The sequence below is a fragment of the Bacillus sp. FSL K6-0994 genome (assembly GCF_038630815.1).
In the GTDB taxonomy this organism is placed as follows: Bacteria; Bacillota; Bacilli; order Bacillales; family Bacillaceae; genus Bacillus; species Bacillus safensis.
In genome coordinates, this window is the sequence record NZ_CP152043.1 from 2,236,594 (window position 1) to 2,294,264 (window position 57,671).

General features: G+C 41.8%; 63 protein-coding genes (2 of these 63 only partly in view). 9 read left to right on the forward strand and 54 right to left on the reverse strand.

Annotation, left to right across the window (positions count from 1 at the left end; translation table 11 throughout):
- Positions 1–175, reverse strand: partial view of a DEAD/DEAH box helicase gene (locus MHB69_RS11520; protein WP_034280145.1) — the beginning only. It extends 1,145 nt beyond the left edge of the window; the window shows 175 of its 1,320 coding nt (coding positions 1–175); the start codon lies at positions 173–175; its stop codon lies beyond the left edge, outside the window.
- A gap of 155 nt (positions 176–330) precedes the next feature.
- On the opposite strand from MHB69_RS11520, the gene vrrA reads away from it, so the two are divergent.
- Together vrrA and MHB69_RS11530 are read left to right on the forward strand one after the other, a co-directional pair.
- Positions 331–1,035 carry a VrrA/YqfQ family protein gene (gene vrrA / locus MHB69_RS11525; protein ID WP_041117998.1) on the forward strand — a complete coding sequence of 235 codons (705 nt, stop codon included), beginning with the start codon at positions 331–333 and terminating at the stop codon, positions 1,033–1,035.
- Between the two features lie 157 nt (positions 1,036–1,192).
- On the forward strand, positions 1,193–2,137 hold the full coding sequence (locus MHB69_RS11530) for a 4-hydroxy-3-methylbut-2-enyl diphosphate reductase (protein WP_034280141.1): 945 nt from the start codon (positions 1,193–1,195) through the stop codon (positions 2,135–2,137).
- 37 nt (positions 2,138–2,174) lie between these two features.
- Here the strand turns inward: MHB69_RS11530 and MHB69_RS11535 are convergent, their stop codons facing one another.
- The 25 genes from MHB69_RS11535 to rpsU all read right to left on the reverse strand — a co-directional run bounded on the left by MHB69_RS11535 (position 2,175) and on the right by rpsU (position 25,523).
- Positions 2,175–3,296 (reverse strand): Nif3-like dinuclear metal center hexameric protein, encoded by a 1,122-nt coding sequence (locus MHB69_RS11535; protein ID WP_342495576.1) that lies wholly within the window; start codon positions 3,294–3,296, stop codon positions 2,175–2,177.
- A complete protein-coding gene (locus MHB69_RS11540) occupies positions 3,289–4,005 on the reverse strand; it encodes a tRNA (adenine(22)-N(1))-methyltransferase TrmK (RefSeq protein WP_342495577.1) in 717 nt (238 codons plus the stop codon). The genes MHB69_RS11535 and MHB69_RS11540 overlap by 8 nt, the downstream gene beginning before the upstream one ends.
- Positions 4,006–4,125: 120 nt before the next feature.
- On the reverse strand, positions 4,126–4,485 hold the full coding sequence (gene cccA / locus MHB69_RS11545) for a cytochrome c550 (protein ID WP_034280134.1): 360 nt from the start codon (positions 4,483–4,485) through the stop codon (positions 4,126–4,128).
- Positions 4,486–4,786: 301 nt separating this feature from the next.
- Entirely contained in the window at positions 4,787–5,908 is a 1,122-nt protein-coding gene (gene rpoD, locus MHB69_RS11550; RefSeq protein ID WP_008342392.1) for an RNA polymerase sigma factor RpoD, read from the reverse strand.
- A gap of 206 nt (positions 5,909–6,114) precedes the next feature.
- Positions 6,115–7,944: a DNA primase gene (dnaG, locus tag MHB69_RS11555; protein WP_268480859.1), complete on the reverse strand. Its 1,830-nt coding sequence runs from the start codon at positions 7,942–7,944 to the stop codon at positions 6,115–6,117.
- A gap of 33 nt (positions 7,945–7,977) precedes the next feature.
- Positions 7,978–8,478, reverse strand: coding sequence for a YaiI/YqxD family protein (locus MHB69_RS11560; protein WP_024423016.1), 501 nt, complete (start codon positions 8,476–8,478; stop codon positions 7,978–7,980).
- 260 nt (positions 8,479–8,738) lie between these two features.
- Positions 8,739–9,560: a pyruvate, water dikinase regulatory protein gene (locus MHB69_RS11565; RefSeq protein WP_008342399.1), complete on the reverse strand. Its 822-nt coding sequence runs from the start codon at positions 9,558–9,560 to the stop codon at positions 8,739–8,741.
- Between the two features lie 25 nt (positions 9,561–9,585).
- Entirely contained in the window at positions 9,586–10,224 is a 639-nt protein-coding gene (locus MHB69_RS11570) for a helix-turn-helix transcriptional regulator (RefSeq protein ID WP_024423017.1), read from the reverse strand.
- Positions 10,225–10,391: 167 nt separating this feature from the next.
- Positions 10,392–12,437, reverse strand: coding sequence for a glycine--tRNA ligase subunit beta (gene glyS / locus MHB69_RS11575; protein WP_120208221.1), 2,046 nt, complete (start codon positions 12,435–12,437; stop codon positions 10,392–10,394).
- Complete coding sequence (glyQ, locus tag MHB69_RS11580) at positions 12,430–13,317, reverse strand: glycine--tRNA ligase subunit alpha (protein ID WP_268480860.1); 888 nt, start codon at positions 13,315–13,317, stop codon at positions 12,430–12,432. The genes glyS and glyQ overlap by 8 nt, the downstream gene beginning before the upstream one ends.
- Positions 13,318–13,645: 328 nt before the next feature.
- A complete protein-coding gene (recO, locus tag MHB69_RS11585; RefSeq protein ID WP_034280128.1) occupies positions 13,646–14,416 on the reverse strand; it encodes a DNA repair protein RecO in 771 nt (256 codons plus the stop codon).
- Positions 14,417–14,451: 35 nt separating this feature from the next.
- Positions 14,452–14,595, reverse strand: coding sequence for a YqzL family protein (locus MHB69_RS11590; RefSeq protein ID WP_003217288.1), 144 nt, complete (start codon positions 14,593–14,595; stop codon positions 14,452–14,454).
- A gap of 148 nt (positions 14,596–14,743) precedes the next feature.
- On the reverse strand, positions 14,744–15,649 hold the full coding sequence (era, locus tag MHB69_RS11595; RefSeq protein ID WP_007501305.1) for a GTPase Era: 906 nt from the start codon (positions 15,647–15,649) through the stop codon (positions 14,744–14,746).
- The gene (locus MHB69_RS11600; protein WP_008356263.1) at positions 15,642–16,040 is read right to left on the reverse strand and encodes a cytidine deaminase; all 399 of its coding nucleotides are present in this window, start codon (positions 16,038–16,040) and stop codon (positions 15,642–15,644) included. Before MHB69_RS11600 ends, era begins: the two co-directional genes overlap by 8 nt.
- 113 nt (positions 16,041–16,153) lie before the next feature.
- Positions 16,154–16,540: a diacylglycerol kinase family protein gene (locus MHB69_RS11605; protein ID WP_024423020.1), complete on the reverse strand. Its 387-nt coding sequence runs from the start codon at positions 16,538–16,540 to the stop codon at positions 16,154–16,156.
- Positions 16,518–16,997, reverse strand: coding sequence for an rRNA maturation RNase YbeY (gene ybeY / locus MHB69_RS11610; RefSeq protein ID WP_024423021.1), 480 nt, complete (start codon positions 16,995–16,997; stop codon positions 16,518–16,520). Before ybeY ends, MHB69_RS11605 begins: the two co-directional genes overlap by 23 nt.
- Positions 16,998–19,085: an HD family phosphohydrolase gene (locus tag MHB69_RS11615; protein WP_170825875.1), complete on the reverse strand. Its 2,088-nt coding sequence runs from the start codon at positions 19,083–19,085 to the stop codon at positions 16,998–17,000.
- A 138-nt stretch (positions 19,086–19,223) separates the two neighbouring features.
- A complete protein-coding gene (locus tag MHB69_RS11620) occupies positions 19,224–20,183 on the reverse strand; it encodes a PhoH family protein (protein WP_046311804.1) in 960 nt (319 codons plus the stop codon).
- A gap of 3 nt (positions 20,184–20,186) precedes the next feature.
- Positions 20,187–21,377 carry a sporulation protein YqfD gene (gene yqfD / locus MHB69_RS11625; protein ID WP_041118008.1) on the reverse strand — a complete coding sequence of 397 codons (1,191 nt, stop codon included), beginning with the start codon at positions 21,375–21,377 and terminating at the stop codon, positions 20,187–20,189.
- A gap of 18 nt (positions 21,378–21,395) precedes the next feature.
- Positions 21,396–21,677, reverse strand: coding sequence for a sporulation protein YqfC (gene yqfC / locus MHB69_RS11630; RefSeq protein WP_012010618.1), 282 nt, complete (start codon positions 21,675–21,677; stop codon positions 21,396–21,398).
- Positions 21,678–21,882: 205 nt separating this feature from the next.
- Positions 21,883–22,380, reverse strand: a complete 498-nt coding sequence (locus tag MHB69_RS11635; protein ID WP_024427958.1) for a hypothetical protein — start codon at positions 22,378–22,380, stop codon at positions 21,883–21,885.
- A gap of 31 nt (positions 22,381–22,411) precedes the next feature.
- Positions 22,412–23,404 carry a flotillin-like protein FloA gene (floA, locus tag MHB69_RS11640; RefSeq protein ID WP_024423026.1) on the reverse strand — a complete coding sequence of 331 codons (993 nt, stop codon included), beginning with the start codon at positions 23,402–23,404 and terminating at the stop codon, positions 22,412–22,414.
- A 27-nt stretch (positions 23,405–23,431) separates the two neighbouring features.
- Complete coding sequence (locus MHB69_RS11645) at positions 23,432–24,745, reverse strand: nodulation protein NfeD (protein ID WP_342495578.1); 1,314 nt, start codon at positions 24,743–24,745, stop codon at positions 23,432–23,434.
- A 140-nt stretch (positions 24,746–24,885) separates the two neighbouring features.
- Positions 24,886–25,335 (reverse strand): GatB/YqeY domain-containing protein, encoded by a 450-nt coding sequence (locus tag MHB69_RS11650; RefSeq protein WP_034280115.1) that lies wholly within the window; start codon positions 25,333–25,335, stop codon positions 24,886–24,888.
- A gap of 14 nt (positions 25,336–25,349) precedes the next feature.
- A complete protein-coding gene (gene rpsU / locus MHB69_RS11655; protein WP_003152957.1) occupies positions 25,350–25,523 on the reverse strand; it encodes a 30S ribosomal protein S21 in 174 nt (57 codons plus the stop codon).
- Positions 25,524–25,705: 182 nt separating this feature from the next.
- Here rpsU and MHB69_RS11660 point away from each other — a divergent pair, with 182 nt between their 5' ends.
- The gene (locus MHB69_RS11660) at positions 25,706–26,635 is read left to right on the forward strand and encodes a Na/Pi symporter (RefSeq protein WP_065214622.1); all 930 of its coding nucleotides are present in this window, start codon (positions 25,706–25,708) and stop codon (positions 26,633–26,635) included.
- Positions 26,636–26,677: 42 nt separating this feature from the next.
- On the opposite strand, the gene mtaB is transcribed toward MHB69_RS11660, so the two are convergent.
- The 12 genes from mtaB to gpr form a co-directional block, all read right to left on the reverse strand.
- A complete protein-coding gene (mtaB, locus tag MHB69_RS11665) occupies positions 26,678–28,036 on the reverse strand; it encodes a tRNA (N(6)-L-threonylcarbamoyladenosine(37)-C(2))-methylthiotransferase MtaB (protein ID WP_024423030.1) in 1,359 nt (452 codons plus the stop codon).
- Positions 28,036–28,806: a 16S rRNA (uracil(1498)-N(3))-methyltransferase gene (locus MHB69_RS11670; protein WP_061109370.1), complete on the reverse strand. Its 771-nt coding sequence runs from the start codon at positions 28,804–28,806 to the stop codon at positions 28,036–28,038. The genes mtaB and MHB69_RS11670 overlap by 1 nt, the downstream gene beginning before the upstream one ends.
- Positions 28,807–28,829: 23 nt before the next feature.
- Positions 28,830–29,765, reverse strand: coding sequence for a 50S ribosomal protein L11 methyltransferase (gene prmA, locus MHB69_RS11675; RefSeq protein WP_046311816.1), 936 nt, complete (start codon positions 29,763–29,765; stop codon positions 28,830–28,832).
- Positions 29,766–29,787: 22 nt separating this feature from the next.
- Positions 29,788–30,921 (reverse strand): molecular chaperone DnaJ, encoded by a 1,134-nt coding sequence (gene dnaJ / locus MHB69_RS11680; protein WP_024427952.1) that lies wholly within the window; start codon positions 30,919–30,921, stop codon positions 29,788–29,790.
- Between the two features lie 165 nt (positions 30,922–31,086).
- Entirely contained in the window at positions 31,087–32,925 is a 1,839-nt protein-coding gene (gene dnaK / locus MHB69_RS11685; RefSeq protein ID WP_041086261.1) for a molecular chaperone DnaK, read from the reverse strand.
- A 24-nt stretch (positions 32,926–32,949) separates the two neighbouring features.
- A complete protein-coding gene (gene grpE, locus MHB69_RS11690; RefSeq protein ID WP_024423035.1) occupies positions 32,950–33,507 on the reverse strand; it encodes a nucleotide exchange factor GrpE in 558 nt (185 codons plus the stop codon).
- Between the two features lie 63 nt (positions 33,508–33,570).
- The gene (gene hrcA / locus MHB69_RS11695; protein ID WP_003217350.1) at positions 33,571–34,602 is read right to left on the reverse strand and encodes a heat-inducible transcriptional repressor HrcA; all 1,032 of its coding nucleotides are present in this window, start codon (positions 34,600–34,602) and stop codon (positions 33,571–33,573) included.
- A gap of 81 nt (positions 34,603–34,683) precedes the next feature.
- A complete protein-coding gene (hemW, locus tag MHB69_RS11700; protein WP_081124591.1) occupies positions 34,684–35,823 on the reverse strand; it encodes a radical SAM family heme chaperone HemW in 1,140 nt (379 codons plus the stop codon).
- Between the two features lie 114 nt (positions 35,824–35,937).
- Positions 35,938–37,776 carry a translation elongation factor 4 gene (gene lepA / locus MHB69_RS11705; RefSeq protein WP_024423038.1) on the reverse strand — a complete coding sequence of 613 codons (1,839 nt, stop codon included), beginning with the start codon at positions 37,774–37,776 and terminating at the stop codon, positions 35,938–35,940.
- A gap of 141 nt (positions 37,777–37,917) precedes the next feature.
- A complete protein-coding gene (locus MHB69_RS11710) occupies positions 37,918–38,250 on the reverse strand; it encodes a YqxA family protein (protein WP_024423039.1) in 333 nt (110 codons plus the stop codon).
- A 13-nt stretch (positions 38,251–38,263) separates the two neighbouring features.
- Entirely contained in the window at positions 38,264–39,472 is a 1,209-nt protein-coding gene (locus MHB69_RS11715) for a stage II sporulation protein P (protein ID WP_046311822.1), read from the reverse strand.
- A 66-nt stretch (positions 39,473–39,538) separates the two neighbouring features.
- Positions 39,539–40,654, reverse strand: coding sequence for a GPR endopeptidase (gene gpr, locus MHB69_RS11720; RefSeq protein ID WP_081124592.1), 1,116 nt, complete (start codon positions 40,652–40,654; stop codon positions 39,539–39,541).
- Between the two features lie 198 nt (positions 40,655–40,852).
- On the opposite strand from gpr, the gene rpsT reads away from it, so the two are divergent.
- Positions 40,853–41,119: a 30S ribosomal protein S20 gene (gene rpsT, locus MHB69_RS11725; protein ID WP_024423042.1), complete on the forward strand. Its 267-nt coding sequence runs from the start codon at positions 40,853–40,855 to the stop codon at positions 41,117–41,119.
- Positions 41,120–41,253: 134 nt separating this feature from the next.
- On the opposite strand, the gene holA is transcribed toward rpsT, so the two are convergent.
- The gene (gene holA / locus MHB69_RS11730; protein ID WP_081124593.1) at positions 41,254–42,273 is read right to left on the reverse strand and encodes a DNA polymerase III subunit delta; all 1,020 of its coding nucleotides are present in this window, start codon (positions 42,271–42,273) and stop codon (positions 41,254–41,256) included.
- 236 nt (positions 42,274–42,509) lie between these two features.
- Between holA and MHB69_RS11735 the strand changes: the two genes are divergently transcribed.
- Positions 42,510–42,644 carry a YqzM family protein gene (locus MHB69_RS11735; RefSeq protein ID WP_012010638.1) on the forward strand — a complete coding sequence of 45 codons (135 nt, stop codon included), beginning with the start codon at positions 42,510–42,512 and terminating at the stop codon, positions 42,642–42,644.
- A 40-nt stretch (positions 42,645–42,684) separates the two neighbouring features.
- Here the strand turns inward: MHB69_RS11735 and MHB69_RS11740 are convergent, their stop codons facing one another.
- The 3 genes from MHB69_RS11740 to MHB69_RS11750 all read right to left on the reverse strand — a co-directional run bounded on the left by MHB69_RS11740 (position 42,685) and on the right by MHB69_RS11750 (position 46,269).
- Entirely contained in the window at positions 42,685–45,012 is a 2,328-nt protein-coding gene (locus tag MHB69_RS11740) for a DNA internalization-related competence protein ComEC/Rec2 (RefSeq protein WP_342496235.1), read from the reverse strand.
- Entirely contained in the window at positions 45,005–45,574 is a 570-nt protein-coding gene (locus MHB69_RS11745; protein ID WP_024423045.1) for a ComE operon protein 2, read from the reverse strand. The genes MHB69_RS11740 and MHB69_RS11745 overlap by 8 nt, the downstream gene beginning before the upstream one ends.
- 65 nt (positions 45,575–45,639) lie before the next feature.
- Positions 45,640–46,269, reverse strand: a complete 630-nt coding sequence (locus MHB69_RS11750; RefSeq protein ID WP_046311827.1) for a helix-hairpin-helix domain-containing protein — start codon at positions 46,267–46,269, stop codon at positions 45,640–45,642.
- Positions 46,270–46,359: 90 nt separating this feature from the next.
- Here MHB69_RS11750 and comER point away from each other — a divergent pair, with 90 nt between their 5' ends.
- A complete protein-coding gene (comER, locus tag MHB69_RS11755; protein WP_024423047.1) occupies positions 46,360–47,208 on the forward strand; it encodes a late competence protein ComER in 849 nt (282 codons plus the stop codon).
- A 48-nt stretch (positions 47,209–47,256) separates the two neighbouring features.
- Here comER and MHB69_RS11760 read toward each other — a convergent pair whose 3' ends face one another.
- Genes MHB69_RS11760 through MHB69_RS11795 form a run of 8 tightly spaced genes read right to left on the reverse strand, consistent with a single transcriptional unit; the run spans position 47,257 to position 52,274 of the window.
- Positions 47,257–48,000 (reverse strand): class I SAM-dependent methyltransferase, encoded by a 744-nt coding sequence (locus MHB69_RS11760; RefSeq protein WP_041106941.1) that lies wholly within the window; start codon positions 47,998–48,000, stop codon positions 47,257–47,259.
- A complete protein-coding gene (rsfS, locus tag MHB69_RS11765; RefSeq protein WP_046311830.1) occupies positions 47,997–48,353 on the reverse strand; it encodes a ribosome silencing factor in 357 nt (118 codons plus the stop codon). Before rsfS ends, MHB69_RS11760 begins: the two co-directional genes overlap by 4 nt.
- Positions 48,354–48,365: 12 nt before the next feature.
- Positions 48,366–48,929, reverse strand: coding sequence for a bis(5'-nucleosyl)-tetraphosphatase (symmetrical) YqeK (gene yqeK, locus MHB69_RS11770; protein WP_034280084.1), 564 nt, complete (start codon positions 48,927–48,929; stop codon positions 48,366–48,368).
- Complete coding sequence (locus MHB69_RS11775) at positions 48,919–49,488, reverse strand: nicotinate-nucleotide adenylyltransferase (RefSeq protein WP_034280081.1); 570 nt, start codon at positions 49,486–49,488, stop codon at positions 48,919–48,921. Before MHB69_RS11775 ends, yqeK begins: the two co-directional genes overlap by 11 nt.
- 13 nt (positions 49,489–49,501) lie before the next feature.
- Positions 49,502–49,792, reverse strand: a complete 291-nt coding sequence (yhbY, locus tag MHB69_RS11780; protein WP_008342507.1) for a ribosome assembly RNA-binding protein YhbY — start codon at positions 49,790–49,792, stop codon at positions 49,502–49,504.
- A complete protein-coding gene (aroE, locus tag MHB69_RS11785) occupies positions 49,786–50,628 on the reverse strand; it encodes a shikimate dehydrogenase (RefSeq protein WP_046311834.1) in 843 nt (280 codons plus the stop codon). Before aroE ends, yhbY begins: the two co-directional genes overlap by 7 nt.
- A 21-nt stretch (positions 50,629–50,649) precedes the next feature.
- Entirely contained in the window at positions 50,650–51,750 is a 1,101-nt protein-coding gene (yqeH, locus tag MHB69_RS11790) for a ribosome biogenesis GTPase YqeH (protein WP_025092936.1), read from the reverse strand.
- Between the two features lie 2 nt (positions 51,751–51,752).
- The gene (locus MHB69_RS11795; RefSeq protein WP_008356191.1) at positions 51,753–52,274 is read right to left on the reverse strand and encodes a YqeG family HAD IIIA-type phosphatase; all 522 of its coding nucleotides are present in this window, start codon (positions 52,272–52,274) and stop codon (positions 51,753–51,755) included.
- A 361-nt stretch (positions 52,275–52,635) separates the two neighbouring features.
- Between MHB69_RS11795 and MHB69_RS11800 the strand changes: the two genes are divergently transcribed.
- A complete protein-coding gene (locus tag MHB69_RS11800; RefSeq protein ID WP_003217327.1) occupies positions 52,636–52,776 on the forward strand; it encodes a sporulation histidine kinase inhibitor Sda in 141 nt (46 codons plus the stop codon).
- A gap of 135 nt (positions 52,777–52,911) precedes the next feature.
- Here the strand turns inward: MHB69_RS11800 and MHB69_RS11805 are convergent, their stop codons facing one another.
- The 4 genes from MHB69_RS11805 to MHB69_RS11820 form a co-directional block, all read right to left on the reverse strand.
- A complete protein-coding gene (locus MHB69_RS11805) occupies positions 52,912–53,061 on the reverse strand; it encodes a hypothetical protein (RefSeq protein ID WP_162842499.1) in 150 nt (49 codons plus the stop codon).
- 78 nt (positions 53,062–53,139) lie between these two features.
- Entirely contained in the window at positions 53,140–53,868 is a 729-nt protein-coding gene (locus tag MHB69_RS11810; RefSeq protein ID WP_259455941.1) for a GDSL-type esterase/lipase family protein, read from the reverse strand.
- Positions 53,869–53,952: 84 nt separating this feature from the next.
- On the reverse strand, positions 53,953–54,693 hold the full coding sequence (locus MHB69_RS11815; RefSeq protein ID WP_144496230.1) for a polysaccharide deacetylase family protein: 741 nt from the start codon (positions 54,691–54,693) through the stop codon (positions 53,953–53,955).
- Positions 54,694–54,850: 157 nt separating this feature from the next.
- A complete protein-coding gene (locus tag MHB69_RS11820) occupies positions 54,851–55,972 on the reverse strand; it encodes a tetratricopeptide repeat protein (protein ID WP_024427938.1) in 1,122 nt (373 codons plus the stop codon).
- 221 nt (positions 55,973–56,193) lie between these two features.
- Here MHB69_RS11820 and sigK point away from each other — a divergent pair, with 221 nt between their 5' ends.
- Positions 56,194–56,922 carry an RNA polymerase sporulation sigma factor SigK gene (sigK, locus tag MHB69_RS11825; RefSeq protein ID WP_034738387.1) on the forward strand — a complete coding sequence of 243 codons (729 nt, stop codon included), beginning with the start codon at positions 56,194–56,196 and terminating at the stop codon, positions 56,920–56,922.
- Between the two features lie 663 nt (positions 56,923–57,585).
- On the forward strand, positions 57,586–57,671 hold the beginning of the coding sequence (locus MHB69_RS11830) for a DinB family protein (RefSeq protein WP_144496231.1). 397 nt of this gene lie beyond the right edge of the window; 86 of the gene's 483 nt are visible here — the first part of the coding sequence; it begins with the start codon at positions 57,586–57,588; the stop codon falls past the right edge of the window.

Genomic DNA, 57,671 nt, shown 5'->3' on the forward strand with positions numbered 1-57,671 from the left:
AGTAGGCATGAGTTTTTCCTGTTCCGGTTTGTGACTGGCCAATCACGCTTTCTCCTTTTAAAACAGCAGGGATGATTCTTTTTTGAATATCAGTCGGCTCATAAAAGCCTAGTTCATGAATAGCATCTATAATAAAAGGCTTTAATTCATATGTCGTAAATTTCGTTTCTTTCATGTTTTCACTCCTTAAGGCAATGCCTTTTTGCTCATCTCCTCATTATAGCTGATTTTCAGTAAAAAAACCATGTCCGCTTTTCCTACAGGAAACCAATTGGTGCTTCCTTGCATAACCTATGAAGAGAAAGAGAATGCAGTAAGGGAGGTACAAGTATGTTAGGGCAAAGGCCTATGGGCGATTTTCAGCCGCGCCGTCCCTCACGCCGGCACCTTGGAAATGGCGGACAGCCCGGAATGTTTCAAAGAGGGCAGCAGCCTCCTATCCAGCAGCCTTTTCAAGGGCAGGGCAATCCATTTCAGCAAATGATGCCTCGCTCCCCGTCTGTACAGGGAGGCGGTTTACCCGGGATGGGCGGTATTCCAGGAGGTGAGAGCCGTGCACTAGGCGGCGGAGCAGGAATTAAAGGCATGCTCTCTAAATTTCTTCCTGGCGCAGGAGGAGCTGGAGTCTCTGGAGGTGGTGCGGGATTACAAGGAATCCAGAGCTTCACAAATCCTGCAACCCTCTCAAGCATGTTAGGAAATGTTCAAAAAGTGCTCGGGATGGCGCAGCAATTTACGCCAATGATTCAGCAATACGGTCCTTTAGTAAGAAATTTGCCTGCGATGATTAAACTGTACAGCCAGCTTGGCAGTGCGGATGATGATGAAGAAAGTGCAAATGATGCTGATGCAGAATCAGCGGAGACCAGCGCGGAAACAGAAGTGCCCGAGGAAGAAGCACAAACTGACGAAATAGAAAAAAATAAAGAACCAGAAGACATCCTCGTCAAAAAAACAGCACCACACACATCACCTGCTCCTCAAGCAAAACCGAAAAAAAGATCTGGCAGCTCTGTTCCAAAACTATATGTCTAGTGATCTTTTAACGGCGAAGTGTTCACTGCGTATAACAATCTTTGATATATACGCTTACTTTGGCTATAATGGAAGCAAGAGAATGATAAAAAGCCGTTTTTTACGGCTTTTTATATTGTTCTTCTCTAGCAGCACTTCCCTACAGGAGGACGAATAAATGAATGTAATTAAAATATCGCCGCGTGGCTATTGCTATGGCGTTGTGGATGCAATGGTCATTGCTAAAAATGCCGCACTTGATAAGAACTTGCCACGCCCAATTTATATATTAGGTATGATTGTGCACAACAAACATGTCACTGATGCCTTCGAGGAAGATGGAATTTACACACTGGACGGACCAAACCGCTTAGACATTTTAAAGCAGGTTGAAAGCGGAACAGTCATTTTCACGGCTCACGGCGTTTCTCCTGAGGTTCGTCAAATCGCAGAAGAAAAAGGCCTTGTCACCATTGATGCGACCTGTCCAGATGTAACGAAAACTCACGAACTCATTTCAGAGAAAACAGCCGATGGCTATGACATTATTTATATTGGGAAAAAGGGTCATCCTGAGCCAGAAGGAGCTGTCGGAGTAGCCCCTGACAAGGTACACCTTGTCGAAACAGAAGCTGACATTGAGGCACTCGATTTAACATCAGAAAAACTGCTTATCACGAACCAAACGACGATGTCGCAATGGGATGTCCACGACCTGATGGAGCTGATTAAAGAGAAATACCCTCACGTCGAGTATCATCAAGAAATTTGCCTTGCGACACAGGTGCGTCAGGAAGCAGTATCGCAGCAAGCTGGCCAAGCCGATTTAACCATTGTTGTCGGCGATCCAAAAAGTAATAACTCTAACCGTCTCGCACAAGTGTCAATGGAGATTGCCGGAACGCAGGCTTACCGTATTGGCGACTTAAGTGAACTTAAGCTGGAATGGCTGCAGGGCGTCAAAACCGTTGCCGTTACTGCTGGTGCTTCAACACCAACACCTATTACAAAGGAAGTCATTCGTTTCTTAGAAAACTATGAACCAGATGATGAAACAACTTGGAAGATTGAACGAACCGTTCCTCTTTCTAAAATTTTACCTCGCGTCAAAACAAAGAAATAAGAAAACGTCAGAGCATATCCGCTCTGACGTTTTTTGTTTACATAAATTGAAATGGGTTTGTGTTTGATTCAGAAACAAAGAGCTGTACGTTATATTTTTTATCCGCACATAGCGATTGAAGCTTCGCCTTTACGCCCTCTTTCATAATTTTTTCAGCATAATGCCCCGGGTCCACAACGTTCAGCCCTAGCATCATGGCATCGTGCGCAACATGGAAATAAAGGTCTCCTGTTACATACACATCTGCACCCATTCTTTTCGCTTGATGGATGTATTTATTTCCGTCTCCCCCAAGCACCGCCACTTTTTTCACAACAGCGTCTTGATCTCCTACAAAACGAGCACCATTCACATCTAGCTTCGTTTTCACAAATTGTGTGAAATCTCTCAGTGTCATTGGCTCATTTAGCTCTCCAATACGGCCAAGACCTTTTTGAATAGGAGGAAGATCTGTCCTGTGTACACTATAGGCGACTTCTTCATAAGGATGTGCTTTGATCATTTCGCGAATCACTTGTTTTTCTATACTTGCTGGGAAAATGGTTTCAATCCGCACTTCTTTCACAAATTCTAATTGACCCGACTCACCAATAAACGGCTCAGCTTCTTCTGATGGCAGAAAGCTGCCTGTCCCTTCATTTGAAAACGCACAATGGCTGTAGTTGCCGATATGGCCGGCGCCCGCATTTCCTAAAGCTGTCCGGATGGCCTCTTCAAATTCCTCTGGGACATACAGAGCAAGCTGTTTGATTGGATCTTCGTATGTCGGCACTAACACTCTTGTTTCTTCAAGCTCTAAGGCCTCAGCAAGCAGGTCATTGACTCCGCCATCAGCTACGTCTAAATTCGTATGTGCCACATATACCGCAATATCATGTTTGATGCATTTTTCAATGATACGTCCAGTCGGCTGATCCGTCGCTACATGTTTTAATGGACGGAAAATCGGCGGATGGTGGGCAATAATAAGATCCACTTTTCGCTCGATCGCCTCATCTACTACATTCTCTAATACATCTAGGGTGATCATCACATTGGTTACTTTTTTATTTAAAGTCCCAATCTGAAGACCAATTTTATCCCCTTCCATGGCGTATGCCTTTGGTGAAAATTGTTCAAACAATTGGATGATTTCATGCCCGTTTACTGTTTTAGCCAACAGTCAAAACCTCCTTTAGCATCTTTATTTTCGCATTCAGCTCTTCAAGGCGTTCTTTATTTTCTTCTGTCCGCGCTGCCTGCTGAATTTGACTTTCTATCTTCTCCATATGCTGAAGCTCTTGCATCCACTTGCGCCGGAAGACGTCATTTTGCTCTTTCGCAAGGAACGGACCAACCAGCATGCCTGCTTCAAGTGACATTCCTTCATAAGCTTTATCTTTATCGCCTTTTTCTGCGATGATGATTTCGTATATTTTGCCGTCCTCTTCTAAGATGACTTCATCTAACAAATCATACCCCTCTTGATAAAGCCATAAACGAATATGATGGGCATGGATATTCGGCTGAAGAATGAGCCTCTCATGGCCTGCGAGCTTATGCCTTCCTTCATTTAGAATGCTTGCGATGAGCGCCCCGCCCATACCTGCAATCGTCACTGCATTCACTTCGCCTTTTTCAATGACTTCAAGGCCATTTCCTTTTCTGACCGAAATTTCTTCATCTAATTCAAGTCTATGTACTTGCTGCTGCACCGATTGAAGCGGTCCATCGGTAATTTCACCAGCAATGGCTTTCACTGCTTTTTGATGCAGGATCGCATAGCATGGCAAATAAGCATGATCTGAGCCGATATCAGCGAAGACTGCCTCATCTGGTAAAAAGTCTGCGACTTTTTTTAATCGTTTCGATAAATTCATTTCATTCATACGTATCACTACTTTTCTTTAATGTTCATACTTGTCTATCTTATATAAATTATGGACTTTTTAAAAGTCGTTTTCAAATGAAAAAAGCTCTTCTTTTGAAAAAGAGCTTTTTGTGTAAGATTATTTAATTTTAGACACCCATTCCGCCATTTCATCGAGCTTTTCATTCGGAATCAGCCCGCCTGGCATCCCGTTGCCGCCTTCTTGGATTTTCTTCTTGATGTCAGCTACTTCAAGCTTGTCTCCAACACCTTTTAATGCAGGACCTGCGCCGCCTTCATAGTTTTCCCCGTGACAGCTTAGACAGTTCTGCTTATACAATTCTTCCGGCGTTGCATTTGCTGTCTCTTCTTGCTTTTGCTCTTTGCCCCCAGAGGCAATTTTTTCTTCATCTTTCAGCCCCTTCATTGATAAGAAAAAAGTGAGTCCAATACCTAAAATGGCAATCAATAAAAATGGTATAAGTGGATTCCGTTTCATTTCTTTCATCCTCCCCTTTGTGAAAACCCCTTTAAGACTATGCAAACAATTCTAATTCTACTTTAATTTTACAAAAAGTAAACGAATTATGATACAAAACTTTGGTCAAGTTCACAGATTAGACAAAAATGATTCAAGATGAGAAATGAAGCCTTCAGCACATTTAGATGTATTTTTTATACATCTTTTCTCTAAGAACGTTGCAAATTCATTTGTTATTCAGTAAAATATAATCAGATTGAAAAAAGCGTTTTCATTTTTGATAAGAAAGAACGGATCTCTTTCAAGATCCGTCCGGTTTCTACTCTAAGAAGTCTTTTAATCGTTTACTTCTGCTTGGGTGTCTTAATTTACGAAGAGCTTTCGCTTCAATTTGTCTGATACGCTCTCTTGTTACGCCGAACACCTTTCCAACCTCTTCTAACGTGCGAGTTCTTCCGTCGTCTAGTCCGAAACGTAGTCTCAGCACATTTTCTTCACGGTCCGTCAGCGTGTCTAATACATCTTCAAGCTGCTCTTTTAAGAGTTCGTACGCAGCGTGGTCAGATGGAGATGTCGCCTCTTGGTCTTCGATAAAATCACCAAGATGCGAGTCATCTTCTTCACCAATAGGTGTTTCTAAAGATACAGGCTCTTGCGCAATTTTAAGAATCTCTCTTACCTTTTCTGGAGTTAAATCCATGTCTTCAGCAATTTCCTCAGGCGTTGGTTCTCTGCCTAGGTCTTGCAGAAGCTGTCTTTGAACACGGATCAATTTATTAATCGTTTCTACCATATGAACCGGAATCCGGATTGTTCTCGCCTGATCGGCAATCGCACGTGTGATCGCCTGTCTAATCCACCAAGTCGCATATGTTGAGAATTTATATCCTTTGCGGTAATCAAACTTCTCAACCGCCTTCATCAGACCCATGTTTCCTTCTTGAATCAAGTCAAGGAACAGCATACCACGACCGACATAGCGTTTCGCAATGCTGACAACGAGACGAAGGTTCGCTTCCGCTAATCTTCTTTTTGATTCCTCATCGCCCTCTTCGATCTTTTGAGCATACGTAATTTCTTCTTTAGCAGATAACAAATTGACGCGTCCGATTTCTTTTAAGTACATACGAACAGGATCATTGATTTTGACACCTGGTGGTACGCTTAAATCATTCAGGTCAAATTCTTCTTCTGCTTTAGCCAGCTGCTGAACATTTGGGTCTTCTGTCTCTTCGTTTTCACTAATGAGCTCTACACCCTGTTCGCCTAAGTATTCATAGTATTCATCCATTTGGTCTGATTCAATTTCAAAGCTAGACATACGCTCTGCAATTTCTTCGTATGTTAAAACGCCCCGTTTTTTACCCGTTTCAGTGAGCTTATCTCTCACCTGTTCAAAGGTTAATTCAGTTTCGGTTTCGTGGGCTTGTTTATCAGCCATTATGGATCCCTCCTTCCAAAGCTTGCAACGAATTCTAAAGTAACTTGCGATTTACTTCCGCCCTGCTTTTCTCTCTCTATCAAACAGATGACGAAGCAAATAGGAAATAAAATAAATAATGATGAAGGCAAGATGCTTGCGGTCTTATGCTCCTCCCGTAAAGGATTCATTGCCAGCCGTAAGTCCTGTCATTAATAATAGACGTATTACTTCAGCGAACGGTTCAACTGAATAATTTCTTTTGCAAGTGTTGCCGCTTTGAAGAAATCTTTTTGCCTCTCCGCTTCTGCACGTTCTAGTTCTTTTTCCTTTATCATTGACAAATTCCGATGATTCAACACTTTTTTTACATAATCACTTAATTCAGCTTCACTTAGTTCGTCTCCGACTTGAATCATCAATATATCCGTCAACAGCTGATTCATGACATCATCTTCTATACGGTTCATCAGGTGCTGCGGCGTTGGTTCTTTGCCTTCTTCATACAAGGCATAAATGTACGTTGCCAGCGCCCTGTGCGAATCTATATTAAATTCAATCCCGATTCTGTCAAGTACTTTGCGGATCACGTCATCGCTTTTTAACATATGAGCAAGCAGCATTCGCTCTGCATTTTCATATGCCGGCCGCAGACGCTTTCTTCTCACTTGTGTTGACAGATGTGCACGCCGTTTTTCAAGCCCGTTTTCTTCCTGCGTGCTTTTGGTTTCTTGCCGCTGCTGTTTTTCAAACAGCTCCAGTTGTTCTTTTAATGAATCAAGTGAGATCGAAAACTCCCCAGCAAGCTGTTTCATGTAAATCTCTTGCTCCAAAGAGCCGTTTAACCGGCTGATTTCTCGGAGAACCTGCTTCATATAAGTAAGACGGTCTCCTTCGTCTGATAAGTTTTTTCCTCTTCGGAAAAAATTCATCTTAAACGTCATTAATGTCACACTTGCATCTATGATGTCATTCCTAAATTTCTCGCCGCCATATTTACGAATGTAATCATCTGGATCAAGTCCATCTGGTATCATGGCAACGCGAACTTTACATCCTCTTTTTCCAAGCAAATCTGATGCTTTCATGGTCGCTTCGTATCCGGCCGTATCAGAGTCATAGCAAAGGATGATCTCTTCTACGTTCCGCCTGAGAAGCTTTACGTGCTCTTCTGTAAGAGACGTACCCATTGTTGCAACACTTTCACCGACACCTGATGTAACAGCTGAGATGACGTCTGCAAATCCTTCAAAAAGAACCGCCCGTTCGCGTTTGCGAATATGCATACGTGCGTCATGAAAGTGATAAAGCAGCTTACTTTTATGAAAAAGCGGCGTTTCAGGACTATTCATATATTTAGGCTGCTGATCACCAAGCGATCTTCCGGAAAAAGCGATGACCGTTCCATGATGATCATGAATGGGAAACATGACACGATCTCTAAAGCGGTCAAAAAAGCCTTTGCCGTTTTCACGTTGAATCAAAAGACCAGCCTTCTCCATCATCACAGGATCAAATCCTCGTTTTTCTAAAAACTTGGTCACGAAATCCCAAGAATCAAGAGCATACCCGATCTCAAACTTGGCAATTGTTTCATCCGTAAAGCCTCTGGACCGTAAATAATCGAGTGCGTTTTGACCTTCCTTTGTATTTACCAGCAAATGGTGGTAAAATTTCTTAAGAAGCTCATGGGCCTCAATCATTTTATGATCTGCAGTGTCCTCTTGCTGAGAGGAACTCATCTGAGCATTCGCTACCTGATCAGGCAGATCAATATGGTACTTATCAGCCACATGTGAAACGGCTTCAATAAATGAGTAGCCTTCCATTTGTCTGAGGAAAGAAAACACATTGCCTCCTGCACCACAGCCGAAACAATGGAAGATTTGCTTATCTGCTGAAACAGAGAATGAAGGAGTATTTTCACCATGGAATGGACAAAGACCGAAGTAATTTCGACCTTGCTTTCTAAGCTGTACGTATTCTCCAATCACTTCGACAATGTCTGCGTTTTTTTGGATCTGCTCCAAAAGTTCATCTGGTATACGTTTGCTCATCCTAATAACACTCCGTCGTACATTATTCGCCTTTTAATTTAAAAATCCTTCATGATTCGACAGGATTTTTTGTAGTTGCGCCATAAATCGCTTCTTATCCTCTTCTAAAAGCTTTTTGGGACCTTTTCCGTATACACCTTTTCTTCGCTGTTTGCTAGAAACATGCCTGCGTTCCAAATCAAAATCAATTGTTTCGTTTGTGTACATTCGTCCTCTTTCAGACAGAACAATGACCTGTCTCGGAAGCAGTAAGGAGGCAAGACCAATATCTTGGGTGACGACAATATCATGTGCGGCAGCTGAGTTTGCAATGACTAAATCCGCTGCTTCCTTATGTGTATCTACAAACCGCCAATCTTCAAGTGGAGATCTTTTGGTTTGAAAATGCTCATATGAAGCAATGAATGTCACTGGTACTTGAAATTGAGATGCGACAGAAAGGATTTCGTCTTTTACAGGACAAGCATCTGCATCGACATAAATCGTCCTCTCTTTTTTACGTTCATTCAGGTGACTAATTCTCCATCCCTCCACCTTATTCCTGCTTTAGAGAAGCAAAAAGACCATACTTTTCCCCCATAAAGCAATCAACAGTAAAACTCATTTTGTCGAAAAGTTATGTTCAGAATCACTTGACTTCTGCCAATATTAGTTTATTCGTTCTTGACTTAACTTAAACCTAAAATCAATCATTTTATCACAATTTTTTATTATAATACAAATGCAGCAAATATGCTATTGTTTTTGTTTACCCGTTTCCCACCATAGGAAAAACCCAGGAGGAGCATCCTGAGTTATTCGGAACCTCTTTTGGTCAGCATTTGATGAATGACATTTGCCGTTTCCTCAACTGCTTTATTCGATACATCAACGACTTGACAGTTAATGCGGTCAACCACTTTTTCAAAATACTCTAGTTCCTCTTTAATCCGCTCAATGTTCGCATAAATAGCGCGATCATTTAAACCAAGAGATTTTAAACGCTCTTTGCGAATATGATTTAGTTTGTCTGGACTAATTTTTAAACCGATACATTTCTTCGGATCAACTGAAAATAACTCTTCTGGCGGATCAACTTCAGGTACAATTGGAACGTTCGCTACCTTCAGCCGCTTATGTGCCAAATATTGAGATAATGGTGTCTTGGACGTGCGTGATACACCAATGAGCACAATATCAGCCTTTAGAATACCTCTTGGGTCTCTGCCGTCATCGTATTTCACAGCGAACTCGATGGCTTCTACCTTTTTAAAATAGTCCTCATCTAATTGACGTACACGACCCGGCTCATGTTTCGCTTCATTTCCATATGCCGTTTCCATTTTATCAATGAGCGGACCGATGATGTCATAATAAACGACACCGTTTGCTTCTGCTTCCTCGATTAAGAATTGGCGCATTTCTGGCACAACAAGAGTAAAGCAGACGATCCCATTATCTGCTTTCGCCAGTGAAATGACTTCTTTAATCGTACCAACATCCTCTACATACGGGATTCTTCTAATATTTGAATGGTCTGATGAGCCGCCATCAAATTGGCTAAGTGCCGCTTTGACCACGAGCTCTGCCGTTTCTCCAACTGAATCTGATACCACAAAAATTACGCGATTACTCATAACATCCCCTCGCAGTCTTCTGTCATTAGATTATTTCGTTCTCCGATAAGCTGACAAGTATTTTCGTCATATTTGTTTTCGTAATTCTTCCGACCACTTCAAAGCCTTTATCCGTATCTTTTATCACAGGAAGTGCATCTATTTGCTTTTCAATCAAGTGCTTCGCCACATCCATAATGAAATCTTCCTTGCGGCAAACGGTGATGTTCGGCATTCTTGTCATAATAATATGGACAGGGATAGATGGAAGCTCCTGTTTCCCTATACTTGCGCGAAGGAGGTCTTTTCTGGATAACACGCCTGTTAAAATAGAGTGATCGTCCACAACGAATAATGTGCCCACATCCTCTAAAAACATCGTACAAATCGCATCATAAACCGAAACATTCTCATGTATTACCACTGGAATGGATTGAAAGTCTTTCACTTGAAGTTTTTTCAGCTTATCTGCGAGAAGCTGCGTGCCTGTTTTTCCTGTGAAAAAGTAGCCGACCCTTGGTCTTGCTTCTAAAAAGCCTGACATTGTTAAAATGGCTAAATCCGGTCTGAGGGTCGCCCTTGTTAAGTTCAGCCGATCGGCGATATGCTCTCCAGTGATCGGACCATTCTCTTTGACAATCTGTAAAATCTGCTCTTGCCGTTTATTTAACTCGATTGTACTCACCACCTTTAAATAGAGAGAGCGAAATCTTTATTTTATGTATATCATTTTCATAACTCATCATATTATAGCGCATCTTTGTCCGAATGAAACAAAAATCCACTCAAAAACCGTGAATTAAATGAGTAAAAAACGATTGCCCTTCAGAAAAGGCAACCGTTCTTAGGTATTTATTTTACAATTAAATTGTTCATATTCGCAAATGATTGAATGACTTTGGCTAGTTTGACCATTTGTGCTAAACGATTTCGCTTCAGTTTTTCATCATCCGCATGAACCATTGTATGATCGAAATAATGAACAATCGGTGTTTTTAACGTATCCAGCGCCTCAAGTGCCAAGCTGTATTGTCCTGCTGCTACATGTTCCTTTACAGCTTTCTCTACTTGCTGATACGCCTCAAACAGCTTTTGCTCATGTTCATTTTCAAACAGTTCAGGCTGAATCTCTGCATCTTCCCCTTTTTTACTGATTGAAATGACGCGCCCCAATGCTTCAGCCGTTTCTTTGAAGCTTTCTTGTTTCACACTCTCTTCAAGAACAGCTGCTTTTTTGACGACTGCATATGGCTCAATATTTTCAACATCCAGCACTGCATCAACAACATCATGGCGGATATGCTCTGCTTGAAGAACATATTTTAAACGATGTGTTAAAAATTCAATCAGAGCAGCTTCATGTTCTGCCTTTACTTGTGCAAGTGCTAGCAGCTCTTTAAATGAAATATTCCAATGACGGTCGAGCAGGATTTGAACGATACCGCTCGCTTGTCTTCTAAGTCCATAAGGGTCTTGAGAACCCGTTGGGATCACATCAATTGAGAAGAATGAACAAATAGAATCAAGCTTATCTGCTACTGCCACAATCGCACCAATCAAAGTGGACGGCGCCTCGTCACCAGCAAAGCGCGGCATATAGTGCTCGTTGATGCTTCTTGCTACTTCTTCATGTTCACCAAGAGCTCTTGCATATTTCTCACCCATGATTCCTTGTAATTCTGGGAATTCATAGACCATTTGAGTCACAAGGTCAAACTTCGAAATACTTGCTGCTCTCGCCACACGTTTAGTGGTTTCGTCATCTGCTCCGACATGCGCCGCTAGACGAGTTGCAATGTCTGTCACTCTCTTCAGCTTGTCGCCGATTGTTCCAAGTTTCTCATGGAATACCACTTTATCAAGCTTTTTAATATTGTCTTCAATCACTAGTTTTTCGTCTTCTTTATAGAAGAATGCAGCATCTGATAAACGCGCACGAAGTACTTTTTCATTCCCTCTTGCGACATTTTCGAGCGCCTCACTGTTTCCATTTCTGACTGTAATAAAGTGCGGCAATAATTCCCCTTGCTCATTTTTCACAGGGAAGTAGCGCTGATGCTCTTTCATTGTCGTCACCAATACTTCTTCCGGCAATGCAAGAAACTCTTCTTCAAAGGAACCAGACAGCACAGTTGGATATTCTACAAGATCGTTCACTTCTTCTAGAAGTTCAGGATCAACAGGAATGACCCAGCCTTTTTCTAAAGATAGCGCATCTAGCTGTTCAGTAATAAATTGTTTTCTTTTCTCTGAGTCTGCAATCACAAATTGATCGCGCAAAGTTTGTTCATAGGAAGCAGGTGTGTCAATGCTGGCTGTCGTTCCAAGGAAACGGTGTCCTCTAGTCTCACGGCCGCTTTTCACCCCAGCAATTTCAACAGGTACAATCTCTTTTCCAAATAAACAAACAATCCATTTAATCGGACGGATATAGCGTAAATCCTCGCTTCCCCATCTCATGTTCTTTGGAAAACTTAATGAAGCGGCGATTTCACCTAACGCTGGCAGAAGGTCTTTGACTTGCTTTCCTTCTTGAAACTTTTGGACATGGACATAATCCACTCCTTTGATCTCTTTGAAATAGAGATCATCTGTTGAAGCACCTTGTCCTCTTGCAAAGCCTTCAGCTGCTTTTGTCCAATTGCCTTCAGCATCTTGGGCAATCTTTTTAGCCGGGCCTTTTGCTTCTTCTTTGATGTCTTCTTGTTTTTCTGCGACACCTTTCACAAGTACAGCAAGACGTCTAGGTGAGTTAAATAAAGCAGTCTCTTCGAATGAAATATTTTGCGTTTCAAACCATGCTTTTACTTTCTCACCCAGCTGCTTTGTGCTCTCTGGCATGAAACGAGCCGGCATCTCTTCTAAGCCGATTTCAAGTAATACATCTTGTTTATTCATGAGAAGCCGCCTCCTCTTTTAGCATAGGGAATCCCAGTTTTTCGCGTTCTTCATAATAGGTTTTGGCTACTTTTCTTGCTAACTGACGCACTCTTCCGATATAACCAGTTCGCTCAGTCACAGAAATAGCACCCTTTGCATCGAGCAGGTTAAACGTATGAGAGCATTTGAGGACATAATCGTATGCCGGGTGAACAAGCCCTTTGTCCATTTGGCTATGTGCTTCTTTCTCATAGGTTGTAAATAGCTCGAACAGCATGTCAGTATTAGATGTTTCAAATGTATAAACAGAGTGCTCGTATTCAGCCATTAAGAATAAATCTCTGACCGTAAATCCGGCTGTCCATTCAAGATCGAAGACATTTTCTTTGTCCTGGATGTAAGAAGCAAGACGTTCAATACCGTATGTGATTTCAACAGAAACGGGCTTACATTCTAAGCCGCCGACTTGTTGGAAATACGTGAACTGCGTAATTTCCATCCCATCAAGCCATACTTCCCAGCCAAGTCCTGCACAGCCAAGAGATGGATTTTCCCAGTTATCTTCCACAAAACGAATATCATGTTTCAGCGGGTCAATGCCAAGTGCCTTCAATGATTCAAGATATAGCTCTTGAATATTGTCAGGTGATGGCTTAATGATCACTTGAAATTGGTGATGCTGATACAATCTATTTGGGTTTTCTCCATATCTGCCATCAGCCGGGCGTCTTGAAGGCTCTACATAAGCTACCTTCCACGGCTCTGGGCCGATGCTTCTGAGGAACGTGTATGGACTCATCGTTCCGGCACCTTTTTCTGTGTCATACGCCTGCATTAATACGCAGCCTTCATTTGACCAATGCTTTTGCAGCGTCAAAATCATGTCTTGAATATTCAATGATCGCACCTCCATCTTTTCTAGACCAACCGCTATGTATGGCGGGTGGGATGAGAACCTTGTAAGAGAACACAAAAACTCCCGTCTCTATGCTCGCAAGGTTCTTGCAAACATAGGGACGAGAGTTTTTCCCGCGGTTCCACCCTATTTGCTGGTGTCGTAGCACCCAGCCGCTTTGTTTTACGTTGCTCAAGAATGCCTTTCGTTACGCCTCCATCCTTAGCTCACACCGCCCTAAGGTCGCTTTTATGGATTTTACGTAAGTACTTCTTTCTGTCAATGCAACATATTTTATCTTAGATGATCTTACAAAAAGTCATGGGAGATGTCAACTTTTGTTTTCCCCGCCCATTAGCTTTTTCATGGATTCCATCTGATTCATGAATTTTTTTGATTTTAAATAGAGGCCGGAATATTCGTCATAGTAGTGATCAAGCACTTGACGAATTTCTTGTTTCGTCTGCTGTTTCACATCAACCTGACCAAGCCTTGATAAATCAAAATAATGAAACAAACGGAGCAGCCTTGCAGCTGCGGGGGATAAGGGCAGTTTATATGGATCTTTCGAAAAACAATTTTGGCAAATGAAGCCGTTATCTCTTATTGAGAAATGGAACTGCCCTTCTTTTTGACCACAGTGCACACATTGATCAAGTTCAGGCTTCATCCCCATCACTGATAACATTTTGACCTCTACGATAAATAAAATAATATCAGCATCTGTACCTTCGTTGAGATGACGCAGAGATTGAAGCAGAAGCTCAAACAAATAAGGGTTTGGCTTTTTTTCTTCTGTCCCTTTATCCATCAATTCCGTCATATATGCGGCATATGCGGTCAGAAATAAGTCTTCCCGAATGGCCCGCATACTTTCAATCATTTCGCCTTGCTGGAGCGTTCCAAGTCCTGTTGATGATTGGATGAGAAAGGTGCCGTATAAAAACGGCTGGCTTATAGCTGACAGGCGGCTGTTTGATTTTTTAGCGCCTCTTGCCATCACGCCAATTTTTCCATGTTCTCTAGTGAGCAGCGTGACAATTTTGTTTGTTTCGCCATAATCTGTTGTTCTAAGGACGATTCCTTCACTTTTAATGAGCATTTGTCTACACTCCGAGCATTGGAGGGGGTCAAGAATTATAAGATTGGAAAATCAAATCGTGCTATCTCTTCTTCAAGTACATCGGGTCTTTCCAGGTTCTCCTTTTCTAACTCTTTGAAAAGCAGATACGTGTCAACGCTTCCTGTTTGTGAAAATACGTTCCATGTAAAATTCAACATAAAAACCCCACCTTTCTTTATTAGAAGCAGCAACGCTACATCCAACATATTAATTTTATCTTGACCAGGCTACCTCCATTTCATGATAAACAATTTTTACTAATCGAACCGCACCATTGTCAGATTTGCTGACAAATGCAGCGATTTTTTAATATTCGTCTTCTCTAAATCCAAAATCACGCAGGTGAGTGGATTTATTACGCCAGTCCTTCTGAACTTTGACCCAAAGCTCTAAATACACTTTTGAGCCTAGAAGTGCTTCAATATCTCTGCGCGCTTTTTGTCCCACTTCTTTTAACAAGCTGCCTCGTTTACCAATGACGATCCCTTTTTGCGAATCACGTTCTACGACAATGGTCGCCGCGACATGGATCTTGCCATTTTCATCTGGCTTAATCGATTCAATCGCAACCGCAATACTGTGCGGAATCTCTTCTCTCGTTAAATGCAGCACTTTTTCACGAATTAATTCAGAAATAATAAACCGTTCTGGATGATCTGTTACTTGATCTGCCGGATAAAATTGAGGGCCCTCTGGAAGATAACCTTCAATCTGCTGAAGAAGCGTGTCGATATTGTTTCCTTCAAGAGCTGAAATTGGCACAATTTCCTTGAATGGGTAACGTGTGCGGTATTCATCAATTAAAAGGAACAGTTCATCTGGATGAATTTGGTCAATTTTATTAACGACTAGGAACACCGGTGTAGATGTTTGCTTTAGTCGTTCAATGATGAATTCATCACCTTTGCCATAGCCTTCCTGTGCGTTAATCATAAACAAGATCAGGTCGACTTCCTTCAGTGTATTTTGAGCCACCCTCATCATAAAATCACCAAGCTTATGCTTAGGTTTATGAATCCCCGGTGTATCGATAAAGATCGTTTGTGATGTGTTTGTTGTCAGAACACCTTGCACTTTGTTTCGCGTCGTTTGGGGCTTATCGCTCATGATGGCGATCTTTTGTCCAATGACACGATTAAGAAAAGTTGATTTCCCTACATTGGGTCTTCCAATAATTGATACAAATCCTGATTTGAAGCTTTCGTTAGTCATTTAAATCCTCCGGTGAAAATGCGCCTGGCAATAGTTCGTTTACTGTTGTTTCGTATATATGTCCTTTTAAGTTCGTTAGAATCACTGGCATATCAGGTGCACATAGCTCTGAAATGACCTGTCTGCATGCGCCGCACGGCGAAACAGGACGGTCTGTATCAGCCACCACTGCTAACATTTGAAAAGATGTAATGCCTTCTGAATAGGCTTTAAAAAGTGCTGTTCTTTCCGCACAATTACACATACCATATGCTGCATTTTCAATGTTGCAGCCGCCATACACTTTTCCATCATTCGACAGTAATGCTGCACCGACTTTGAATTTAGAATAGGGTACATATGCAAAATCTCTTGCTTTGATTGCTTCTGAAATCAACTCTTGTTTGTTCATTCCTAGTTCCCACTTTCAGAAGAAATGGTACCACTGTCACATTTATATTTTACATAATTCACGTGACATTTTCACGCCCATTTCTAAAAATGTTAATAAATAGTAATATTGTTCTATTGCATGATCTTCGGTAAGAAGATGATCAACCCAATCATAACCGAAATCGCGGCGTAAACGCAAACAGCGCCTGCCGCAGCGTCCTTCGCTCTCTCTGCAAGCGGGTGCCTTTCTTCTGTCATCAGATCCACTGTATGTTCAATGGCTGTATTGACAAGTTCAAGCGCAAACATCCCCCCGCAAAGAAGAAGAACGATCAGCCATTCAAATGGGTCAATGCGGAACCAAAAGCCGCAGATCACCACGATGATGGCTGCGACTGTGTGAAATCGAAAATTCCGTTCATTCAAGAAAGTTCGCCATATTCCTCTAAATGCATAGTAAAAACTCCGAAAAAAACGGGCGAGCGGCCTTCTTTTCTTACGATGATCTCGAAAGGCCATAATCATCCAAGATTTTTGTCTGTTTGGCGAACATTTCTTTTTCATCTTCCTCTGTCATATGATCGTACCCGAGCAAATGGAGGAAGCCATGAATCGTTAAGAATCCAAGCTCTCTCATAAAGGAATGTCCATATTCCTCTGCCTGCTCTTTCGTTCGATCCACACTAATGATAATGTCACCAAGTACAGGCGGGATATCATCTGCTCCAATGATTTCAATCTCCCCTTCTCCTTCTTCCTCAAGTGCAAAGGAGATCACATCCGTTGGTGCGTCTTTTCCGCGGTATTCTTTATTGATTTGATGAATCTCTTCATTCGAAACAATCGTCACTGATACTTCCGCTTGATCCTTGACCTCAAGTTCGTCTGCAGCAAACTGAAGAAGCTTTTCCACTTCTTCAAGCTGCTCTTTTGATACTTGTCCTGTTTCATCTATTAAATCGATTAACAATGTCATTTACTTCACCTTCTGCTTCGGGGCATCTGGATATTCAATCCGAGAATGGAAAATCCCCTTTAATGTTGTACAAATCGTTTGGCTGATAATATTTAATTCTTTAAATGTGAGGTCACATTCACTAAATTGCCCGTCCTGCATTTTATCTGAAATAATGCCTTTGACAAGCTTTTCAATCCGCTCTGGATTTGGATTATGCATCGAACGAACCGCCGCTTCAACGCTGTCAGCCACAGAAATAATCGCTGCTTCTTTTGATTGCGGCTTTGGACCAGGGTAACGGAATTCTTCTTCTGTCACCTGATCATCACGCTCTTTCGCCTTATAGTAAAAAAACTTTAAAAGAGACTTCCCGTGATGCTGTTCGGCAATGTCGACAAGTTCTTCAGGAAACTTCTTTTCTCTCAGCATATCAGCGCCATCTGTCGTATGGGCAATAATAATATTTTTACTCAGCTGAGGAGAAAGCTTGTCATGCGGATTATCAATGTTCATTTGGTTTTCGATAAAGTACTGCGGTCTTTTCGTTTTCCCAATGTCATGATAATAAGCACCGACCCTTGCTAAAAGACCATTTGCGCCGACTGCTTCACATGCAGCATCCGCTAAATTCGCCACCATAACACTATGATGATATGTACCTGGTGTCTCGGTTAAAATCTTTTTGAGCAGCGGATGATTTGGATTGGATAATTCAATCAGTTTCATTGTGGAAAGAATACCAAACATGCTCTCAAAAACAGGCATTAACCCAATGACCAAGATAGATGATGCAAACCCTGACACAATCGCCATCATGAGGTTCACACCGATTTCAAGCCCTGATGGTGAAGAGTTTTGGATGAGTGTAATGGATAAAACCACAAGTACATTCACCAAAGCAACCAAAAGCCCAGCCTGCAATATTTTTGATCTTGCATTATGTTTTCTTAAAAATAAAATACCCGCCATCCCGCTCATCAGATAATAAGCGCAGATCACATAGTTAAAGACGCCGGTTACTCCTTGATTAAACATCATACTGCCGCAAAGAGCAAATACAAGACCGGAGAAGATCGCCAGCCGCTCATTAATTAGCAGCTTGATCAGCATCGTGCCAAGTGCCACTGGCACGACATAGCCTATCGTCGTATACTTCGTTTCCTGGAAGAGGCTGAACACTTCCATGATAATTAATATAATCGTGAAAATAAGCGAGTAAAGCAGTAACGACTTATTCTTATGGACAAGCGATTTTTTCCTCGATTCAAGGGAATGAACAATCGCTGCTAAGAAAAGTCCAATTAATATGAGAAGACCACTTACAGGCTTAAATAAATTTGAGCTGTTTAACAGACCCGTGAGTTCTAATTTGCGATAAACTTCCCGGTCAATGAGCTCTCCTTCTTCAACTAAGATTTGCCCCTGCTTAATTTGCACAGGCTGAATATTGTCAGCCGCTTCCTGTCTTTTCTTCTCTGTTGCCACTGGGTCAAATACATAGTTTGGAATGATCGCAAATTCACCGATTTCTTTCGCCGCATTTAAGTATTTTGATGGAATCGAATTGTTTTTAAGCTCTGTTTTGACTTGTTTTTTCTCATCTTGTAATTTCGCTGCTGTGATTTCTTTACTCATCAGTGAATTCACCACTGTGATGATGGAATCCTTAGTAAATGAGAGATTTTCATCACTTGCTTGGAGCAGTGCTTTGATGGATTGATCCGAAACAGCTTCCTGCATATCTGTTGTGAGCTTTTCTTTGACACGCTTGACCATTTCTTGATCTGATGGCGCGTTCTCTTTATCATCAGCTGCTTTCTTCTCTTCTTTAATGGCTTCAAAGAGGGATGAGATGAGGTCTACGCGATTATCAGAATACGCTTTTTTGAGCGTATATTGATCTTCTACCTGATCTGTTGCTTCTTGTTTCTTTTCTTCTGTCGCTTCTTGATCATCAACGGTTGACGGAGAATAGATGGTCTGTTCGCTCACTGAAAATAAATCTAAGTCGAGCGATTCAGGCTTTACATGGAAGAAGAGCACCACGAATAAAATGGCTGCTAAACCAGCGTACAGCAAAACATTTAAATAACGTGAGCGCTCCATTTTCTGAGGTTCTTTTTTAGACAGCAGTCTTTTGCGCTTACTGCCTTTTTGATTCTTTCTCAAGGAAAGTACCTCCTTTTTTACTTTAAACCACGATCGAAACAAAATGACCCGATGAAGACGATCGGGTCACTCAGTTCATTTTTGCTTTTCGTATGCGCCAATGATCTTCGCCACAAGCGGGTGTCTGACCACATCTGTCTGGTCTAATTCAATAAATGAGATGCCCCTGATCTCTGCAAGCATGTCCTTTGCAGCTGCAAGACCTGACTGCATGCCCTTTGGCAGATCAATCTGTGTAATATCTCCTGTAATGACCATTTTAGAGCCAAACCCAAGTCTCGTCAAAAACATTTTCATTTGGGCAGGTGTTGTATTCTGCGCTTCATCTAAAATCACAAATGCATCATCAAGCGTCCGGCCTCTCATATAGGCAAGGGGCGCTATTTCAATCACGCCGCGCTCGATTAGTCGTTCCGTATGATCACTGCCAAGCACATCATGCAGGGCATCATATAGTGGTCTTAAATAAGGATCTACTTTTTCCTTTAAATCGCCTGGTAAAAAGCCAAGACTCTCTCCTGCTTCAACAGCTGGTCTTGTCAGGATTATCCGTTTCACATGTCCATTTTTCAGCGAATGTACCGCATTGACGACTGCCAAATACGTCTTCCCTGTACCAGCAGGTCCAATTCCAAAGACCAGGTCATCTTTTTTCATCGCCGCAGCATATTCACGCTGGCCGATTGTTTTCACCCTGATCGACTTTCCTTTGGCATTTTTCGTAATTTCATCTTCATACATATTTTCAAAATAATTCAGCTTGTTTTTTTGCGCCATTTTAATGGCATAGACGACATCCCGTTCAGATATCTCAATTCCTTTACGGATGAGATGTAAAAGAGATGTGATCAAACGGCTTACTGTATCTCTCGATGCTTCCTCACCAGAAACATACACTTTTTCTCCACGCGTAATAATGGAGACGTTCAGCTCGTTTTCCATTAGTTTCAGATAAGCATCTTGATTGCCAAATAAAGCAATCGCTTCGTTTGGGCTATCCAATTTTTGTTGAATCTCAAGTAAATGTTCTGTCATTCTCTAGTCTCCCTGAACAATAGGTGTTGGTTGAACAATATCTTCTATTACTTGGTAAAGGATGATTAACTTAACTTTACCATTCCCTGTTGTCTCGTGCAAAACTTTTTCACTTTTCACCTCTCCTGTTTGACCTAGCTTCTCTTCTAATTCTTTTTTACCCATTTTAATCCCTGCTTGAACCGCTTCTTTATTTGTGTATTCGCGATTTATTTTCTCACTTTCGCGTGTAATTTCCTTTTCATAAGAGAATGGGAGCTGCATGTTTAAGAAATGAAGCGGATGAACTTCTGTTTCTGTTTTTGGCTGCTTAAAATCATCCTTTTTAAAAGAAAAGCCCCAAAATGGCAGTGAGCCTCCAAATGCGGAGAGCTTGTGCTTTGTCTTCATTTTACCCGTAAAAACGTCAAAAGATGTTCGAAGAGGGACAGAAACTTCTGAACGATACCACGTTTCACCATAGATTTTCGCTTTGGCTCCTACCGTTTTTTGCTGATCTTCACTGCCAATGAGTCCAGAGACAAGCATCTGTCCTTTCTTTACATGTTCATCAACCGCGGCAAGCGGCTCCCCTTTTTCTACATACATTCTCGTGATGACAGCCTTTTTCTTGGCGACGATATGCTGAGGACTCGTGTATTTTTCTTTTTCAGGTTCATTTTTTTCCACAACTTTCATTTGAAAGGTTGTGCCGTTTAGTTCTACGCCGACCCATGTGATGCTTTGAATATTGGTTGTCAGGGATTTTTGAATTTTTTCAGGTGTTCCCATTAGAAACTGAAAACGTCCTTTTTGCACCCCAATGTCGTCTAAATGCTTTCTCATTTGATGTTCAGTTTCTGGATTGGCTCCTTTAATATCGATTTTCCATACCATGTTTGAAAGCGCCAATATCGTCACTAGAAAGCATACAATCCCAAGGGTAAATCCGATATTCTTCCTTGACCATAGGAGTAGAAATGGAAAGCCCTTTTTTTGATGAAATGAACATGTCACGTCATGATGTCTGCGTACCTTTCTGAAGGCATGTACATCTGATAAGCGAATAAATAAGCGCACGCTGTCTTGACGGCGGCTCACTTGAAACATTGTGATCCCCTGCCTCGTGCACTCATTAATGAGCCGCTCAATGCCATTTCCTTTGATCTCCACTTCCACTCTGCCAATAAAATAGGCGAACCATTTATTCTTCACGCTTCTCCCCTCCGTCAGTTAAGAATCAATATAACGGACCTCATCGATTTTCCCTTCCAATAAAATCTCTTCTGGCAAAATCGTTTTAATCACAAAATCTTTCCCTGAAATAATGCATTGTCCCTGTTTGAGCATCAGCCTTACCTCTTGATCACTGAAAAGCAAAAGCCCTTTATGGTTCTCTATGTAAATGTGGAGTCTGCCAACCATCGTAATACGGGGAAGATCCATCATCACGTCTGGAGGGATTTCAAGTGTTCTTGTCAGCCATGCTTTAAGTCGATTTTTTCTTTTTCCCATTCAATAAGAACCCCTTCCCACCTCATGTGTATGAGATCAAACTGAAAGATGGTGAGACTGATGAGAAAGCCTCTATATCATCCTATTCCTCAGGGGTTCATATCATGCTAATGAATCCTGTAAAACAGCTGTTTCAGCATTTTCTTTAAGAAAAAATGTCATCAGGCAAAAAAAGCCCCCTTTTTCATAAAGGGGGCTTTCTTCTTTATCTTTTATATGGCCGTTTCATCGTTCTGTGCGGCTTTTTCGCGCGCGGCTCTCCAAATACTTCTCCAAGGATCATTCCTTGAACAATTGTATCTTGGTTCAGCTTCTCAATGAATTTTGGCCTCATTTCAGCAGATGCAGCCTTTGGCCTTGTCAGCTCTCTTTCAAGCGATTGGAACTCTTTGTTCAGCTCGTTTTTTCTTTCTTCCATTTCGGCAAGTGTAGCCGTATAGCGATCTTGTAAGGACTGAGAAGTTTTTTTCTTCATCCCGCCATGATCATGCACATCGCCGAAATCGTCCAGCTGATCGGTCACGACTGGATCTGGACTTGTTTGCTTTGTTTGCTTTTGGGGCACCTGCTTACGCTGAGGAGCGGGCTTCTTTTGCTGATTCTGCTCTTCGTTCTCCTCTTGTTTGCCGATCTTCCCAAAGACGGCAGAGATGATACCGATGATAATCGCAATTAGTAGCGGATTTTCAAATAGAATGTCCAATGGGCTCCCTCCTTAAAGCGTGAGAGGATGCTTATTTGTTTTCATTATCAGATGGACCTTTTGTCATTTTGCCAAATGAATCTCTCATATCCGTATCAGCATCGATATTCTTAATGTTCATGTAGTCCATGACACCAATATTGCCTTCACGTAATGCTTCAGCCATTGCAAGTGGTACTTCAGCCTCTGCTTCAACGACTTTCGCGCGCATTTCTTCAACTTTCGCACGCATCTCTTGTTCTTGTGCAACAGCCATTGCGCGGCGTTCTTCTGCTTTCGCCTGTGCAATGTTTTTGTCTGCTTCTGCTTGGTCTGTTTGCAGAATTGCCCCGATGTTCTTACCGATATCAACATCTGCGATATCAATCGAGAGAATTTCAAATGCAGTACCTGAATCTAATCCTTTACCAAGAACCGTTTGAGAAATCATATCAGGATTCTCAAGAACCTTTTTATGATTATCTGATGAACCGATTGTAGAGACAATCCCTTCACCTACACGGGCAATAATTGTTTCTTCCCCTGCACCACCGACAAGTCTGTCGATGTTTGCACGAACTGTAATACGTGCTTTTGCTTTGACTTCAATCCCGTCCATCGCAACACCAGAGATAAATGGTGTTTCAATGACTTTAGGGTTTACACTCATTTGAACTGCTTCAAGTACATCACGGCCTGCTAGGTCGATGGCTGCACAGCGAGCAAAGTTCAATTCGATATTCGCGCGTTGAGCTGCAATTAATGCGTTCACAACTCGGTCCACGTTACCACCTGCAAGATAGTGGCTCTCCAGCTGGTTAATCGTCACATCAAGACCTGCTTTATGTGCTTTGATGAGCGGGTTGACCACTCGGTTTGGAATCACTCGGCGCAGTCTCATTCCGACAAGTGTAAAAATGCTCACTTTTACGCCAGCCGCTAGGGCAGAAATCCACAGCATCACCGGTACAAAGGTGAAAAAGATCGATAGAACAATCAAACCTGCTGCGATAATCACAAATAATAGTAAAGTAGATGGATCCATTTTATTCCTCCTCTAAAATCAGTATATCTATACTTTCCTCACGACAATGCGTGAGCCTTCCGCTTTCACAATTTTTACTTGTTCATCTTTATCGATAAATGCACCTTCTGACACAACATCAATGCGCTCATCTCCGAGTACGATCGTACCAGATGGACGAAGTGCAGTGGCTGTCACTGCGATTTGTCCAACAAGATCCTCTCTTGTTTCATTTGAGACATAACCGCTTTCCTTATTGGTTGAATCGGTTAAAATGAACTTTTTAAAGAATTTCATACGTTTCCCCAACACCTTTGTCAATAAAATAACTGCTATGGTTGAAACAGCAGTGGCAATCAAGATGGAAATCGCCATTTCTGTAAAGCTTCCAGCTGCTAAAAATAAGCTGACAACGACACAGATCAGTCCAATGACACCTACGATTCCCCCTGGCAAAAACAATTCCAGAATGATGAGTGCAATCCCTGCTAAAAACAGGAACAACGTCTCATATCCTGCAAAACCTGCCACGAGATGACCATAAAAGAATAGAAGAAGCGCTGTCACTCCCATTGTGCCCGGGACCCCAAAGCCAGGAGAATAGAGCTCAACAACTAACCCTAAGCTTGCAATGGATAAAAGGATTGGAATGACAATTGGGTGCGTAAGAAAACGCGCAACCTTTTCAGCAAAGCTCACTTCATCGTATTGAACAGAAGCGTCTTGTAATTTCAGCTTCTGAAGCAAGTCATCCATATTTTTTGCTTCCCCTTCTGCATACCCGAATTGAAGCGCACGGTCTGTATTGAAGGTGAGCAATTCTCCTTTTGGTGCACCGGCTTCTTTTGCGTCTATATCTATATCCGCCATGGCAAGAGCATACTTTGGATCACGCCCCTGCTTTTCGGCAGCATCACTCATTTCAGCAAGCCATAGAGATTCAGATTTTTGATCGGCAGCATTGCCTTCTCCATCGATGATCGCAGCAGCCCCCATCTTTCCATTCGGGGTCATATAAATTTGACCGGCATTTAGCGCGATGAAGGCCCCTGCTGAAAGCGCTCTATGATTGACAAACGCTGTCACTGGGATATCGGAAGCACGAATCGTATCTGCGATCTCAAGCGCTGCATCAACTGCACCACCTGGTGTATTGATGTCGAGAATAATATGCTTCGCCCGTTCCGACTTTGCCTGCTCAAACGATCGTTCAATGAATTTAGAAAGTCCTTTTTCTACTGTATCTTCAATTGGGATAACATGAACTTTCTGATCTGCTGATTTCGCGGTCAATTGAACCCCTAATAACAAGCATATTATAAAACAACTGAAGAGAGCAATAGAAATTTTTATTTTTTTCATCTATTTGGTGATCCCTCCTCTCTTTCTTCCATTTTACCGTTCCTTTACATACGTTACAAATGTATCATAGGTTTCATTTTTATATGACAGAATCACGAGGGCATAAAAAAAGTATCCTTCTAACAATAGAAGGATACTTTTTATTGAGACAGCTGCTCGCTGACAAGTCTGTTAATGACAGCTCCATCAGCTTTACCTTTTACTTTTGGCATAATAGCGCTCATGACTTTACCCATGTCAGCCTTCGAGGAAGCACCTGTTTCAGCGACCGTTTCTTTCACGATCGTTTGCAGTTCTTCTTCAGAAAGCTGTTCAGGTAAATAAACGTCTAATATGTCAATCTCTTTTTGAACTTTATCTACTAAATCTAAGCGATTAGCTTTCGAAAATTCACGGAGGGAGTCTTTACGTTGCTTAATCTCGCGGGAAAGGACGGTTAGTTCCTCATCGCCGGTCAAACTGTCTTTCTTAAGCTTAATTGCTTCATTTTGCAGCGAAGCCTTTACCATACGAATGACAACAAGCTTGTCTTTCTCACGGTTTTTCATCATAAGCTTCATATCAGAATTTAATTGCTCAAGAAGACTCATAAAATCCACCCTCTTTAGAATTTACGTTTTCTAGCAGCTTCAGACTTTTTCTTACGCTTTACGCTAGGCTTTTCATAAAATTCACGCTTTCTTGCTTCTTGCAATGTTCCAGTTTTGGATACACTGCGTTTAAAGCGACGAAGAGCATCTTCAAGCGATTCGTTTTTTCTAACGACCGTTTTTGACATTCTCTTTCCCTCCCTCCGAATACACCAATCGACTGCATTAAAAAAAGATATACATGCAAAACATGTACCTAGACATTATAATATAAGCCCAGTGTGAGGTCAACTAAGTGATTTGGAAATATATTTTCGTCATGAGCAGGTAGACAAGTCCATATATTCATTGGTAAGAGGAGGACTTTTCTATGATGGCGATCATTTATTTTTGTGCACTTATTTTCATTTTTTTATGGTCAATGGGTTTGCTGAGAAAAGGATTAATGGCGCTTGCGTCGTCTCGTATTGAGAAATCACTTCTTCTCTTTACAGATCACCCGGTCAAAGCATTCTTGGTCAGCATTGTGTTTACAGGGGTTCTACAAAGCAGTTCTGCTTTTATGGTCATCGTCATCGGCTTTGTCAGTACTGGCATTCTCTCTTTTAAAAAATCGATTCCAATGATTCTTGGAACCAATATCGGCTCAACGTTTACGACAGAATTTATCGCCATTAAAATGGACGTATTCATGTGGGTTTTGATCATAGCCGGTCTTGTATGCATTCTTTTTGGCAGGACATCTTTTAGACATGCAGGAAAAAGTTTATTTGGGCTCGGGATGATCTTTTTTTGCATACAAGGCTTTTCAAAAATTGCAGGGATGATGACAAGCCAGCCTGAGACATTGCGTTTTCTTGAAATGATGCAGCATTCAGACTGGACAGCGCTGCTTTCGGGTACCATTTTCACAGCAATTGTTCATTCGAGCTCAGTCTGTATCGGTATTTTAATGGGATTTATGAATGAAGGAACTGTGGCACTTCAGGAAGGCATCAGCTTTGTGTTGGGGTCCAATATTGGGACATGTATTACGGCTGTGATGGCTGCGATATCCGGCGGCTACGCAGCACGTCAAACGGCTTATGCACACGTCGTATTTAATGTGCTCGGGGTTCTTTTATGCCTGCCGTTTCTCGCCCTGATCACAGAGGTTGTTGCCCTTCTCGCAAGCTCTCCTGCCCAGCAGATTGCGCATTTCAGCCTGCTGTTTAATGTGGCAAGCTCTCTCCTCTTCTTTCCGTTCATTCGCCCTTTTCACGGATTGATCTTGTGTCTCATGCCGAATCAGTCAAAATAAAAGAAACCGGCTTGCTCTTTTGGCTGCCGGTTTTTTTATCTATTATGAGGTCATTCTCACTTTGTCTGGCTGCACATCATCGCTGATGCGAACGAATTGTCCTTCGTTATAAGGATAGCCCGCTTTCGTAATTTTCACTTTGACCAGACGGCCGATCATGTCCTCTGTCCCTTCAAAAACAACTTTCATGTAGTTATCGGTATAACCAACATAAAGATTGTGGTTTCCTTCTTGTTCTTTGAAGGATTCTTCCGGAATAATCTCTAGCACATCACCTTCGTATGCTGATGCATACTCTTTCGCAAGCTGGTCAGAAAGAGCGATCAAACGGTGGACACGTTCGTTTTTCACATTCTCATCCACTTGATCTTCCATTCTTGCAGCCGGGGTACCTGTACGTTTGCTGTAAGGGAAGACGTGCAGCTCAGAGAATTGATGATCTTTGACAAAATTGTACGTTTCCAAGAACTCTTCTTCTGTTTCCCCAGGGAATCCAACGATTACATCAGAGGTGACAGCAAGTCCCGGCAATGCTTTTTTCAGCTTTGTTAAACGCTCTGCAAAGAATTCCATCGTATATTTACGGCGCATTCTTTTCAGCACAGTATTTGAGCCAGATTGAAGCGGGATGTGTAAGTGTCTGACAATTTTATCTGACTGATCAAGCACTTCAATCACTTCATCTGTAATTTGACTTGCTTCAATAGATGAAATACGGATTCGTTTTAAGCCAATAACACGTTCATCTAATTCTCTCAGAAGCTTTGCAAAGTTATAATCCTTTAAGTCTTCTCCGTATCCGCCTGTGTGAATACCTGTCAGCACAATTTCTTTATAGCCCGCATCAACAAGCTGCTGCGCTTGATTGATGACCTCTTCTGGATCACGAGAACGAAGAAGTCCGCGTGCCCAAGGAATAATGCAGAATGTACAGAAATTGTTACAGCCTTCTTGGATTTTTAATGAAGCGCGCGTTCTGTCTGTGAAGGCAGGAACATCAAGTTCTTCAAACACACGTGCTTTCATGATATTGCCAACCCCGTTGATCGGCTGTCTTTCTCTGCGGTATTCTTCAATATAGCCTAGTAATTTATGTCTGTCCTGTGTTCCAACCACAATATCAACACCAGGAATCGCCATGATTTCTGCTGGTGATGTTTGCGCATAGCAGCCTGTTACACAAATGACACCATCCGGGTTATGGCGAATGGCTCTTCTAATGACTTGGCGGCTTTTCTTATCGCCTGTATTCGTGACCGTACATGTATTAATGACATATACGTCTGCTTTTGATTCATACTCTTTTCTTTCATAGCCAGCTTCTTTAAACAGCTGCCAGATCGCCTCTGTCTCATAGTGGTTGACCTTACAGCCAAGTGTATGGAACGCTACTGTTCCCATCATGATTCACCTCTTAATAACTCTGTTTGATAAGATATAGCGGAAAGCGCATATAAAGGAGCAGTTTCTGTTCTTAAAATGCGTGGTCCAAGCCCGCAAATGACTGCACCAAGCGTTTCAAGCTCTTCAATCTCCTTTTCTGCCAAACCGCCTTCAGGGCCAAAAACCACTAGCAAGGTTTGTCCGCCTTTCATCTGTTGAAGCACAGTTTGAAAACGGCTTTGCTCTCCTTCTTTCGATGATTCTTCGTATGCAACGACACATTTATCGAATTCACCAGCTATTTGCGTCAGCTCTTTAAACGTTGATACTGAATAAACACGCGGAATGATATTCCGGTAGGACTGCTCGGCTGCTTCTTTCGCGATTTTCTCCCAGCGCTCTCGTTTTTTATGGGATTTTTTTTGGTCAAGCTTTGTAATAGAACGAGCCGCTTGAAACGGGATAAAAGCACTTGCGCCAAGCTCTGTGCCTTTTTGGATAATGAGCTCAAGCTTATCTCCTTTTGGAAGACCGCTTGCAATCGTCACCCTAATCGGAAGTTCTCTGTCCTGATTTGTCCAGCTTTCAAGGTGACAAATCACTTCTTCCTTTGTTATTGTATCAATTTTACTGAGCGCTTCAAAGCCGTCTGTTGTTAAACAAAGGATTTCCTGCCCTGCTTTCATCCGCATGACATTGGAAAGATGATGTACATCTTCACCTTTTATAACGATGGCTCCCTTTAACGTCACTTCTTCTTTCGTGAGGTCGATAAAATATCGTTGCATACGTGTCCTGACACCTACTCGCTTTATTTTTTCGCTATAATGCTGACCCAATCTTCCATTGACAGCACTTCAACAATGTCAAAACCCGCCTCTTCTAATGCTGTTTTGACCTGTAATTTCTTTTGTCCAATGATGCCTGATGTAATGAAATAGCCATCTTTCTTCAATAGGTCATAGGCTTGATCTGTAAAGCGCAAAATCACTTCTGCCAGAATGTTGGCGACAATTACATCACGCTCACCTGAAATTCCATCAAGCAAATTGTTTTGTTTGACCGTCACTTGGTTACTTACACCATTTAATTCGATGTTTTGCTTCGCACTTTCTACCGCAACGGTGTCGAGATCAAAGGCTTGAATGTCCTTTGCACCAAGCATCGCTGCTGCCACACTTAAAATTCCAGAGCCTGTTCCAACATCAATCACCGTATCGTTTTCCTTCACGTAGCGCTCAAGCGCCTGAATGCAAAGGACGGTTGTTGGATGCGTACCTGTTCCAAATGCCATTCCAGGGTCCATTTCAATAATCAGTTCATCAGAATGAACTGGTGTATATTCTTCCCACGTTGGAACGATGGTGAATTTTTCAGAGATTTTCACAGGATGATAGTATTTCTTCCAGGCGGTGGCCCATTCTTCTTCATTTACTTCACAAATTGACAGTGTATTGCGTCCAAGGTCAATATCGTATAGAAGAAGGTTGTTGATGGCTTCTTTGATCTCATCTACCGTTTCCATCAAAAAGCTGTTCATTGGAAGATAGGCTTTCACAATGACACCTTCATCTGGATAGTCATTCGGATCGAGCTGGTAGATCTCACCGTATACATTTTCACGTTCCTTGACTAAATCAAGCGGGTCCTCAATCACGACACCACTTGCACCTGCTTCATGCAAAATATTGGTGATCGGTTCCACCGCTTCATTTGTTGTATGGACGCTAATTTCTGACCACTTCAATACTACCAACTCCTTATCCGTCTTACTCGCCTTTAAATGCGCGTTTTACCTTGTCGAAAAAGCTCATTTCTTGTTCGTCTGGTTTATTTCCGCTCACTTCAGCAAATTTTCTAATGATATCTTTTTGATTGTCTGTTAAATTTGTCGGTGTGACGACACGTACAACGATATGCTGATCGCCTTGGCCGTAGCCGCGTACATTTTTCACACCTTTTCCTTTGAGTCTAAACTTCGTGCCAGTTTGAGTGCCAGCAGGAACTTTTAATTTTACTTTTCCGTGTAATGTCGGCACTTCAATTTCGTCACCTAATGCAGCCTGCGCAAAGGTAAGCGGCATCTCGCAGTAAATGTCATCTCCATCACGTTCGAAGAATTCATGCGCACGCACATGGAATACAACGAATAGATCGCCTGGAGGTCCTCCATTTACGCCTGGTTCACCTTGCCCAGACACTCTGAGCTGCTGGCCATCATCAACACCTGCAGGGATCGTCACGTTAATTTTCTTACGCTTACGCACTTTGCCAGAGCCGCCGCATGTTGAACATTTATGATCAATTTGTTTCCCTGTTCCGCTGCAGTAGTTACATACTCTGCGGTTGACCACTTTACCAAACGGAGTGGATTGCTCAACATTTAATTGACCAGAACCGCCGCAATGTGAACAGGTTTTTGCCTGCGTACCAGGCTTTGCACCTGATCCATGACATGTCTCGCAAGATTCTTCACGAGGGATTTCAATGGTTGCTTCTTTTCCAAATGCCGCTTCTTCAAACGAAAGCGTCATTGTATATTGCAGGTCCGCTCCTTGGCGCGGTGCATTTGGATCTCTTCTTCTGGCTCCGCCGCCAAAAATACTAGAGAAGATGTCATCAAAGCCGCCGAAGCCGCCAAAGTCTCCTCCTCCGCCAAAACCGCCGCCGCCAAAGCCTTGGTTTGGATCGGTATGACCGAACTGGTCATAATGCGAACGTTTTTGATCATCAGAAAGGGTTTCATAGGCTTCTTTTACTTCTTTGAATTTCTCATCTGAGCCAGCTTCTTTATTAATATCAGGGTGATACTTTTTTGAAAGCTTGCGGTATGCCTTTTTGATTTCGTCCTTTGAGGCGCTCTTACTTACGCCAAGCACTTCATAGTAATCACGCTTACTCATCTCTTCACACTCCCGATTTTCTCACATAAATACGATTGTATCATTTTGATTTAACCTTTTTCAATTCCTTTCATCGTTGAAAAGAAAAAAAGTCAAAGCCAAGAGATCCTGACTTTGACTTTCTGACGAGTACGTTTCAGCAGTCTTTTTCAAAAGTAAAGGTGATTATTTTTTCTCTTGATCGTCGTTTACTTCTTCGTATTCTGCATCCACTACATTGTCATCTGCTTTTTGAGCACCTTCAGCGCCTTCTTGCTGAGCTTGTGCTTGTTTTGCAGCTTCTTCATAGAGCTTTGTCGTTAATTCTTGAACGATTGTTTGCAGCTCATCTTTTTTCGCTTTGATGTCTTCAAACTCGCCTTTTTCGATCGCAGCTTTTAGCGCATCTTTCGCGTCATTTGCTTTTTTCACTTGCTCTTCATCGATTTTGCCTTCTAGATCTTTTAATGTTTTTTCAGTTGTAAACACTAATTGATCTGCTTCGTTGCGCACTTCGATTTCTTCTTTTTTCTTCGCATCTGCTTCAGCATTTTCTTCTGCTTCTTTGACCATTTTTTCGATCTCATCATCAGAAAGACCTGAAGAAGATTTGATTGTGATGTTTTGCTCTTTGCCTGTACCCATATCTTTCGCACGTACGTTGACAATACCGTTTTTATCGATATCAAAAGATACTTCGATTTGCGGTACGCCGCGTGGTGCTGGCGGGATATCAGTCAATTGGAAGCGGCCTAATGTTTTGTTATCTGCAGCCATTGGGCGCTCACCTTGCAGGACATGGATATCTACAGCTGTTTGGTTGTCAGCAGCTGTTGAGAATACTTGTGATTTACTTGTTGGAATTGTTGTATTACGTTCAATCAGCTTCGTGAATACGCCGCCCATTGTTTCAATTCCTAAAGAAAGTGGTGTTACGTCAAGAAGAACAACGTCTTTGACATCTCCTGTGATCACTCCACCTTGGATGGCTGCACCAAGTGCAACTACTTCATCAGGGTTTACACCTTTATGAGGCTCTTTGCCTGTTTCTTTTTTGATTGCTTCTTGTACTGCAGGAATACGAGTTGATCCACCAACAAGGATGACTTTATCAATCTCGCTAGCAGATAAACCAGCATCTTTCAGTGATTGACGTACAGGTGTCATTGTACGCTCTACAAGATCTGCAGAAAGCTCTTCGAATTTAGCACGCGTTAACGTTAATTCAAGGTGAAGAGGTCCTGCTTCTCCAGCTGTGATAAATGGCAGTGAGATTTGTGTAGAAGATACACCAGAAAGATCTTTTTTCGCTTTTTCAGCAGCATCTTTTAAACGCTGAAGCGCCATTTTATCTTTAGAAAGATCAATGCCATTTTCTTTTTTGAATTCAGCCACTAGGTGATCAATGATGACTTGGTCAAAATCGTCTCCACCTAGACGGTTGTCCCCAGCAGTTGAGCGCACTTCAAAGACGCCGTCTCCAAGCTCAAGGATCGATACGTCAAATGTACCGCCGCCAAGGTCGTATACAAGAATCGTTTGATCTTCTTCTGTTTTATCTAAACCATATGCAAGTGCAGCTGCTGTTGGTTCGTTGATGATACGTTCTACTTCAAGACCAGCAATTTTACCAGCATCTTTCGTTGCTTGACGTTCTGCATCGTTGAAGTAAGCAGGAACTGTGATAACAGCTTTTGTTACTTCTTCGCCAAGATAGCCTTCAGCGTAAGATTTAAGATGCTGAAGAATAATCGCAGAGATTTCCTGCGGCGTGTAGTTCTTGCCTTCAACTTCTACTTTATAATCAGTACCCATATGTCTTTTAACAGACATGATCGTGTTCGGGTTTGTAATTGATTGACGTTTTGCTACTTCACCCACTTGGCGCTCTCCGTTTTTAAAAGCGACAACAGATGGTGTTGTACGTGCTCCTTCAGCGTTAGCAATGACTTTTGGCTCGCCGCCTTCAAGTACTGCAACACATGAGTTTGTTGTTCCTAAGTCAATCCCAATGATTTTACTCATATTCGATGACCTCCCATTATGTAGTTATTGATTTACTTTTACCATTGATGGACGAATAACTCGGTCTTTGAGTTTATAGCCCTTTTGCAATTCTTCTACAACGATATTTGAATCGTAGTTTTCATCTTCAACTTGCATGACGGCTTGATGAAGGTTTGGATCGAACTCTTTGCCGACAGCTTCAATTGGTTCTACGCCTTCATTTTTCAACGCTTCTACCAGCTGGCGGTAAACCATTTGCATTCCTTCTAACAAACTTTTCGTCTGCTCATTGTCTGGATCAATTCCAAGCGCTCTTTCAAAGTTATCAAGAGCTGGGAGAAGATCACTGACAACATGTTGAGAACGATATTTTTGCACGGTCTCCACTTCAGTTCGAGCACGGCGTTTATAGTTTTCAAAATCTGCTTGAACACGCAGAATTTTGTTTTCTTTTTCATCTAGAAGCTGCTGCAATTCATCGATTTTTTCTTGGAAGGCAGACTGTTCATCATTTGTTACTTCCTCAGTATCTGCTTGAACTGCTTCTTCTTGTGCTTCAACCTCTGCTTCTTGCTCAGGTGTCTGTTTTTCTTCTGACATTGTGTTCACCTCCCTCAAAAGATTCAAAAATACGAAGGGGCTGTGCCCCTATCTTTTATCACCCTACTCATCATACAAATTGGAAAGTGCGTTTGACAAGTCTTTTGATACATGATGCAAGAGACTGACAACCCGCCCATAATCCATACGGGTTGGACCAATGACGGCAATGGAGCCGAGTGATTTTTGATCAATCGAATAAGTGGCTGTGATTAGGCTACAGTTCTCCATCGCTTCCAAATTGTTTTCTGAACCGATTTTAATGGTGATTCCTTGCTGATTTGGATGAAACAGCTGCATGACATCATTCTTTTGCTCAATAAGCATCATGAGTGAGCGGATGCGGTCAATGTCATGAAACTCCGGCTGATTCAACATATTAATCTTCCCGCCAAAGAAAAGTTTTGATTCATTTTGAGTCGATGTAAATGTATTGCCGAGCGCATCTAAAATATGATCATAATCTTTTAAATGCGTACGAAGAAGCATCACAACTTCTTTATACATTCTGTCCTTCAGCTGATCCATCGGGACTCCGGCTAGGCGGCTGTTTAAAATATTCATCAGCTTCTCAATATCGGAGACATCGAGATGCTCAGAGAAGGTAATGGTTTTGTTTTCAACATGTCCGCTGTCTGTAATCATGATCGCCACTGCTTTGTTTGGCTGAACAGGGACAAGCTGAATTTGCTTTAATCGATTTTCACTTAGCTTTGGACCAAGCACAATCGATGTATAGTTTGTGAGATCTGATAAAATTTCCGCCGATTTTTGAACTGTCTTTTCCAGCTCAAAAATTTTCTCCTGAAAGGCCGACTGGATGAGCACAAGCTCTTTAGACGACAGTTTTCGCGGAGAGAGCAAATGATCTACATAATAACGATATCCTTTTTCGGAAGGAATTCTTCCTGATGAAGAATGGGTCTTTTCGATAAAACCAAGTTCCTCCAAATCAGCCATTTCGTTTCTAATCGTCGCAGAGCTGAATGTAATGTCTTCTTTTTTAGAAAGAGTCCTTGATCCAACTGGCTGCGCCGAACGAATAAAGTCATTAATGATGACTTGCAGAATCAAAAGCTGACGATTTGTTAACATCATCATCACCCCTGTTAGCACTCTCTTTCAACGAGTGCTAATTGTATAAACAAAATTACCAAACTCAAATTAAAATGTCAATTATAACTCACCGAGAAACGCTTGAAATACTTCATTGCCTAACAATTTTCCTTTTCTTGTTAAACGTATCCCCTTGTCATCTTTTACAATGAGGCCTTTTTCTTCTAAATCTTCAAGAACAGTGGAAAAAAGTGCTTCTGGTGCAGCACCATATTTTGCTTGGAAATCAGCGCTTTTCACCCCTTCGATTTTTCGAAGACCTAAAAACATTTCTTCTTCTATTTGCTCTGCTTTTGTGACCTGATGTGTTTCCTTATACGGGAACCCTGTTTGGTCAATCAGCTCCAAATAATGTTTCACTGGCCCTGCGTTCACATTTCGGATGCCATCTACATACCCGTGTGCGCCTGCACCAAAACCGAAGTAATCTTCATTGCTCCAATAGGTCAGGTTATGCTGGCTTTCAAAGCCAGGTTTGGCGTAATTGCTAATTTCGTACTGCTTTAATCCATGGCGCTCCATTTCATCCATCACAAGCTCATACATTTCAGCCTCACGTTCTTGTGGCGGTAAATGAAGTTTTCCTTTTTGCATTAAGTTATAAAAAACGGTTTTCGGCTCGACGATGAGTGAGTAAACCGAATAATGCTCTGCCCCCAGCGAGAAAGCCGTCTCAAGTGAATTCATCACATGATGCTTTTCTTGATGCGGCAAGCCAAACATGAGATCGAGGCTAATATTGTCAAATCCAACCGCTCTAGCTCGCTCAAAGGATGTAAGGACATCCTTCTTTTGATGAACTCGTCCAATTTTCTTGAGTAAATCGTCTTCAAAAGTTTGAACGCCAAAGCTCAGACGATTCACGCCGGCTGCTTTAAGCACATGCAGTTTCTCAAGCGATAATTCATCTGGGTTTGCTTCTACTGCAAATTCAATCAGATTTTTTGTCGGCTTTAATACGCTGTGAATGCTGTTCATGAGCTGGTCTAGCTGACTGACAGTCAGTGATGTCGGGGTTCCCCCGCCAATAAAAATTGTCTTTAGTTCCTGCTCGCCTTTTTGCTCAATCGTGTGCTGCATCTCTTTCTCAAGAGCGGCTAAGTATTCGTCGACTGGCTGCGTTTTGATGAAAAATTTATTGAAATCACAATAGTGGCAAATATGCTCACAAAATGGAATGTGAATGTATGCTGCTTTCATTTGATGACACCTTCTTTACAGGTAAAGAGCCGCAGTTTATCGCTGCGGCGTCTTTGTTTGTTATCGACTATAAACGTCAAGGCAGACATTGTAAAGCAGGCAGCCTTGAGGATGTTATTTTTTTGGTGTGCTGTCGTCCATCTTCAGCACGGCCATAAATGCTTCTTGCGGGACTTCAACAGAGCCCACTTGCTTCATGCGCTTTTTCCCTTCTTTTTGCTTCTCAAGAAGCTTTCTTTTCCGGGAAATGTCTCCACCATAACATTTAGCAAGTACGTTTTTACGCATCGCTTTAATGGTGGAACGAGCAACGATTTTTTGACCGATTGCTGCTTGAACCGGTACTTCAAAGTGCTGGCGTGGAATCAATTCTTTTAGCTTTTCTACGATGATCTTGCCTCGTTCATATGCATAATCACGGTGAACAATAAAGGAAAGGGCATCGATTTTTTCGCCATTCAGCATGATATCCATCTTCACCAGCGTCGAAGGACGATAGCCAATCAGCTCATAATCAAAGGACGCATAGCCTTTTGTGTTGGACTTTAGCTGATCAAAGAATTCGTATACGATCTCTGCCAAAGGAATTTCGTACACAATGCTCACGCGGTTCGCATCAAGATACTGCATATCAATGAAATTCCCGCGTTTTCCTTGGCAAAGCTCCATCACAGAGCCTACATAGTCATTCGGCACCATCATTGTGGCTTTTACATACGGTTCTTCAATTCGCTCAATCTTTTGCGGATCAGGCAGATTGGATGGGTTATCTACGACGATTTTTTCTCCATCTGTCATATATACATCATAAATAACACTTGGCGCTGTCGTAATCAGATCAATTTTAAATTCACGTTCAATCCGTTCTTGGATGATTTCCATATGAAGCATTCCAAGGAAGCCGCAGCGGAAACCGAAGCCAAGTGCTTGGGATGTCTCTGCCTCATATTGAAGTGAAGAATCATTTAATTCAAGCTTTTCTAACGCTTCTCGTAAATCGTTGTATTTCGCTGTATCAATCGGATAAAGTCCGCAGTATACCATTGGGTTTAGCTTTCTGTATCCTGGAAGTGCTTCTTTCGCAGGGTTCTCCGCGCTTGTGATCGTATCCCCTACACGTGTATCACCGACATTTTTAATTGCAGCGGTTAAGTAGCCAACATCTCCAACGGTGAGTTCGTCTGTTGGCATGGCTTTTGGTGTGAAAACGCCAACTTCAAGTACTTCAAATTCTTTTCCCGTCGCCATCATTTTAATTTTCTGACCAGGTCTGACGGTTCCTTCGACAATTCGTATGTACGCAATAACGCCGCGATACGCATCGTAGAGAGAATCAAAAATAAGGGCTTGAAGTGGTGCTTCTGGATCTCCAGCGGGAGCCGGCACCTTTTCAACGATTTGTTCTAAAATATCCTCGATTCCAATACCCGCCTTAGCAGAGGTGAGAACAGCTTCAGACGCATCCAACCCGATGACATCTTCAATTTCTTCTCTTACACGCTCAGGCTCTGCACTTGGCAGATCGATTTTGTTGATAATCGGAAGAATTTCTAAGTTGTTATCAAGAGCTAAATAAACGTTCGCAAGTGTCTGTGCTTCAATTCCTTGTGCTGCATCTACTACGAGAATCGCACCCTCACAGGCAGCTAGGCTTCGAGATACCTCATAGGTGAAGTCGACATGCCCTGGTGTATCAATCAGGTGCATGATATATTCTTCTCCATCCTTCGCCTTATACTTCAGCTGGACAGAGTTTAATTTAATCGTTATGCCGCGTTCACGCTCTAAATCCATGGAATCAAGCAATTGTTCTTTCATTTCCCGCTGCGTAATCGCCGCCGTTTTTTCCAAAATACGGTCCGCCAATGTGGATTTCCCATGGTCAATATGGGCGATAATGGAGAAATTTCGAATTCTTGATTGCCGTTCTAATCGTTTTTCTTTATCTGTCACAATCTATCACTCCTACTATAAAACGCGGGTTGCGCTAGGTTAGATTATATCAATAGGGCTGTAAAGATTCAATCGAAATCAAGAAAAGCCGCTTATTGGTCAGCGGCTTTGATCAAAAGGGTGATACCTCATGAAATTCGTTTATTTCCCATTCACCCAATCATAAAGAGAACGGGCTGCATGTGTCATGCCATCAGACAGGGCTTTTCCTGCCTTGGAAAAGGCATTAAAGCCCTCTATTTCCTCCAGCTGTTTTTGTTTTTCGGCAAGATCCTTTTCTGTAACAGCCGTTCCTAAGATAGAAGCTTCCTTCTCTTCATTGTCGTTCATTTGAATGGAGAAAGCTCCTTTTAATTGCGGATCATGGTAGCCCTTCATTTGCAGCATGCCATTATTCGCTTGCTGCATTCCTAAAAAGACACCAAACAGCAAGACCAATCCTAAAATAATGGTTTTTCCAATAAATGAGCCCATCCCCGTCACCACCTTAAGAGCGTTTTTTCTCATCCTTTGCTTTGCCGTCAACCTTTTCCGCGTCCCAGAAAATATCGCTGAATACATCAGCTGCCGCATTGGATGCATTTCTCAATTCTTCCATATTATTATCTACTCCACCAAATTCTAAAAGAAGGGCTTTGTCGGATAAATCTTGATTATAGATTCCATTATCGCCAATTTCTCCTTTGGCAAACACACCGACACTAAGACCTTTATATTTTTTCTCCATCAAATGGTGGAACTCTGTCGCAAGCTTTAAGTTTTTCTCATAGCTTTGATTCTTCTTCCCAACAACAAACGCAATTCTCGCATATTTCTTCCCTTTGATTTCGACAGTCGTATCTTTCTTTCTTCTTGAGTCCCGGTGAATATCAATTAAATAATCGAGGTCATCATTTTTCGCTAAGGCTTCTTTCACGACCAATCTTGATTCATTATAAGACTGCGGATACTTTAATCCTTTTTTTAACAGTCTTTTTTCAATTTCCGTTTTGTCGACTGTATTGCCGATTCCTTGCTGATCAAGCGCCTTTCCAAACATGTCGCCGACAAGGGTGACATTCACTTTTGAGTGCCGTGCATTATTTGGATTCGTTTCTCCTTTTAAAAATGGTAAATATGATTCCGTATTATGTGTGTGATAAATGTACACAGCTTTTCGTTTTCCTGTTGACCGGTCCGGTTCTTTGGCAGGCTTTTTCGGCGTATCATCATCGAGCTTGTCCAGCTCAGCCAAATTTGCTTCTTTTTCATCTTGGATTACTTCACTAGGCGGCGGTGATTCCATTGGCATATTGGTATAATCTGTTCCTTCACCCGCTAAGATGATTTTTGTATCAAAATGTTCAAATCCTGGGAGCTCTCTTCCTAGGAAACTGCGCGGGTCTTCTAAATTAATACTGGTTGCAAGCTTCAGTGACAGCCCAGAGAAATGAAATCCTTTTTGAGCTTCTGGAACTGCTGAGGCGAAATATTGGTTTTCCATGCCCATTAATGTGGCAAAAAATGCGCCAGAGAGCTCATCTGCTACACCATATAACGAGGCTTGCGGCCTCAGCTCGGGTTTTAAAGAGGTCAAAGCCCCTGATATCACAAACACCACAACAAGAGAGGCAATAAATAAGAAGATGCTTTTTACTACTTTCGTTCCATTAATCGCAACGACCAACTGTCGAGGACGGCGGGGTCTTTTTTTCATGATTTACTCCCTCCAGCACGCTTTCTAGTAATTACACTATGAGCGAGCTAGAGAAAGTAGAACCGATTAATGATTATATGAACCCATGTTATCTTGAGTGATTTTTTGATGAAGCGCTGTGTTTAATCCGTTGGCAAGTACGTTTGCCATATCATCAATGAATGTATCGACTTCCTTAGGCGTGACCATTAAATTTTGCCCCAGGGGCGCAAGCACTTCGTGGATCAGCTGCCTTTTTTCTTCTTCAGGAAGGGTTCCTACGATGCCTAAGAATGACTGACGCGTTTCTTCATCTGGCAAGTCTTCTTCGTTAAGTACTTTTTTCTTCCCGAATGTCAAACCAGCCGGCACAAGAGAGCGGGATGGTCTATCATCTTTTAGTTCTCTACCAAAATGCTTTAAGACATAATCAATTGTGTCACTAGCAATCGTTACTGCATCCACCACTGTCGGAACGCCAATCGCAATCACTGGAATGCCCAATGTTTCTTTGCTTAATTCTTTTCGCTTATTCCCTACACCAGAACCGGGATGGATACCTGTATCAGAAATTTGAATGGTTGTATTCACTCGTTCCACCGCACGAGCAGCAAGGGCATCGACCGCGATGACAAAATCAGGCTTAGACCGCTCAATCACACCTTGGATAATGTCACTTGTTTCAATACCGGTCAGTCCCATCACCCCTGGAGACAAAGAGGAAACCGGGCGATAGCCTTCCTGAACATTTTCCGGCTGCAATTCAAAGAGATGGCGGGTTACAAGCAGGTTTTCAACTGTGAGAGGACCTAGTGCATCTGGCGTAACATTCCAGTTTCCCAGCCCTACTACAAGGCAGCTTGCATCAGCCTGAATGCCTCGGTCTTTTAAAAACTGAGCAAAATGATGGGCAAAGACTTCGACGACTTTTTCTTGCATCTCAGAGTCTTTCTCTCGAATACCTTGCGCCTCAAACGTCAAGTATGTCCCTGCCTTTTTGCCGGTCAGCGCCTCCCCTTCTTTCGTGATTTCTACAGTGCGTATGCGGATGCCCTGCTCATCTTTTTCCTTTTCGACAATCCCTTGGATCCCGTCCTTTTTGACGACATTCGGATTGTTCTCTTGTTCTAGTATCTCTTTTGTTTCAACAGCGAGGTCTGTCCGGATTTGATAAACGCTTAAATCAAGTTTCTGTTTCTCCATAAATAGACTCCTTCCACCAAGTAATTAACAGTAGTCTTTCCATCTCTTGAAAGAAACATTCGAGTACGTCATCAATGAAAAATACTTTACATTTATATTGCATTCTAAAGGTGTGTTTGATAGAATACAATTTGTTCTATTGTGAAGATTTAACCTTAAGACAATTGTGTTTAGGTTGTATCTTAGGAGGTGAAACACATGCCAAATATTAAATCAGCGATCAAACGTACAAAAACGAATAACGAACGCCGTGCACATAACGTAACAATCAAGTCTGCGATGCGTACTGCGATTAAACAAGTTGAAGTTTCTGTAGCTAACAACGATGCTGAGCAAGCAAAAGCTGCTCTTGCTTCTGCTGCAAAACGCATTGACAAAGCCGTTAAAACTGGTCTTGTACACAAAAACGCAGCTGCGCGTTACAAATCAAGACTTGCTAAACAAGTAAACGGACTTTCTGCATAATGCTTGCAACGCCTCAGTGATGAGGCACCTGTTTAACTGTACGTCCGTCCTGACCGGCCGAGCCTTAAGGACAGACTGGCAATTATACATCTAAACAAAAACGACCCTCTTTTTAGAAGGTCGTTTTTTTATGTTCAAGCGCCTAACAAACGAAGCAGGAACAATTCTAACAGCAGCTGCTTGTCCTTTTTACCGGTTTTCATTTCATAATCAATCGTTGAAAGCTCTTTGACGATCTGCTTGAGCTCTTCTTCTGAAAACAGTCGTGCCTGATCCATCGCAAGTTTGACCCGAAACGGATGGACTTTTAGATTTGAAGCAATTTGTTTTTGTCCATAGCCTTGCTGAGCGAAGTACTTCGTCTGCAAAATCAATCGAAATTGAGTTGAAATGAGTGCTAATATTTTAATGGGTTCCTCATTTTGCTTCAGCAGGTCATAAAACATCTGCATGGCCTCAGAGCGGCGCCTGTTTACGATTTGATTAATCAGCTCGAAAATATTTTGCTCTAAGCTTCTTGCAACGAGCTGATTGACATCTGCTAACTCAATTTCTTCCCGCTCTCCAATATATGTACTTAGCTTCCGAACCTCTTGGAATAGAGAGGAGAGACTTCCGCCGCATAGCATCACAAGCTGCTCAGCCGCTTCAGATGTAATCGTCTTTCCTTCTGTCTTCACCAGTGTGATGGTGAAATCAGTTGTTTCTTTTGGGTTTAACTCTTTCGCCTCAACGACAGCAGCTTTCTTTTTTAGCAATTTGGTGATTTTTTTACGCTCATCCAGCTTTTCATATGGTGCCAATAACACGAGAATGGTATAGGGCGCTGGCTTTTCTAAATAAGCTTCTAATACAGAAAGCTCATGCTCAATCTTTTCCTTTTTCTTTTCAGCAGTAAGAAAATAAGGATTCTTGATCACGACGAGACGTCTTTCTCCCATAAACGGAAATGTTTCTGCATCCCTCACAGCCTGTTCAAGCGGCACTTCTTCCATATCGAAGACGGAGTAATTAAAATCCTTCGTTTCTTCCTCTACTACAGCTTGTCTCAATTTAGCAGCGGTTTCTTGCAGTAAATATGTTTCTTTCCCATATAAGCAATAAACGGGATGGATATCCCCTCGTTTTAAATTGTTCCATACATCAAAGACCATCAATTGACTCCCTCTCTTTCACTTCCACCTCTATCCTAAAGTGTGTGAAGACATTAGTAAAGAGGAAGCTGAAAGTGCCGCCTCCTCATTTATAGTAAACGTCCGGCGCAAGCTCCCGGGTCAGCCTGCTGTCAGACGATATTCATAAAATGATCATAAAATGGAAAACGGTTACTTTACCTTCTAGCAATTCCAAATGAGTTCAAGTATACTAAAATTAGCCAGGAGGGATGAAAATGAATGAATTTGAAAAAAATGTTCAAAGCAAGCGGAATGATGTGACCGACTCAGCCGTTGGTTTTATCGTCACATTCGGATTTTTCGCCTCAATGTTTATTTTGGCAACCATTATACACCTCGTTGGATCTTAACTTCATGAAGGTTACATGAACTGCCGTTTCGGCAGTTTTTTTATTGATTTTGTAAGATATCATATGGAGGATGAGTGTAAAACGTTCCTTGCTCATCGAGAAATTCATACGTCACGCTCCCGTCGGTATCTGTACGATACACCTTCATTTGCTGGTCCTTTAATTTTTTCAAAACTTCCTGATGTGGATGCTGATAACGATTGCGTTCACCTGCTGAAATGAGTGCATGTGAGGCCTTGAGATGCTGAAGCCACTCTTCGCTTGTTGACCCTTTACTCCCGTGATGTCCAACCTTTAAGATATCTGCCCGCAGATGAGGAAAGGCTTCTATCATGTCTCGCTCCCCTTCTTGTTCAAGATCTCCAGTGAGCAGAAACCGCTTCCCGCCTAGAGTAAATGTCAAAACGAGTGAATCATTATTCTTAGTTGTAACCCGATCACGCGATGGATGAAGGACCTGAAATATTTGCTCTCCAATCTGAAGCTGATCTCCTCTCTCTAATTCATCAATCATGATCCCTTGATCAGCTGCTTCTTTTAACAGCTCCGCATCCTCTGGACTCCGTGCAAAGCCTTTTGGAATAGCCAGCCGCTTTACTTTATTTCGTTTGATTAAACGAGCTGCTTCTCCCATATGGTCTTGATCCGCATGTGTAAGAATAAGAACATCAAGTTTTGCTATTCCTTTAGAATGCAGAAACGGGATCAGCGTTTGATCACCGATCGTAGACACCTTACGTCTTTTTTTCCACGGTTCTTCTTCAAAAGAAAGTCTGCCTCCTGTATCCACAAGCAGGTGCCCCTTTCGATAGGGCAGCTGAATAAACAAACTATCCCCCTGTCCTACATCCAGCATTGTCACTTCCCCTTTTTCGAGAAAATTCGGGGTGAAATAGTGTGCACTCAAGACACCAATAAGAAAAAGGATCGGCAGTGCATAGGATTTCACAGAAGTTTTGCTCTCCATCACAAATAACAGAACAATTAAGGCGCTCACCTCAAGCAGAATATGCCACCAAGCAGACTTCATAAAAATCAAGTTGAATTCATCAAAAACAGCCATATAGGCTGACAATTGATGACTAAGCTGAATCACCGAATCAAGCAGCTGAAACAATGTTTGTCCAAGCGGAAGATAAATGATAGTGAGAATAAAAAAGAGTAAGGACAGCGGCATAACGACCGTCGTATATAAAGGAACAAATATCATGTTCAAAGGTACGCTCAGTAAAGAGAATTGATGAAAATGATATAAAAGAACAGGAAGTGAAGCAAGCTGTGCAATAAAGGAAATCAGGAATAATTGCATGACTGAACTTTTTGCTTTTGATAAAATCCTAGTCGATAACAAAATAAAAAACGTGACCGCGAATGAAAGCTGAAATCCGATATCAAATAAATAAAGAGGATGAACCGCTAATAAGAGTAAAAACGTTGCACTTAATACCACAGCAGAAGGCTGTTTCATTTCTTTTGGCAGACTAGTCATCACTAAATAGATTCCTGCCATGAGGCAAGCTCTTAAAACAGATGGTGCAGCACCTGTCAAACAAGCATAAATTGGAAGAAAACATAATAGAAGAATACGTGCTGTCTCTCTTGTCACGCCTGCACGAAGGAGACACCAAAATAAACATGCAAGAAGCGTTTGCACATGCAATCCTGAGATCGCTAGTAAATGAATAATGCCGAGCATTTGATAATCTCTTAATGTGTCAGGTTCTATCAACTCACGATCGCCAAAAATTAGTGCCTGTACAATGCCAACAGAGTGTTTAGGCACATGATCTTCTAAAAATTTCAAACCCTTTTGCCTTATCACTTGAAGAAAATAGGAAGACCCGTCTTTTTTTGTACAGTTTTTGATCGACTGTGGCAGAAAAATGGCGTCAATGCCTTTTGATTTTAAAAATTGATCGTATTGAAACCCGTTAGGAATGGTTGCGTGCTTTGCTGGACGAACATCACCTGTCATGTGACAGCTCATACCAGGTTCTACCTCTTTTAATGCCTCTTTTTCATGCTCTGTTTGAATTGTATAAAAAGTGGCTAGTTGTTCATGGTCTGTTGAAACAGTCGCTGAAAAACGATTGCCATCTGTTTTCGGAATACTTTCAATCACAACGGAACCAGATAGGAATTTTTCTAGTACGGGTTGATCCGTTTCAAGAGACTCATGAATCATAAAAATGAGTATATAGACAGCCCCGCATAGGCTGACCATTAAAAAGAGCTGAGGCATTTTTTTCAGTAGGCTGAGAAGTAATATGATGAGAAGAAAGAGAAGGAAATACATATGAAGATGATATGCAGCCAGAGCAATTCCAACAGCTGCTGAAATTGCCCCAAACGGCAAATATTTAAACATAGGAAGTAAATAATTGATTCGCCTTCTCATGCATATCGCGAATTTCTGTTTCGCTAAGTCCTGATTCACTCAGCTTCCCAATTAAATCTGCAACAAAGGCCAATTTTTCTTGATTTTTTAAGTCGATGATCATTTCATCTAATTCAACTTGCTCTGTTTGAACACCCGCCTGCTCGAATAAATCAATCGCATATGGATGATTTTTATAATCCTTTGCATAGTACACTGTTCGTATGCCCGCTTGAATGATGGCTTTACAGCACTGTAAACAAGGAAAATGTGTGACATATATTTCAGCATCAGCTGTAGGTGCACCAAATTTGGCACATTGTAAAATAGCATTCATTTCCGCATGGATGGTGCGAACACAGTGATGATCAATGACATAGCACCCTACATCCGCACAATGAACATCACCGGCAATGGAGCCATTATACCCCCCTGCAATGATGCGCTTGTCCCTTACGATGGTCGCCCCAACAGCTAACCGCTCACAGGTGCTTCGTAAAGCAAGCAAATGGCTTTGTGCCATAAAATATTGATTCCATGAAATTCTTTCCACGAGCTGATCCCTCCAGAATGATGGTTGATATTAAGTGTACATGCCTTTCTTCTCTAACGTCAATTCTACTTCACGGTCAATTGACTTTTCAGCCGTTCAATCGTCTTTTCCCCAAAACCTGAAATGTTCCGCAAGTCTTCAATTTGTTGAAATTCTCCGTGTTCCTCTCTATACATTATTATAGCTTCGGCTTTAGCTGGTCCTATGCCGTTAATGGTTTGCAATTCGGCTGCATCGGCCTGATTGACATTCACACCTTCACTCTTTTCAACGCCCGTTGATGCGTCAGCTGATGCTGTTTGCGCCTCTCTTTCCGCTTCCCCCTGCTTCCGAACATAAATCATCATACTATCCTCTAATTTAGCTGCTTGGTTGATTTCAATCGAGTCTGCTTTGCTGGTAAAGCCTCCTGCCCTTTGAATCGCTTCCTCTACCCGAGCATCAGATTGAAACGTATAAACACCTGGCTTCCTTACAGCTCCTTTGACCTCTACAAAAATCGTCGATGGCTCTTTTTCTGTCTTTTCTTGTTTGTCTTCTAATGTGACTTGTATGTCTTTATTTTCCTTCAATACACTTGGCTCTCTGTTGCCCTCTCCTTTTCCAGTGAAAAAGAAGAAACTGAAGATGATCACGACTATGAGTCCAGCGGCGATATAAAGACTGTATTTTTTTAATGAAATGAGTCGTTTCACTTACTCACGCTTCTTTCAATCATATTTTTCTACTGCTCAACATACTGTTTAGAAGATAACAGATCCAATGCGTCTAAGGAGGGAGAACGTTTGAATATAGGGTTAATCGGTACAGGAAACATGGGTACCATACTTACTGAGGCATTTATTGAATCAAAGGCAGTCAATCCCTCATCGATTACTATTACAAACCGAACCATTGAAAAAGCGTTCAATATAAAAAAGAACCATCCAGAGCTTGAAGTAACGAAACAGCTTTCAGGGGCTGTCACGAATAAAGATTTCATTTTTGTTTGTGTCAAACCACTTGATATTTATCCACTGTTAAAAGAGCTGAGCCCTCTTTTAACGGAGCAGCAAACCATTGTCATCATTACAAGTCCGGTTCATCCTGAACAGCTTCAGGATATCGTTCCTTGTCAAACAGCCAGGCTGATTCCAAGCATTACAAACCGCGCTTTATCAGGCGCATCACTTTTAACTTTTGGTTCATCATGCAATGCCGCGACGAAAACTGCGTTAAGACAGTTAGCTTCGTGCATTTCAACACCTATCGAGATCCATCATTCGATTACAAGAGCGGCTTCCGATATTGTCAGCTGCGGACCTGCTTTTATCAGTTTTCTCGTTCAGAAAATGATTGAAGCGGCCGTAGAAGAAACGGATATTTCCAAAGAAGAAGCCACCACCTTATCAGAGGATATGCTTGTTGGACTTGGCCGATTGATTGAAAAAAGAGTCTATACCCTTCCGACACTGCAAGACAAAGTATGTGTGAAAGGCGGCGTCACTGGTGAAGGCATTAAAGCACTTGAAGCAGGGGTGCAAGATATGTTTCACCGTCTCTTTCAAAACACCCATGAAAAATTCGATGAAGATCTAGAGGCGGTTGCGCATCAATATCCGCCAAGCGTGTTCACTGATGATCGCAGAAATTAATCATCTTTGCAACAAGCGAAAAAAGGGTTTTAAAAAACCATCGTTCTATTAAACGATGGTTTTTGGTTTCTTAGCTGAGATGAAATACCTTTCGGCGAATTCACCGGGGGCTTCATTTGTAAAATCAGCAGTCACTTCTATTTGTTCAAAGCCAGCTGACTCAAGGAACGCTGCATATGTTTCAAATGGAAATGTGCGCTGTTCATGTGTCTCATCATAACGCTGATACATGTCTCCGTCTTTTACAAAAAAGCTTAAATCATGAATGACCGAATACATGTCATCCCCTTTATCACTCTGCCAAATATAGCTGATCTCTTCATCTTGATCTGCATAAGTCGAACCCGGGAATACCTCTTCCATTTTATAAGGCGTATGAACATCAAAAAGTAAAACCCCATCTGCCTCTAAAAGCTGAAACATGTTTTTAAAGGTTTTTTTGACGTCATTTTCGTTTTTTAAGTAATTCAAGGAATCACAGCAAATAACAGCTGCCTGGAAGGCTTGCTCAAAGCCCGTAACCTCTCTCATATCTTGATGTAAAAATTGAATCGACTGCTTTTTCGCCTGCGCTTTTTGCTGCGCGAAGGCCAGCATTTCTTCACTGAGGTCAATTCCTGTGACCTTGTGGCCCTTTTCAGCTAACCGAAGAGAAATCTCTCCAGTTCCACAGCCTACATCGATGATGGCAGCATTCGGCTTCATATACTGCTGGATCCACTGAACCCATTCATCATAAGGTGCATGTGTCATGAGCTCGTCATACACACCTGCAAACCCTTGATAAATCATGAGTTAATGCCAAGTGAAAGCGTTTCTCTCGGCGCATCTCCCCATAGCTTTTCTAGATTGTAGTATCCTCTTTCTTCTTTGTGGAACACATGGGCAATGACATCACCTAGGTCAATCAATACCCATCTTGCTTCATCAAAGCCTTCCATCTTCTTCACTTCGATTCCGCTTTCCTCTGCAAAATGTTTTACTTCTCTTGCAATGGCTTGCACTTGTTTATCAGAATTCCCGTGACAAATGAGAAAATAATCTGCAACAAGTGAGATTCCTTGCATATTAAGGGCAATAATATCCTCAGCCCGTTTATCATCGCATGCTCCTGCTGCGACGTTTAAAATTGATGATGAATCCATCCAAATTCCTCCTTAGTTGTTCTTATGCACAAGCGAGTTGTAAGTAGCAAGCGTATCTGGAAAGACTGGCTGATTCTTTTTCATTAGAAAACTGATGGTGTTTTTTAATGATTGGATCAGTGCACGATCTAGATCATGTTCTGCTAATTCCCTTACTTCTTCGACACCAGGGAAATGACGTCCTGGTTCAATATAATCTGCGACATAAATGACTTTTTCAAGTAAGGTCATGTCTGGTCTGCCGGAAGTATGAAATTCAATAGCTGTTAACACATCTTGATCATCAATTCCAGCTTCTTTTTTGACCAAATAGGCACCAACCGGGGCGTGCCAAAGCTCGGGCGAATATTCAAGCAATAAAGGGTTCATCTGTTCTTTTTGGATAATCCCCTTCATTTCTTCTTTTGGTCTAAATTTCGCATAATCATGAAAAATAGCGGCGATCTCTGCTTTTTTCACATCTGCACCGAACCGTTCCGCTAATGAAATGGCTGTCTCCATGACTCCGAGTGTATGTGTATATCTATGCTCTGTTAACTGCTCTTTGACACAGTTCAATGCTTCTTCACGATTCATATAAATGATGCTCCTTTATATAACGCTCAACAGCTTTCGGAATCAAATAATCGACAGGGTTCCCCTGCTCTATTCGCTGCCTAATCAATGTCGATGATACATCAAAAGCTGGAACATCTGCAAATAAAACAGGATATCCCGTACTTCCAACGTAACCCGGCCTTTTCATCCCAATAAAGGTGATCATTTGAAGCAAATCATCGATCCGATGCCATTTTGGCAAATACTCGACCATGTCCGCTCCTATCATAAAAAAAAACTGATCTTCTGGATGACGCTTCTTTAACAGATCGACTGTATCTACCGTATAAGACGGACCCTCCCGCTCCATTTCAATGAGCTCGAGCCGAAAATATGGATTTGACTGAATCGCCGCCTCCACCATTTTTATCCGGTGATGACTATCTGCTCGTTTCCGTCCAGTTTTATGAGGAGGCATATGGTTTGGGATAAACCAAATTTCATCAAGCCCCACTTGAATCCGCACCTCACTTGCCATCAGCAAATGCCCGTTATGGGGAGGATCAAACGTACCGCCGAACAACCCTATTTTTTTCATATCGCATCCACCTTTACGGCAGCTTAATTTGTTTATTTTCCTTAGATTCTTTGTAAAGGACAATCACATTTCCGATCGTTTGAACGAGTTCAGCCTTTGCACCTTTTACAAGTGCTTTCGCAACTTCCGTTTTGTCCTCGTCGCAATTTTGCAATACGCTGACCTTTAACAGTTCTCTTGCTTCAAGCGCCTCGGAAATTTGCTTGACCATATTGTCATTCACCCCGCCTTTTCCAACTTGAAAAATAGGTGATAAATGATGTGCTTGTGCACGTAAAAAACGTTTTTGCTTACCTTTTAACATGGTGTTCCTCCTAATTTCTCTATAACAATTGACTTCATTTTTCCGGCGTCAGGTGTAATGCCTGTCCACAGTTCAAAGGCTCTTACTGCTTGTCCAACAAACATGCCAACCCCATCCACTGTTTTCAAGCCTAAACCTGCTGCTTCACTGAGCAGTTTTGTTTCTATTGGATTATACACAATATCACAAACGACCGCTGTTTTTTTTGCGTTCGCTAAAGAAATCGGGGTTTCTTCAACATTCGGATACATGCCGATCGAGGTCGTATGGATGATGACATCATATTCCCCAAGCCGCTCTTCCGCTGCATTTAATGTGATTGCTTGAGATGTGATTTTCCCCTCTGCACTTTCAATTAAAGCTTCAGCTTTTTCAATGGTGCGGTTCGTAATATCAAAGCTCTTCGGTGCATACTGAGCAATTGTCGTATAAATCGCTCTTGCCGCTCCGCCAGCACCAATCAAGAGAAATGACAGCTCTGATAGCGGCTGATCCAAGGCTTCAAGCAATGAATGAAGAAAGCCTTCTCCATCTGTATTGTACCCAACGAGCTGACCCCCTTCGAGCCTCACCGTATTGACGGCACCGAGGCGTTCAGCTGTCACATCAATTTTGTCGAGGTACTGCATGATTTCTACCTTGTGAGGAACAGTGACGTTAATGCCGCTGATTCCTAACGCTTTCATGCCGCTAATCGCATCTTTCAGGTCATCACTTTCTACTTGAAAGCCATGATAATGTCCATCAATTCCAGCGTCCTTTAGTGCTGCATTATGAATATCCGGAGACATTGAGTGGCCAACAGGGTTACCGATTACTCCGTATAAAGGTTTCAAGGTCTCTCCCCCTTTGAACATTTAAATTAACGAACGTCTCATAAACACATGAACGCCTTTTGGCGCATAAACTTTGATTTGCTTGCCCGCATCATTTGCAGTAACCCAGCCTAAACCTGAAAAGACGATGTCCATTTTTGGCTGATCAATGGTAAAGGTATGCGGAACGAGCGGCGGGAAATCTTCCATTCCCTCTTTTGATGGCGGTGACAAGAGTTCCCCTGCATGTTTTTCATATAAATCATCTGCGTTCTCCAGCTTTGTCCGGTGAATGTTCAGCTCATTTGGCATATAGCAGACAAATGATGTTCTGCCGCCTTTTACGTAATCAAATCGAGCCAGTCCGCCAAAATAAAGCGTTTGTGCTTCATTTAATTGGAACGTTCTCGGTTTCAATTCTTTTTTCGGCGTTAAAATCTTCAAGTCATTTTTGCTGACATAGTGCGCCATTTGATGGCGGTTGATGATGCCCGGCGTATCAAATAAAGCAGACCCGTCATCAAGCGGAATTTCAATCGCATCAAGTGTAGTACCTGGATATTGGGATGTAGTAATAACGTTCTCTTCGCCAGATACTTCTTTGATGATTCGATTGATAAATGTTGATTTTCCAACATTCGTACAGCCGACAACATAGACATTTCTTCCCTCGCGGTAATGATCGATCGCTTCCATCACCTCAGGCACACCCTGGCCTCTGCTTGCACTGATTAAGAAAACATCGATAGGATTTAATCCGTTTTCCTTTGCTTCCCGTTTCATCCAATGAATCAGACGATCTTTTTTCACGGATTTCGGTAAAATATCCACTTTGTTGCCGACAAGTAAAATCGGATTACCGCCGACAATACGGTTCAGCCCATTGATCCAGCTTCCGTTAAAGTCAAAAATATCAACGACCTTCACAATGAGAGAATCTGTCTCTCCAATGCTGTGCAATATATTTAAAAAGTCGTCTTCTGTTAAAGAAACATCTTGAATCTCATTGTAGTTCTTTAACCTAAAACAGCGCTGACAGATCACATCTTCTTTCAATAGAGATGCTGCCGGCGCATATCCTAATTGATCTTTATCTTCCGTCTGAATGGCTACACCGCAGCCAATACAAACAACCTTTTCCATTATTACTCTTCCTCCCACTGAATGTGGCCCTTACGCTTTAAGGCTCCTAAAATTCTGCGTTCAATCTGCCTGTTAAACTTTGTGAAAAATCCGTCCGAGGCAGCAACAGGAACGACCAAAATCGTATGGAAGCCATGGCGATTCCCGCCAAGAACATCTGTCATGAGCTGATCTCCAATGACAACCACATCTTCTTTTTTCAACTGCATATCAGCGACTGCCTTATTAAAGGCTCTTCCCATAGGCTTTCTCGCTTTATAAATAAACGGAATATGAACCGGTTCAGAAAAAAGCTTGACCCTTTTTTCATTATTGTTCGATACAATCGTCACTTGTATCCCGTGATCTTTCATTTCTTGAAACCATTCAATTAAGCGCGGTGTCGCACTTGGACGGTCCCATTCTACTAGTGTGTTATCTAGATCGGTAATAATTCCTTTTACATTTCGTTCTTTTAATTTTTGCGGTGAAATGTGGAAAATACTTTTCACAAATTCATCCGGTAAGAAATACTTCTTTAGCACAATTTGCACCCTTTCTTCCATTGGTTTTCAGCGATTGTGTCGAATCAAATCACAATTTGTCTGTCTATCGAATACAATGAAAAAGTTTTCGACATATGATGAGGACCTTCAACAGGTGTGGATAATTTTACACACATTATCCACCTATATTCCATCACGCTTTCATTCAATTATAAACACTCTACCCACAAGTTATCCACTTAACCATGTGGATAACAGAACGATTGTTCTTGTTTCCCATTCATGGTAGATTAAAGGTACTTCAAAGACAGTCGATCAACCTATGATGATATGTCTTTTCCTCAAATTTTATGCCAACTTTTTCAGGGGAGGTGTTTTTCCCATCATATGGGTTTCTAGTATGAAAAAGCTGTCAGATGATTTACTTATAGAATCGTATTATAAAGCAAATGAAATGAACTTAAATCGCGACTTCATTGAATTAATTGAGACAGAAATGAAAAGACGTTCGCTCGGGCATATGCTCTCTGTTTCCTCTTAATTCCATATCACAGGAACCATGCCTCCCGAGCACTCTCCTTTTTTAAACTCAGGTGACTGATATTATATCACTTGCGCTATAGGCTTACTACTATTTTCCGTAAAAAACACCCCTTCTGATGAAAGAAGAGGTGTCTTAATTGCAAGGCTGTTCATTCCAAAACCATAACCCTCCGCCTACGACTAAAATGACCACAAGGAACACAACAAGAAAAGCGTAACCGATTCCTGCTCCTTGTGCTGGATAAGGCGAACACGCAGGGTAAGGATAAGGACATCCCCACATATCAGTTACCTCCTTCTAGGAAGATATACTGTTAGACTATGCTGGATGGATGGTCTTGTTTAGGCAGATGGCCATCATTTAAAAATGTTTGATGACATCACGCTCTTTGATTTCGTTATAAATAATTCTCGCCCCTTTTGGTGTCATATGATTGCCAGAAGGGTCGATCAAACCTGACTGAATCAGGGCATGATCACTATCTTCTCCAGCTTCTCGGATGAAAGCTTTCCAGTTGTCGACAAGCGGCACCTGCTCATCATTCGCTACTTCTCTGGTGATATCATTATAAGAGTTTTGCCAGGCTCTTGCCCCGCCTCTCCCGGCAAAATAAGATGACTTATATCTAGAGTAATAATACAAGCCCTTTTTCCCGCCTTCTACAACAGGCACACAGGTCATGAGAATCGGGGTTATGCCTTCTTTTCTACTTTCAGAAACAAAGTAGATTAAATTTTCTTTAAACCGTTTTTTCGTCACTCGGGGATGTTTCCCGTCTAAAATCGCCGCATCATTCGTGCCGAACATGATGAGGACGTAAGTTGGTTTCTGGTTTAAAATATCCTGCTCAAAGCGCAGTTTCGCGTCTTCAGTCGTCTGCCCGCCAATGCCTGCATTCTTCACTTGAATTTGGCCGCGCTCGACGTTTTTCATGAGATTCACCCATTTTTCAGATGTTGGATAATCTCGAAAGTCCCAGTTTGATCCTCTTGTATTGCTGTCACCAAATGCAATGACGCTTTCTTGTACTGGCTTAGAGCATCCAGCAGCAACACATAATAGGATGAAAAGGAAAACATATTTCTTCACAACATTCACCTCCAAAAGCCCTCTTCATATAGTAAACGACAAGACTTTTGGTTTCAATGAATGAATGTTTTTGACGAATGCTGCCTATTGCATCTGAACAGGCATATATGCTTTGTCGTGGTGCAGCAGTTCACTTACTTTTACAAATTCATAGCCCCTCTTCTTCAACTCAGGAATTACTTGTTTCAATGCTTCTACCGTTTGCTTGCGATTTCCCCCGCCATCATGTAAAAGGATAATATCGCCGCCTTGAATATGATCAATGATTCGGCTTGCAATTTTACGTGCGCCTGGTCTTGACCAGTCCTTCGGATCTTGCGTAAAGGACCACATGACCACATCGTACCCTTGCTTTGATAGAATGCGGAATGATTTCATTGTTAAGCGTCCACCAGGAGGGCGAAATAATAAGGGACCGCCAGGCTGGAGTGAAGCGATATGGGCCGCTGATTCTTTTAATTCCCGCTTGATCTCCTTTGACGACAAAAGGTCAAAATACGTATGATTCATCGTATGATTGCCTAGTTCATTCCCCTCGTCCACAATCCGTTCTGCGATCATTGGATATGTATGAATTCGGCTCCCTATCACAAAAAAGCTTGCATTCACTTGATGCTCCTTCAGCACATCCAATATTTGATTTGTATACACTGGATGAGGTCCATCATCAAAGGTGATCGCAATCTTTTTCCGTTCCGCTCTCACATCCCAAAAGGCACGTCCCGTTTTTTCAAGATCGACTCGTTTTAATGTACGTGCCTCTATTTTATTAGGCATAAAAGCACATAGCAGCCATATACACATCAAGATATGCAGCCCTCTCATTCGACCGCCTCCTCCACCGAACATCATTACCGATAAATTGCCCGCTTTCTCATCAATTCATGCTCATATCCGCTTTTTTTTCAAATAAAAAAAGCCGGCCATATTGGCCCGCTCTTTGTTTCACGTTTGGTTTCTCTCTTCAACTGTCGAACGTTGCTTAGAATTCATACAGACACTCTCCTTCTTGGATTTGATTTTGAGCCCATAATAATTTCTGATAATACTGGTTGGACTTCTTGTATTGTTGAGAGGCTTCTAAGGCTGTCGCAATTTCTAGTGAGATATCCTCTATATAAGAGTATAGGCTAAGTTTTTCCAAATAATCAATGGTTTTTTGCAGTTGGTCTTCATTGATTTCCTGAACATATAAAGCATCCAGGTACTCAAACATATGACAGAACAGCTGGTCTTCATGCTTCTTTGCAGCCAATTTCCCATCTTCTAATATGCGCAGGGCATCCGCCTGTTCATTCTGTCTAAAAAGCAGCTTCGCCAGCGTATAGAGCGTATGCGGAAGCGTTGGAAGCAGCTCTTTGCGGGCAAGATCAGCAGATTCCGTTAAATATCGTTCCGCTTCCTCTCTATAGCCAAGCTCACCATAACATTTTCCTAAATTATAGAGCGCTGAACTGTATATGCGCGGGTGATCAATTTGAGATGCGAGCTGTTTTGCCTTTTTTAAATGAGGCAATGCCCGGTCTTTTCGTTTTAAATCTTGATAATTTCCTGAGATGACAAAGAGACATTGAATGATGCGAATGGTATACGCATCATGCTGATCGTATATTTCCAGCGCCTTTAAAATATGGTGCATGGAGACATGTGTTTGTTTCATGATATAGTAGGCTTCTGCCACTTTAAAATGAAACTCTGCCTGCTCAATATCATCAAATACCATGGACAGCTGCTTTTCTGCGACTCGATAATATTTGACGGCTTCTAAATATTCTTTTTGACTAAATTCATGCATGCCACGAAAAAATGCATGGTAATAATGCAGCATATCAGATAACTCATGATTGGAGTTTTCGATTTTATCGACTAGATTAGATACTGAGAAAGGTTGATATTTTGAAGGGTGTATATAGTCAAGCATGATTTGGTGCCGAAAACACATGAGCTGATAATAAATCAGTAAATGCTGGTCCTCTTCCATCTGTTCAATTTCCGCTTCAACTTCCGCTTTCAAGATTTCCGCATCTGGAACACTGAACTGCCGTATCATTCGATACCATTCATTAATTTTCATACCTACATGTGAAGATAGAACCTTCCCCATGTTCCGAAAAAACCCCTTCCTTTTCGGTCTAATATTACATATTTTAGCACGCTTCTTGACCGCCAAGCACCGCAAAGAAACCGCAAACATATGAGGGGAGCTGTAAAAAGAGACGAACATTTTTCGAAAAACATGATTTTTTCATCGTACAGACACAGACAATCCCCCCTTCACATACATTTGAGGATATAGGCAGCGGCCTAAACATGGTGGAGGTGAAAATCGTGGCAGGAGTATTTACAGCGATGGGATTGATGGTCAAAGAATTGGTGTTTTTAGTGTCCTATGTCAAAAACAATGCCTTTCCACAGCCCCTTTCGGGAGATGATGAAAAAAAATACTTAGCCCTCATGGCACAGGGCGATGAACATGCAAGAAACATGCTGATTGAACATAACCTTCGGCTCGTCGCCCATATTGTAAAGAAATTTGAAAATACCGGGGAAGACGCTGAAGACCTCATCTCCATCGGGACGATCGGACTCATTAAAGCCATCGAAAGCTATTCCTCTGGAAAAGGAACAAAGCTGGCAACGTATGCGGCGCGGTGTATTGAAAATGAAATTCTCATGCATTTACGCGCGCTCAAAAAAACGAAAAAAGATGTCTCCTTGCATGATCCCATCGGTCAGGATAAAGAAGGCAACGAAATTTCATTAATCGATGTCTTAAAATCTGAAAATGAAGATGTGATCGATACCATTCAGCTCAACATGGAGCTTGAAAAAGTAAAAGAGTATATCGACATTCTCGACGGCCGAGAAAAAGAAGTCATCGTCGGCAGGTTCGGCCTTGATTTAAAGAAAGAAAAAACGCAGCGGGAAATAGCCAAGGAGCTCGGGATATCGCGGAGCTATGTGTCACGTATTGAGAAGCGCGCGCTGATGAAGATGTTTCATGAGTTTTACCGGGCGGAGAAGGAGAAACGAAAGCGGGAGAAGGGGAAGTGAAAATGGATTTCCCTAACTTCTAACAAAAACAGACCTCGCGAGGTCTGTTTTTGATTTCGGCACTAAGCTACTGTCTCTCTGCATTTCTTTTGATAATAGCTGCCGCCTTAGCCCTCAAGGACAGTGGCAAGGTTTTGGTCATGAACTAAGGCATGAAGGAAATCAATTTATTATGCTCCACTATTTAGAGTACTGCAGGAAATGATGGCAAAGCGATTTGCATATAAGTATTGTATTCTGCATTAATGCTTAAAAAATTTAAATACGAAAAAATAAAATATGATGCTTCGTGTATTCTTGCTAATCAATTTTTTTGAAGAGAAAAAGGCTCTGTTAAAAGTAAATGTTGATATTTGATACCTGTCAGAAAGCTTAGTATAATCAATACAGGAACAAACATTCGGGATATTAGAAGTATGAGGAAGGCGTTTAGTAATTTGTTAAAACACATTGATAAACTACCGCTTACCCAAAAGAACAACTTGCTGCAAGAGACCCTATAAACGTAACAGTTTCCAAGGGTCATGTTATGAAAACAAGGTTGATAGTATGATTGGTTCTAAACTGACACCAGATCATGTACATTGTGTCGTTTAATTCTACAAGAATATCTTTAAGAAATAGCAGTACTTAAAGAAACAATTTAACTTTGGAGTGATCATAATGATTAAGTTTTTTGAGTACAACTGGCAGGTTAGAGACGAATGGGTTAACTGGTGTCATCAACTAACAACAGAAGAGTTGTTACA

Excerpts from the sequence above, each read along its gene's own strand:
- vrrA (WP_041117998.1), top strand. The coding sequence starts at position 331 with ATGTTAGGGCAAAGGCCTATGGGCGATTTTCAGCCGCGCCGTCCCTCA.
- MHB69_RS11530 (WP_034280141.1), top strand. The coding sequence starts at position 1,193 with ATGAATGTAATTAAAATATCGCCGCGTGGCTATTGCTATGGCGTTGTG.
- MHB69_RS11540 (WP_342495577.1), bottom strand. The coding sequence starts at position 4,005 with ATGAATGAAATGAATTTATCGAAACGATTAAAAAAAGTCGCAGACTTT.
- cccA (WP_034280134.1), bottom strand. The coding sequence starts at position 4,485 with ATGAAACGGAATCCACTTATACCATTTTTATTGATTGCCATTTTAGGT.
- rpoD (WP_008342392.1), bottom strand. The coding sequence starts at position 5,908 with ATGGCTGATAAACAAGCCCACGAAACCGAAACTGAATTAACCTTTGAA.
- dnaG (WP_268480859.1), bottom strand. The coding sequence starts at position 7,944 with ATGAGCAAACGTATACCAGATGAACTTTTGGAGCAGATCCAAAAAAAC.
- MHB69_RS11565 (WP_008342399.1), bottom strand. The coding sequence starts at position 9,560 with ATGAGTAATCGCGTAATTTTTGTGGTATCAGATTCAGTTGGAGAAACG.
- glyS (WP_120208221.1), bottom strand. The coding sequence starts at position 12,437 with ATGAATAAACAAGATGTATTACTTGAAATCGGCTTAGAAGAGATGCCG.
- recO (WP_034280128.1), bottom strand. The coding sequence starts at position 14,416 with ATGCTCATTAAAAGTGAAGGAATCGTCCTTAGAACAACAGATTATGGC.
- MHB69_RS11590 (WP_003217288.1), bottom strand. The coding sequence starts at position 14,595 with ATGTTGAATTTTACATGGAACGTATTTTCACAAACAGGAAGCGTTGAC.
- era (WP_007501305.1), bottom strand. The coding sequence starts at position 15,649 with ATGACTAACGAAAGCTTCAAATCAGGATTTGTATCAATTATTGGAAGA.
- MHB69_RS11600 (WP_008356263.1), bottom strand. The coding sequence starts at position 16,040 with ATGAACAAACAAGAGTTGATTTCAGAAGCAATCAAAGCAAGAGATTTT.
- MHB69_RS11605 (WP_024423020.1), bottom strand. The coding sequence starts at position 16,540 with ATGGCCTTTCGAGATCATCGTAAGAAAAGAAGGCCGCTCGCCCGTTTT.
- ybeY (WP_024423021.1), bottom strand. The coding sequence starts at position 16,997 with ATGACATTGTTAATCGATTTAATAGATGAAACAGGACAAGTATCAAAA.
- MHB69_RS11615 (WP_170825875.1), bottom strand. The coding sequence starts at position 19,085 with ATGGAGCGCTCACGTTATTTAAATGTTTTGCTGTACGCTGGTTTAGCA.
- MHB69_RS11620 (WP_046311804.1), bottom strand. The coding sequence starts at position 20,183 with ATGACAGAACATTTACTTGAGATTCAACAAAAATTGGATAGCCCAAAC.
- yqfC (WP_012010618.1), bottom strand. The coding sequence starts at position 21,677 with ATGGGAAAAAGAAAAAATCGACTTAAAGCATGGCTGACAAGAACACTT.
- floA (WP_024423026.1), bottom strand. The coding sequence starts at position 23,404 with ATGGATCCATCTACTTTACTATTATTTGTGATTATCGCAGCAGGTTTG.
- MHB69_RS11645 (WP_342495578.1), bottom strand. The coding sequence starts at position 24,745 with ATGAAAAAAATAAAAATTTCTATTGCTCTCTTCAGTTGTTTTATAATA.
- MHB69_RS11650 (WP_034280115.1), bottom strand. The coding sequence starts at position 25,335 with ATGAGTCTTCTTGAGCAATTAAATTCTGATATGAAGCTTATGATGAAA.
- rpsU (WP_003152957.1), bottom strand. The coding sequence starts at position 25,523 with ATGTCAAAAACGGTCGTTAGAAAAAACGAATCGCTTGAAGATGCTCTT.
- MHB69_RS11660 (WP_065214622.1), top strand. The coding sequence starts at position 25,706 with ATGATGGCGATCATTTATTTTTGTGCACTTATTTTCATTTTTTTATGG.
- mtaB (WP_024423030.1), bottom strand. The coding sequence starts at position 28,036 with ATGGGAACAGTAGCGTTCCATACACTTGGCTGTAAGGTCAACCACTAT.
- MHB69_RS11670 (WP_061109370.1), bottom strand. The coding sequence starts at position 28,806 with ATGCAACGATATTTTATCGACCTCACGAAAGAAGAAGTGACGTTAAAG.
- dnaJ (WP_024427952.1), bottom strand. The coding sequence starts at position 30,921 with ATGAGTAAGCGTGATTACTATGAAGTGCTTGGCGTAAGTAAGAGCGCC.
- dnaK (WP_041086261.1), bottom strand. The coding sequence starts at position 32,925 with ATGAGTAAAATCATTGGGATTGACTTAGGAACAACAAACTCATGTGTT.
- grpE (WP_024423035.1), bottom strand. The coding sequence starts at position 33,507 with ATGTCAGAAGAAAAACAGACACCTGAGCAAGAAGCAGAGGTTGAAGCA.
- hrcA (WP_003217350.1), bottom strand. The coding sequence starts at position 34,602 with ATGTTAACAAATCGTCAGCTTTTGATTCTGCAAGTCATCATTAATGAC.
- hemW (WP_081124591.1), bottom strand. The coding sequence starts at position 35,823 with ATGAAAGCAGCATACATTCACATTCCATTTTGTGAGCATATTTGCCAC.
- MHB69_RS11710 (WP_024423039.1), bottom strand. The coding sequence starts at position 38,250 with ATGGGCTCATTTATTGGAAAAACCATTATTTTAGGATTGGTCTTGCTG.
- MHB69_RS11715 (WP_046311822.1), bottom strand. The coding sequence starts at position 39,472 with ATGAAAAAAAGACCCCGCCGTCCTCGACAGTTGGTCGTTGCGATTAAT.
- gpr (WP_081124592.1), bottom strand. The coding sequence starts at position 40,654 with ATGGAGAAACAGAAACTTGATTTAAGCGTTTATCAAATCCGGACAGAC.
- rpsT (WP_024423042.1), top strand. The coding sequence starts at position 40,853 with ATGCCAAATATTAAATCAGCGATCAAACGTACAAAAACGAATAACGAA.
- holA (WP_081124593.1), bottom strand. The coding sequence starts at position 42,273 with ATGGTCTTTGATGTATGGAACAATTTAAAACGAGGGGATATCCATCCC.
- MHB69_RS11735 (WP_012010638.1), top strand. The coding sequence starts at position 42,510 with ATGAATGAATTTGAAAAAAATGTTCAAAGCAAGCGGAATGATGTGACC.
- MHB69_RS11740 (WP_342496235.1), bottom strand. The coding sequence starts at position 45,012 with ATGTTTAAATATTTGCCGTTTGGGGCAATTTCAGCAGCTGTTGGAATT.
- MHB69_RS11760 (WP_041106941.1), bottom strand. The coding sequence starts at position 48,000 with ATGATTTATCAAGGGTTTGCAGGTGTGTATGACGAGCTCATGACACAT.
- rsfS (WP_046311830.1), bottom strand. The coding sequence starts at position 48,353 with ATGGATTCATCATCAATTTTAAACGTCGCAGCAGGAGCATGCGATGAT.
- yqeK (WP_034280084.1), bottom strand. The coding sequence starts at position 48,929 with ATGAATCGTGAAGAAGCATTGAACTGTGTCAAAGAGCAGTTAACAGAG.
- MHB69_RS11775 (WP_034280081.1), bottom strand. The coding sequence starts at position 49,488 with ATGAAAAAAATAGGGTTGTTCGGCGGTACGTTTGATCCTCCCCATAAC.
- yhbY (WP_008342507.1), bottom strand. The coding sequence starts at position 49,792 with ATGTTAAAAGGTAAGCAAAAACGTTTTTTACGTGCACAAGCACATCAT.
- yqeH (WP_025092936.1), bottom strand. The coding sequence starts at position 51,750 with ATGGAAAAGGTTGTTTGTATTGGCTGCGGTGTAGCCATTCAGACGGAA.
- MHB69_RS11800 (WP_003217327.1), top strand. The coding sequence starts at position 52,636 with ATGAAAAAGCTGTCAGATGATTTACTTATAGAATCGTATTATAAAGCA.
- MHB69_RS11805 (WP_162842499.1), bottom strand. The coding sequence starts at position 53,061 with ATGTGGGGATGTCCTTATCCTTACCCTGCGTGTTCGCCTTATCCAGCA.
- MHB69_RS11815 (WP_144496230.1), bottom strand. The coding sequence starts at position 54,693 with ATGAGAGGGCTGCATATCTTGATGTGTATATGGCTGCTATGTGCTTTT.
- MHB69_RS11820 (WP_024427938.1), bottom strand. The coding sequence starts at position 55,972 with ATGGGGAAGGTTCTATCTTCACATGTAGGTATGAAAATTAATGAATGG.